The organism is Mycobacterium sp. Root265 (assembly GCF_001428895.1).
Lineage (GTDB): Bacteria > Actinomycetota > Actinomycetes > Mycobacteriales > Mycobacteriaceae > Mycobacterium.
Map to the genome: position 1 here is coordinate 57,672 of NZ_LMJA01000032.1, position 54,760 is coordinate 112,431.

Genomic DNA, 54,760 nt, shown 5'->3' on the forward strand with positions numbered 1-54,760 from the left:
CCGACCCGCTGGGCCGCAGCATGCTCGCCCGACTCGTCGTCGCCTGTCAGACCACTCTGTCGGTGGCCATTCCTGCCGTGGTGATCTCGGCCGTCGTCGGATCGATCATCGGCATGTGGGCGGGCTACTACCGCGGGTGGCGCGAGACCGTCGCCATGCGGGTGGCCGACGTCATCATGAGCTTCCCGTCGCTGCTGCTCGCCGTCGTGGTGCTCTACGTATTCTCCCCGAGCGCGGCCAACATCGTTGCGGTGCTGGCGATCACCCGCATCCCGGTCTACCTGCGCACCGCGCGCGCCGAGTCCGCCGAGCTGTCCACCCGGGTGTTCGTCGACGCGGCCCGCACCTTCGGCGCCAGCGGCACCTCGATCATCACGCGGCACGTGCTGCCGATCGTGCTGCCCACCCTGTTGACGGTGGCCACCCTGGACTTCTGCTACGTGATGCTGGCCGAGAGCTCACTGAGCTTCCTGGGCATCGGCATTCAGCCCCCCGACGTCAGCTGGGGCCTGATGGTCGCCCAGGGCCGCACCTACCTGCACACCGCATGGTGGCTGTCCTTCCTGCCGGGCCTGGCCATCGTCATCACCACAGTTTCGGCCACCATCCTGGCGGCCTGGGCACGTATCGCCACCGATCCCGCCCAGCGGTGGCGGCTGACTGTTCCGCAGAAGCGACTGTCCCGCTTCGCCAAGTCCGGAAAGGCTCTCTAGATGACTGCTGTCGCTGAACACCCGCCCGTGGACCGGACGGACGCCGACCCCGCCCTGCGGGTGGAGGATCTCACCGTCGACATCCGCACCATCGCCGGCACCGTCCGCGCCGTCGACCACGTCACCTTCGCCGCCCGCAGCGGTGAGACGCTGGCGCTGCTAGGCGAATCCGGCTGCGGCAAGTCGATGACCGCCACCGCGCTGGTGGGCCTGCTGGAACCTGTCGCGCAGGTCGTCGACGGATCGGCCACCATGGCCGGCGTCGACCTGATGGCGGTCGATCGCAAGAAGCGCCGCGAGATGGCCGGACCCGAACTCGCGATCGTCTTCCAGGACGCGCTCACCGCGCTCAACCCGCTCTACACCGTGGGCACCCAGCTCGCCGAGCCGTTCCGCATCCACCACGGGATGAAGGCCAAGGAAGCCAAACGCCGGGCCATGGAACTCATGGTGCGCGTGGGCATCCCGCAGCCCGAGGAGCGGATGAAGGCCTACCCGCACCAGTTCTCCGGCGGTATGCGGCAGCGCCTGCTCATCGCGATGGCCGTCGCGCTGAACCCGAAGGTGCTGATCGCCGACGAGCCGACGACCGCGCTGGACGTCACGGTGCAGGCCCAGATCATGGCGCTGCTCAAGAGTCTGCGCGCCGAGTACGACATGGCCGTCGTGCTGATCACCCACGACCTCGCGCTGGTCGCCGAGGAGGCCGACCGGGTCGCGGTGATGTACGCCGGCAGCATCGTCGAAACCGGATCGGTGGCCGAGGTTTTCGGTGATCCGAAGCATCCCTACACGAAGGGTCTGCTGGACTCGGTGCCCGTCGCCGCCGAACGTGGCGCCGAACTGAAATCCATCGGCGGCTCACCGCCGGATCTGCACTCCATCCCGACCGGCTGCGTCTACCAGGACCGCTGCCCGCTGGTCCGCGATATCTGTCGCAGCACCCGCCCGGCTCTGCAGGACGTCGGCAGCCGGCGCAAGTCCGCATGCCATTTCCCCGGGGAGGTTTCACATGCCTGAGAATCACGAGGCCGAGCAGGTGCTGTCGGTCCGCGACCTGACCAAGTCGTTCCGGGTGTCCGGCGGTAAGAAACTGCAGGCCCTGGACGGTATCAACCTCGACCTGGCCCGCGGTGAGACCCTGGGCCTGGTCGGTGAATCCGGCTGCGGCAAGTCGACACTGGCCCGCACCCTGATGATGCTCGAACGCCCGGACTCCGGATCGGTCACCTTCGACGGTATCGATCCGTTCGGTCTGAAGGGCAAGGACCTGCTGAAGTTCCGCCGCCGCGTGCAGATGGTGTTCCAGGACCCCTACGCCTCGCTGAACTCCCGGATGACCGCGGCCGAGATCATCGCCGAGCCGTGGCGCACCCACAAGACGCTGTACAGCTCGCGCGCGGACCGGGACATGCGGGTCCGTGGTCTGCTCGACCTGGTCGGCCTGGGCGCCAAGGCCTTCGGCAAGTACCCGCAGGAGTTCTCCGGCGGTCAGCGTCAGCGCATCGGCATTGCGCGGGCGCTGGCGCTCAACCCCGAGGTCATCATCTGCGACGAACCGGTATCCGCGCTCGACCTCTCGGTGCAGGCACAGGTCCTCAACCTGCTCAACGATCTGCAGCAGGAACTGAAGATCTCCTATGTCTTCATCTCGCACGACCTGTCGGTGGTGCGCCACGTCGCTGACCGGGTGGCCGTGATGTACCTCGGCCGGATCATCGAAAACGGCCCGACCGAAGCCGTTTTCGACCGAGCGTCGCACCATTACACCTCGGCGCTGATGTCGGCGGCCCCGAAGTTGCGCGACGAACAGCGCGGCGAGCGCATCCTGCTCAAGGGCGAGGTGCCCTCACCGCTCAACCCGCCGTCAGGATGCCGGTTCCGCACCCGGTGCGCGGCCGCCACCGACATCTGCGCCGAGCAGCGCCCGCCGTTGTCGCTGGATGTGCTGGTGCCCGGACACGCCGCCGAGTGCCATCATCCCCGGATCGACGAGCAGCAGTCGGCATTGTCCAACGCGTGATCGGGGTGATGGCGGGCGAGCGAAGCGACGGGAAATGACCAGCGTCCTGGGATACGCGATCGTGGCGATCGCGGTCCTTTTCGCGTCCTGCCTGCAGGGCTCCATCGGGTTCGGCATGGGCATGCTGGCCGCGCCGGTGGTCGCCATCGTGGATCCCGGCCTGGTGCCGGGCACGCTGATCATGCTGGCGACCCTGCTCACGCTGATGGTCGTGATCAAGGAGCGCGGCTCGATCGACGTGTCCGGTGCCGGCTGGGCACTGCTGGGACGGGTTCCCGGCACGGTCGCGGGGGCCCTGTTGCTCGCCGCGATTCCCGAGCACACCCTGGCCATCCTGATCGCCGCCGTCGTGATCGGCGGTGTCGCGGTGACCGGGCTGGGCTGGGTGCCCGCACCGCGTCGGCGCAATCTGGTGCTGGCCGGGGCGACCTCGGGTGTGCTGGGCACCGCGACATCCATCGGCGGCCCGCCGATGGCGCTGGTCTGGCAGCGCAGTGAGGGTCCCGAACTGCGGGGGACGATGAGCAGCTTCTTCCTGATCGGTTCAGTGATGTCGATCGCCATGCTCACCCTGACCGGTGCCGTCGACCGGCACACCGTGGCGATGTTCGGTGTGCTGATACCGGCCGCGCTGCTGGGGTATGTGTTGTCCCGCTACGCAAACCGCATCCTCAATCCGATTCGCCAGCGGTGGACCGCCATCACCGTCTCCATGATCGGCGCGGTGGTCCTCATCATCCAACAGACGGGTCTGCTATGAGCGAATCCACCGCGCGCGCAGGCGTGAAATCGGCCGTCCGCACCGTCGAGTTGCTGGAGTATCTCGCCGCCCGGCAGGACAAGCCCGCGCGGATCCGCGAGATCAGCGAGGCACTGGACATGCCGCGCAGCAGTGCCCATGCGCTGCTGCGCACCCTGATGGCCCAGGGCTGGGTGCGGTGCGATGACACCGGTGCGTTGTACGGGATCGGCATCCGGGCACTGCTGGTGGGCACCAGCTATCTCGACGGSGATCCGTACCTGCCGATGATCGCGCCGTTCCTGGACGACCTGCGCACCGACTGGGGCGAAACCTTCCACCTGGGTCGCCTCGATGGCACCGACATCGTCTATCTGGCCACCCGCGAGTCCCAGCAGTACCGGCGAGCCGCCAGCCGGGTGGGCCGGCGGCTGCCCGCGCACGCCACCGCGCTCGGCAAGGCTCTGCTGGCCGAAAGGGTGGGGGCTGAGCGCCGCAGTCATCTGCCCGGCGAGCTGATGGCGCTGACGCCGCGCACCCTCACCTGCCACGACGAACTCGACGACGCCCTGGAGACCGTGCGCATCCGCGGCTATGCCACCGACGACGAGGAGAACACCGCGGGTCTGCGGTGCTTCGCGGTGGCGTTGCGCTACACCTGGCCCGCCCAGGACGCCATCAGCGCCTCGGTGCCGGTGTCCCGGCTCACCGGCGAGCGCGAGCGGGCGTTGGTCGAGGCGCTGTGCGCGGTGGGCGACAAGGTGACCCGGGTGCTGCGGCCTGTCGCCAACGGTGACAAGTGGTTTGGGTGATCAGGGTGTCCGGCCAGGTGGGCCATATCAGTGTTGGATCAATTGATGCGATAACAGTGTTGGACGTGCATCAACCGCAATTTATAGGCTGGCAGATATGAGCGTTCAGACCCCGATTGTCACCGAGATGCGGGTCGTCCCCATCGCCGGCCACGACAGCATGCTGCTGAATCTCAGCGGTGCGCACGGCCCGTTCTTCACCCGGAACCTGGTGATCCTGAAGGACTCCGACGGCAACACCGGTGTCGGAGAAGTCCCCGGCGGCGCGGCCATCCAGACCACACTCGAGGACGCCCGCCCGCTCGTCGAGGGGCGCGGCATCGGCGCCTACAACGCGGTGCTTGCCGACATCAGGCGCACCTTCGCCGACCGCGACTCTGGTGGCCGCGGCGCCCAGACCTTCGATCTGCGGATCACAGTGCACGCGGTCACCGCAGTGGAATCGGCGATGCTCGACCTGCTCGGTCAGCATCTCGGCGTGTCGGTGGCCGCCCTGCTCGGCGACGGACAGCAGCGGGACCGGGTGCAGGCCCTGGGATATCTGTTCTTCGTCGGTGACCGCGACCGCACCGATCTGGCCTACCGCAGCCCCGCCGATGAGGATTCCGGCGCCGATGACTGGCTGCGGATCCGGCACGAGGAGGCGATGACCCCGGAAGGCGTGGTACGCCTGGCCGAGGCGGCCCGGGAACGTTACGGCTTCCGCGATTTCAAGCTCAAGGGCGGCGTGCTGCCCGCCGCGGACGAATCCAAGGCCGTCATCGCGTTGGCCGACCGGTTCCCCGACGCCCGGATCACGTTGGACCCCAACGGCGGATGGCTACTCAAGGACGCCATCACCACCTGCCGGGAGCTCACCGGGGTGCTGGCCTACGCCGAGGATCCGGTGGGACCCGAGGGCGGCTTCTCCGGCCGCGAGGTGATGGCCGAGTTCAAGCGGGCCACCGGACTGCCGACCGCCACCAACATGATCGCCACCGATTGGCGTGAGATGGGCCATGCCATCCGCTCCGGCGCGGTCGACATCCCGCTGGCCGACCCGCACTTCTGGACCATGGGTGGTTCCGTGCGCGTCGCCCAGCTCTGCGATGCGTGGGGACTGACCTGGGGGTCGCACTCCAACAACCACTTCGACGTTTCACTGGCGATGTTCACCCAGGTGGCCGCCGCGGCGCCCGGCGACATCACCGCCATCGACACGCACTGGATCTGGCAGGACGGGCAGCGAATCACCAAGGAGCCGTACCGGATCGTGGACGGTTACCTCGACGTACCTGCCGCGCCGGGCCTGGGTATCGAACTCGATGAGGAACGGGTGGCCGCTGCGCACGAGCTGTACCTGGCCGAGGGGCTAGGCGCCCGCGATGATGCCGTGGCCATGCAGTATCTGATCCCCGGCTGGAGCTTCGACAGCAAACGCCCCTGCCTGCAACGTCACTCGTGAAGATGAAAGTTCTCATCGGCGATCGCAACCTGGTCCCGCACCGCCGTCGCTTCGAGGCCGCCCTCCCGCCGGAGGTCAAGACGATCTGGGCCGGCGGCGATATCAGTCCGGACCGGTTGCGCGAGGCGCAGGTCTTCGTCGGCGGCCTGTTCACCGCGGAGATGGCGGCCATCGCCGAGAAGCTGCGGTTGGTGCACGTGGCCGGTGCCGGCACCGACCGGGTCGCCTTCGACGCGCTCGGTGCTGACGTCCTGGTGGCCAACACCTTTCACCACGAGCGTTCCATTGCCGAGTTCATCCTGGCCGCCGCCATCATGCTGCGCCGCGGCTTCCTGCAGCAGGACCGTGCCCTGCGCAGCGGGGTGTGGGCCAGTTCGGTCTATGACGACACCATCGCCCAGCCGCCGACCCTGCACGGAGCCCGGATCGGTTTCGTCGGGTTCGGTCATATCGGTCAGCAGAGCTGGAAGCTGTTGAGCGCCTTGGGCTGCCAGGGTGCCGCGGTCACCGGATCGGGACGGGTTCGCGACGGCGCGGGGTTGGTGTGGGCCGGTGACGTGTCCCGGCTCGATGACCTTGCCCGAGAATCGGACGTGCTGGTGGTGTCGGCACCGCTGACCCGGGAGACCACCGGCATGATCGGCCGCAGCCAGCTCAGCGCGCTGGGGCCCGACGGCGTGCTGATCAACGTCGGGCGCGGCCCGCTGGTCGACGAGAACGCGCTGTATGACGCGCTGCTCACCGGCCGCGTCGGGGCCGCCGCCATCGACGTCTGGTATCGCTACCCGGACGCCGCAAACCGTACCGGCGCGCCGTGCCCACCCAGTGAGCTGCCGTTCGCCGAGTTGCCGAACGTGTTGATGACCCCGCACGCCTCCGGGGTCACCGCCGACACCTTCAAGGGCAGAGGCGACGATATCGCCGCCAACATCGGGCGGTTGCTGCGAAACGAGCCGCTGCAGAACGTGGTTCAGCCCAGCACGTCGTAGATGAGCCGGAAGTAGCGGTCGGTCCGCGCGGAGCCCTCGATCCCGGGGCCCATCTTGTTCATCACGTAGGCGATGGTGGTGCGACGGTCCGGGTTCATGGATTGCCATGACCCGCCCCAGCCGCCCCAGAAGCAGATCTTGCCGTCCGGGATGTATCCGATGGCGGGGCTGGGCAGGCCGAATCCGAGACCCATCCGGAGGTGGTGGCCGGCGAGCACCAGGTCGGGTCCCTCGATCTCGGTCTCGAAGATGCGCTCCACGGTATGCGGTTTCAGCAGTTGCACGCCGTCGACGGTGCCGCCCAACGAGACCGCCGAGAGGATCTTGGCCAGTGCGCGGGCGTTGGTGTGACCGTTGGCGGCGCCGATATCGGCGGCCCGCCACGCCGCGGAGTTTGCGATCAGCGGGTCAGGCGCAGGCCCGGTGAACGTCTTGATCATCTGCTCGCTCCACTGCTCGAACGGCGGAATGCCCTCGAATGGGTCTGCGGGCGCGATGATCTCGGCGATGCGGGCGTCGTCCTGCGGTGCCGCACCGATCTGGAAGTCCACGCCCAGCGGCCCGGCGATCTCTTCGGCGACGAACCGCTTCAACGTCCGGCCGGTGACCCGGCGCACCACCTCGCCGATCAGGTGCCCGTGGGTCAGGGCGTGGTAACCGGTGGCCGTGCCCGGTTCCCACCACGGCGCCTGCGCCGCGAGCATCGAGGTGGACCGGTCCCAGTCGAGTACGTCCTCGGGGGTCACCGGCTGCTCCCACGCCGACAGCCCCGACGAGTGGGTGAGCAGATGGCGGAACTCGATGTGCTGTTTGCCGTTCGCGCCGAACTCCGGCCACACCTCGGCCACCGGGGTGCGTGCGTCGATCAGGCCGCGGTCGATGAGCATCAGCCCGGCCAGCGCGGTGATGTTCTTGGTCGATGACCAGACGTTGACGATGGTGTCGGCCGTCCACGGTGTGCTGCGGGCCGCATCGGTGTGCCCGCCCCAGATATCCACCACCAATTCGCCGTCGACATCGATGGCGATCGCGGCGCCGCACTCCTCGCCGGTCGCGATGGCCTGGTCCAGTGCCTCGGCGAGTGGGGCGAATTCCGGCGCGAAGTGGCCGTCGATGTTTCCCATACCCGACATCATGCGCCGGGCGGGGCCTACCAGTTGTGGTATCCGCCTTCGGGACCCAGCATCCGTTCCAGCCGGCTGCGCCCGATCTTGGCGAGCTCGTTGCGCAGGATCTTGCGTTCCATCTCGACCTCGTGGTGCATGCGGTTCGACAACGCGCTCAGCACGTCGCCGGCGCAGTGCCCGTCGACGAACATCACGAAGGGGAAGCCGTACCGGCCCACATAGCTGCGCGATGCCGCGCCCAGTTCCGTCATCGTCGCGGCGTCGTCGTCCCACACCGAGCACTGCTCGGAGGCGGAACGGACACTTCGGGGTCGCCGTCCGACGTCGGGGCAGGTGTCGAGGATCTGATCGACGGCGGCCTCGGGGAGTTCGAACAGCAGCGCGTCCGCGCGACGGAAGAGGGCGTCGTGATCGGGGTAGGCACGTCCCCTGACCAGTTCACGGGCCATCGCGTAGCTGTTGCAGCACTCGTAGAGCGCATGCACGGCCTTGCGTTCGGGCAACGTGTTGAACACGTCCAGGCCGATTCCTTGATGCAGCAGCACACACCCATGATCAAAGGGCCAGGACACGCCCGGGTTACCGCGTGTTACAGCGGTGCTAAATCAATTCCCGCGATCAGTGACCGTCGGCCTTGAACCGCTCGATCGAACGCTGCAGCTCGGCCTCGGCCTCTTCGCGACCCGCCCAGTCGGCGGCCTTCACGAACTTGCCCGGCTCCAGGTCCTTGTAGTGGACGAAGAAGTGCTTGATCGCTTCCAGCTCGAACGGCGGGACATCGGCGAGATCCTGGATGTGGTCCCAGCGCGGATCGCCCGCGGGCACGCACAGCAGCTTGTCGTCGCCGCCGGCCTCGTCGGTCATCTTGAACATCGCGACCGGGCGGGCCTCGACGATGCAGCCCGGGAACACCGATTCGGGCAGCAGCACCAGAGCGTCCAGCGGGTCGCCGTCCTCGCCGAGGGTGTCTTCGAAGAATCCGTAGTCGGCGGGGTAACCGAACGACGTGTAGAGGTACCGGTCGAGCTTGACGCGGCCGCTCTCGTGGTCCACTTCGTACTTGTTGCGCGAACCCTTGGGGATCTCGATGACGACGTCGAACGACACCGGCGTTGCTCCTTCGGCTGGCTTGGTCTGGCGGGTCCACATTAGAGGAGCGATACGCTGCACGTTATGCGGCCCGGGAGATGGCGCCGATCCACCCACCTGGTGATCGGCCTGGTGGTACTCGTGCTGGTGGCTGCCGTGGTCGGGGTTGCCGCGGTGGTCACATCCACCCGTACCTCGGCGAACAAGGCGCTGCCCGAACAACCCGCCGCCGTGGCGGCCGCGCCGGGAGTCCGCCCGCTCGGCGAGGCCACCACCGAACCGACCCCGAAGGGCCTCGCCGCCACACTGGCCGCGGCGCTGGCCGACCCGAACCTGGGCATGCTGACCGGCCGGATCACCGACGCCGACGACGGCACCGAATTGTGGGAGCAGGGCGAGCGCATCCCCATGCAGCCTGCGTCGACGAACAAGGTGCTCACCACCGCAGCCGCCCTGCTGACCCTGGACCGTGACGCGACGCTGACCACCCGGGTGGTCGCCGGTGACCGGCCCGGTGTGGTGGTGCTGCACGGCGGCGGGGACCCGACGCTGTCGGCCGTCGCCGCCGACAAGCGCACCTGGTACAAAGGCGCTGCCCGGATCAGCGACCTGGCCGGGCAGGTCCGGGAGAACGGCACCCGCGTCACCGCCGTGCAGGTCGACCTCGGTGAATACAGCGGGCCGACGATGGCGCCGGGGTGGGATCCGCTGGACATCGACGGCGGCGATATCGCCCCGATCGAATCGGTGATGCTCGACGGCGGTCGAACCCAGCCGGTCTCGCCGGAATCGCGACGGTCCCGGACACCGGGCCTGGACGCCGGTCGCGCGCTGGCCACCGCACTCGGTGTGGACCCGGCCACCGTCACCGTGACATCGATCTCGTCGGACGCCGAGGAACTCGCCGAGGTGCACTCGCCCCCGCTCATCGAGCGGCTGCGCCAAATGATGAACGAGTCCGACAACGTGATGGCCGAGTCGATCGGCCGCGAGGTGGCCGCCGCGCTGAACCGTCCGCAGAGTTTCGACGGGGCGGTGCAGGCGGTGCTCGGCCAGTTGCGCGGCGCCGGCGTGGACACCGCCAACGCCACCCTGCTGGACTCCAGCGGGCTGTCGGTGGACAACCGGCTCACCGCGCTGACCCTGGACGGTGTCATCGCCGCCGCGGTCGGTGCGGATCAGCCGCAGCTGCGCCCGCTGGTGGACCTGTTGCCCATCGCCGGCGGCAGCGGCACCCTGTCCAACCGGTACCTGGACACCGATGAGGGCCGGGAGTCGGCGGGCTGGCTGCGCGCCAAGACCGGCTCGCTCACCGGCACCAACTCGTTGGCCGGCATCGTCACCGATTCCAGCGGCCGGGTGCTGACCTTTGCGTTGATCTCGAACAACGCCGGGCCCACGGGACGCACGTCGCTGGATGCACTGGCCGCCAAATTGCGGTCCTGCGGGTGCGGCGGATGAGCGACCGGGGAGGCAGCTCGGTGGGCGGTGCGGTCGACTGGACCTTCGCCGCCGATATCGGTGCCAAGCTGAGCAGGCCCGGCCCGGCGACCACCGATTACACCCGCGATCAGGCGATCGCGCAGCTCTACGAGTCGGCCCGTTCCGCCGAATTACCGGTGCGCGAGGTGACTCACCTCAACGAGGGTGCCGAGGTCCCCGAGGCCCGGGTGATCGACCGCAAGATGTGGGTGCGCGCGGCGACGCAGTCGATGCGGGTGATGACCGGCGCTGCGGAGCAGACGTCGAAGGGGCCCGGCGGTGCGCTGACGGCCAAGGTGACCGGCGCTCAGACCGGTGCCGTGCTGGCGTTCATCTCGTCGGGGATCCTGGGGCAGTACGACCCCTTCGGCGGCGACGGCGGGCAGGAGCGAAGCGACCCGGGGAGTCAGTCACGCGGGGAGCTGCTGCTGGTCTACCCGAATGTCATTGCGGTCGAACGGCAACTGCGGGTCAAGCCCGCCGACTTCCGGCTCTGGGTATGCCTGCACGAGGTCACCCACCGGGTGCAGTTCCGGGCGAATCCCTGGCTGGCCGAACACATGTCGTCCTCGCTGGCCGTGCTGACCAATGACGGCGGCGAGCAGGTCGGCGATGTCATCGGCAGGCTCAGCGCCCATGTCCGCGCCCAGCGCGGCGGTAAGCCGGTCGACGTGAATTCGGCGGGCGTGCTCGGCTTGTTGCGCGCCGTGCAAGCCGAGCCGCAGCGCGAGGCGCTGGACCGGCTGCTGGTGCTGGGCACCCTGCTGGAGGGGCATGCCGAGCACGTTATGGACGCCGTCGGGCCCGCCGTGGTGCCGACGGTGGCGACCATCCGCCGCCGTTTCGACGAACGGCGGCAACGCAAACAGCCACCGCTGCAACGCATCATCCGCACCCTGCTGGGTTTCGACGCCAAGCTCAACCAGTACACCCGGGGCAAGGTGTTCGTCGACGAGGTGGTGGCGCGGGTCGGAATGGACCGCTTCAACGTCATCTGGACCGACGCCGGCACCCTGCCCAGGCCCGATGAGATCGAAGAACCGCAGCGATGGATCGATCGGGTCCTGTAGCGCAGCTGCGCGCGGTGGTCGCGGCGTTCGCCAAGGCCCGTCTCGGCGACGATGAGCGCTGGTGTGTGGGGCTCTCCGGCGGTGCGGACTCGCTGGCACTGACGGCGGTCGCCGCCCGGTTGCGGCCCACCACGGCGTTGATCGTGGATCACGGCCTGCAGGCCGACTCGGTCGCCGTCGCCGAACAGGCCCACGCACAGGCCATCGCGCTCGGATGCGTTGACGCACAGATTCTCCGGGTCGAGGTCGGATCCGCGGGGGGACCGGAGGCGGCGGCGAGAACGGCCCGCTACGCGGCACTGCAGACCGCCCGGGACGGTGCGCCGGTGCTGTTGGCGCACACCCTCGACGATCAGGCCGAGACGGTGTTGCTGGGCCTGGGCAGGGGGTCGGGCGCCCGGTCGCTGGCCGGGATGCGGGCCCACGACGCGCCCTGGTGCCGTCCGCTGCTCGGGGTGCGCCGGGCTACGACGGTGGCGGCGTGCTCCGAACTGGGTCTGACGCCCTGGCAGGATCCGCACAACAGCGACCCGCGTTTCACCCGGGTCCGGCTGCGCACCGAGGTGCTCCCGCTGCTGGAGCAGGTGCTCGGCGGTGGGGTGGCCGAGGCGCTGGCCCGCACCGCCGCAGCGCTGCGCGAGGACACCGAGGCGCTGGATGCCGCGGCCGCCGAGATCGGGATCGGGGCGGGCGCCCTGCCGATCGCCGACCTGGACGGCCTGTCCGCCGCCGTCCGGCGCCGTGTCATCCGGAGCTGGCTGCTGGCCGGGGGAGCCTGCGATCTCACCGACGCCCAGATCCGTTCCGTCGACCTTCTGGTCACGGCGTGGCGGGGTCAGGGCGGGGTCGCGGTGCCGAGCGGATTGACCCGGGAGCGTCTGTTCGCGGGCCGCCGGAACGGCGCTCTGGTGCTCTACGGTCAGCCGGTCGCCTGATCCCGGCTACGCTGTGACGGTGACTGCGGAGTTGTATCCGGGCGATATCAAGTCGGTCTTGCTGTCCGAAGACCAGATCAAGGCCAAGACCGCCGAACTGGCAGAACTGATCGCCGCGGATTTCCGCGACGGCGGGCCCGATCAGGACCTGCTGCTGATCACTGTTCTCAAGGGCGCGGTCCTGTTCGTCACGGACCTGGCCCGGGCCATCCCGGTGCCCACCCAGTTGGAGTTCATGGCGGTCAGCTCGTACGGATCCTCGACATCATCTTCGGGTGTGGTGCGCATCCTCAAGGACCTGGATCGCGATATCAACGACCGCGATGTGCTGATCGTCGAGGACATCGTCGATTCCGGGCTCACCCTGTCCTGGCTGCTGCGCAACCTCGCGACGCGGCGTCCGCGGTCGCTGAAGGTATGCACGTTGCTGCGCAAGCCTGACGCCGTGCGCGCCGATGTGGAGATCGAGTACGTCGGCTTCGACATCCCCAACGAGTTCGTGGTGGGCTACGGGCTGGACTACGCCGAGCGCTACCGCGATCTGCCCTATATAGGCACGCTGGAGCCCAAGGTCTACGAGAACCGTTAGAGGTTCTGCAGAGATGACGCTTTCCTCGCGGGATGCGTCCGTCTGTGTGTATGTGGGTAACGCGTAGAACGACTTCCGAGCGTTGCCGTGCTCTAGATCAACACCTTGCGCGGGGTCTTTGGGCCGCGTAGAATCGAACACAAGTTCGAATGCGACGTAGCTCCCAGCGCGACTCGGTGAGCTGCAGACCGCGACTCCGGTCGCCGCGAGGTTCGACGGCCCCTGTGGGGCTGTGTGGACCGTTGTGACTGATCGTGCCCCGTTGGGCACCTTCTGTGAAAGTCGTTATCCCTATGGACGCCACCCATCTCAATACGTTCATTGATGCGCTCATCGATGATCTTGCTGTTGCGCCGCCGCCCGATGACGATGCTGATCGCCGGTTGTTTGATCTGTTGGACTCTCCGCGGCGGGTGCTCGATGAGCAACCGCTGCTGGCGGTGCTGGCCGCCGCGGTGGTGACACGCAACCTGGCCGATCATGTGATCGCCCAGGCGGTGGCGGCCGCGGAGCGGGCCGGGATCCCGGCGCGGCGGCACCTGAGCTCTGGCAGCGACCTGCTCATCAGCTGCGGCATGGCTCCCGGTGCCGCGTACCGCGCGGCACGGGTAGGGCGCGCGGCGCACACCCTGCCGGCGTTGACCCGGGCCCAGCGCCTCGGTGGGATCGGTATCGAGTTCGCCGACGCCATCGGCAAAGGAGTCGCGCAGGTATCGGGCAGGGTCGCGTTGTCCGAGGATGACCGGGCGGGCGTCGTCACGTCGTTGATGATTCAGACCACGCCCTCTGGTGTCGATAAGAAGGCCCGCGAGATCGCCATCTTCAAAGCCGCAACGCAGCCTCGCGACGACGGCGCGGTGCCGGTCGTGGAGAACGCCGACCTCAACGAGATGACCGTGGTGCAGACCGACGACAGGCGGGTCGCGGCCAGCCTCGATCTCGTCGCGCTCACGGCAGAGGAACTGTTGGCCGCGCTGGATCCGTTGTGCCGGCCCGTCCCGCTGCCCGACGGGTCGCCGGACCCCCGCCCGGCCGGCCGCCGTCGCGCCGATGCGTTCGGGCAGATCATGCGCACCTACCTGTCGAGCTCGCAGCGCCCGATGAGCGGTGGTGTGCTTCCCCACGTCACCTTGATCCGGCCTGCCGCAGCTAGGTCCGTGGATGTTCTCGGGTTCGGCGGGCCTATCAGCGCCCGCACCGCGGACCTGATTGCGTGCGACAGCACCCTGACCGCGGTAACCGTCGACGCCGCGGGCGCGCCGTTGGACGTCGGCCGCGCCGAACGGCTATTCACACCTCTGATTCGTAAAGGGTTGGCGGTGCGCGATGGTGGCTGCGCGCACCCCGGCTGCGGCAGACCCGTGTCCTGGTGCGACGCCCACCACATCACTCCATGGGCCTCCGGGGGCGCCACCAGCATCGACAACGGTGTGCTGCTCTGCCGGCTGCACCACACCGCGATCCACCACGGCGGCTGGCAGGTCTACCTCGGCGCCGACCGCCATCCCTGGTTCATCCCACCGCATGACCCCGCCGGGCCCAAACCGGCACACCTGCGATCCCACGCCCGACGCACCATGACCACCCTGCCCACCGCCGCATAAACCGAACGCTCATGGCAGCTTGACAACTACACAGAGAAACCGGCCGCAGCGCCGATTGCGTTGGTGGCCAACCCGACTGCTGCGAACCAGCTAGCGAATCAGGGCGCTAGGTCAGTTCCCAGATGACCGTCACCGAGAAGCCCACGGTCTGCTCGCCGGGTGCCAGCGGCACCGACTCGGCCATTGCAGAGCGTGGCATCGGGACCGGCGGCGGCGGTGTGGTTCCGTCGGCCTCCGAGATCGAGATGACGTCTCCAAGGTTCAGCCCGGACAGTTCGGCGTACTGCTGGGCGCGGTCCTTGGCATCCTCGAAGGCGCGGGTGCGCGCATCGCGCACCAGTGCGGAGTCATCGGCGATCGAATAGTTCACCGAGTTGATCCGGGTGTTGTCCCCGCCGGTGGTGACGATCAGAGCCAGGATGTCCGACGCACGGTCGGCGTCGCGGATCTTCACGTCGATGGCATTGCTCGCCCGGTAGGAGGCGATGCTGGTGCCATCGGAGTTGTACTGCGGTTGCAGCGACACCTGCGTGGTGCTGATGTCCTTCTGCTCGATGCCCGCGCCGGTCAGCGCATCCAGGACGGCCTGCTGCCGCTGGCTGGTCTGGTTGAGCGCGCCCGTGACATCGGCGGCGATGGCTTCCATTGCCGCCGAGACGGTCAGCGTGTCCGGGGTGCCCTGCACCTCACCGGATCCGACCACGGTGACCTGGCGGGCGGCCGCGGCGGACGGGTCACCGACGGGCGCGGGACCCGATTGTGCGTCACAGGCGCTGACCCCGACGGCGAGCACCGCCCCGGCGAGAGCGAGACAGACACGGGCCGGCAATCGTCGCGCGAGTGGCATGTTCGAACCATAGCGCGTCAGGGCGTCACGACGATCTTGCAATGCCGGTCCGGATCGCCCAGATCGGCGAACGCATCCGCCACCCCGTCCAGATCGACCTCGCCGGTGATCAGCGGGGCGACGTCGATGTCACCCTCGGCGATGGCACGCAGCGATTCGGCGAATTCGGATGGGTCGTAGCCGAATACGAAGTGCAGGCTGAGCTGTTTGGCGCTGGCGAAGAACGGGTGCACGGTGTCGGGCTGCATGCACACACCGGCGACCACCACCCTGGCGCCTGCCGGTGCGCGGCGCAGCACGTCGTCGATCACGCCCGGGGCGCCGACCGCTTCGAACACCACCACCGGTGTGCTCTGGTGGAACGGCGAACCCTGTGCCGGGTCGACGGTCACGTGGGCACCCACAGTCTCGGCGAGTGCGCGCCGAGTGGAGGAGAAGTCGGCTGCCACAATGGTTTCCACCCCGCGGTACTTCAGGGCGGCGATGATCGCGATGCCGATCGGGCCGCACCCGATGACCAGGGCGGGTTCACCGCGTTCGATCTTCGAGGTGTTGACGGCGTGCAGGCCGACCGCCATCGGCTCGGTCAGGGCGGCGTGGCGGGCGTCCAGGCCGTTGGGCACCGGCAGCAGCAGCGGTGCGGAGAGCAACATGCGCTCGGCGTAACCGCCGACGGTGGTGTTGCTGTACACGATCATGTCGAGCCCGGTCGGCGTCAGCAGCACCGGGACCGAGGTCACCAGAGTGCCGGGGGCCGGCGCGTCGGTGCCGGGTCCGGCCTCCAGGACCTCGGCGCTGAATTCGTGCCCCATGTAGATGTCGGCGGACAGGTCGATACCGGACATGGTGTCCGGCATGCCTTCCATCTCCGCGCCCGCGGCCAGCATCTGATCGCCGTGCGCGGCGAAATGCAGGTCGGATCCGCAGATTCCGCATGCCTTCACCGCCACCAGCACCTGGCCGGGGCCTGGCACGGGTTCGGGCACGTCATCGCGCACCACCATGGCGCCGTCGCGCAACACCGCCGAGCGCATCAGGGCTTGTCCCCGGCATGCTCGGTGATGGCGTTGACGATGGCCTGCCCGGCGCGCCCGAGCAGTTGGTCCCGCATGCCCTTGGCCCAATCGTGGGAGGCGCGCGGTGCGGTCAGCTGTCCCTTGAAGTGCGGGATGACCTCCCGGGCGAACAGCTCATAGGAGTGGTAGGTGGCCGCCGGTGACGCCCAGTCGTGACCGAGCAGCAGGAACGTGCCGAAACCGCCGGAGCGGTCCAGCAGGTCCTGGATGTAGGCGATCGCCTCCTCGGTCGTGCCGATACAGCAATTGCCTTTGGCCGCATAGTCTTCGACGAACTGCCGGGCATCGCCCTGACCTCCGTCCGCGGAGTTGGACAACGGCACGAACCCGGCCGCACCGAAGTAGTTCGCGAAATCTTGCAGCCCGTAGGTGCAGTCCTCGATGGCCTGCTCCTTGGTGTCGGCGACGTGCACGATGCCCAGCACCCGCCAGTCCTTGCGGTCGGGGGCCTCGCGTTCGGACTTCTGCGCCTGCTCGGTCACCATGTCCCAGGTGGTCTCCACGGCAGCGACCCCACCGGGCACCGACATCGACAGCGACAGCAGTGACGTGCCGAGCTGGCCGGCCAGTCGCGGCCCGGACGGCGAAACCATTGCTGCGGTCGATATTTCGGGGTACGGCCAGGTGTAGGGGCGGATGTGCAGCGCGGCGTCACGCAGGGTGAACCAGTCGGTCTGGCGGTCGATCCGTTCCTCGGGCCCCGCCCGGAACAGGGCCAGGATGGCCTCCAGTGACTCCTGCATCATCCGGCGCTGGTCGACGGGATCGATGCCCATCATGTAGGCATCCGAGGGCAGCGCTCCCGGTCCGGTGCCGAACATGACCCGTCCCCTGGTCAGGTGATCGAGCAGCACCCAACGGTCGGCGACCATCAGCGGGTGGTGATAGGGCAGCGACACCACGCCGGTGCCGAACCTGATGTGCCGGGTGCGTTCGGCGGCCGCGGCGATGAATACCTCCGGGCAGGCGATGAGTTCGTAACCACCGGAATGGTGCTCGCCGAACCAGGCTTCGTCGTAGCCCAGCCGGTCCAACGCCTCCACCCGGTCCATGTCGTACTGCAGCGCGAGGGTGGGGGACTGACCGGTCGGATGGAACGGGGTGATGAAGACACCGAAGTCCAGCGGCGCGTTCACGTCAGGTCCAATTCGCCGAGGAACTCCAGCAAGGCCGCATTGACCTCGTCGGGCCGCTCCTGCTGCAACCAGTGCCCGGCACCGTCGAGCAGCACTTCGCGGTATCCGCCGGTGGCCACCTCGGTGACCCGGTCACGCGGGGTGAATCCCAGCACCGGGTCGGCGCTGCCGGCGAGGAACAGCAGCGGGACGGTGATGGTGTGCGCGGTCAGCCCGCCGGCCGCCGGATCGGTCAGCTCCCAGTTGCGGTCGAAGTTGCGATACCAATTCAGCGGTCCGGTGAAGCCGGTCACCTCGAACGCCCGCACGTACTCGTCGAACTCCGCGGTGCTCAGCCAGTCCGGCAGCGGCGGCAGCGGCTGGTCGGCCATCTCGTCGATGGGCCCGCCGAAACCCTCCAGCGCCACCATCCGCTGCAGGGAGGCACGTACATCCGCGTTCAGCGCCGCGTCGGCCACCCCGGGCTCCTGGAAATACAGGATGTAGAAGAATTTGTCACCGAAGATCTTCCGCCAGATCTGCGTGGGCGGCGCCGAGGCCCGCGGGATCGGCGGGACGCTCAGCGCCACCACCGCGCTCGCCCGGTCGGGGTGGTAGAGCGGGAAGTTCGTGGCCACCGGGGAACCCCAGTCGTGCCCGACGAGCACGGCGCGTTGCGCGCCGACATCATCGAGCAGTCCGGCGATATCGGCGGTCAGCTCGGCGATGTTGTAATCCTCGATCGCCTCGGGTCGCGAGGACCCGCCGTATCCGCGCTGATCGGGGGCGATGACGTGGTACCCGGCCGCGGCCAGCGCGGGAATCTGGTGGCGCCATGAATGGGCCAGTTCGGGGAAGCCGTGGGCGAGCACGACGACCGGATTACCGGGCTCACCGGCCTCGGTCACCCGCAACGTCACGCCATTGGTATCTACTAACCGGGTGGTTGGTGTGATCACGATCTCAGCCAAGCACACGGGGTCTGCGTGGGCGAGCAAGTCGGGCGGGGAACTTCTGATCGTTGGTCAAGCGGTAGCCTTGAGTTTTCCAACTGCGCTTATCGGAAGGACCGGGCCGGCCGCACCCGTGCAGGCCGGAGATATCGATGAACCGTAAAAACGTCATCCGCACGCTGTCGGCGATAGCCGTCGTGCTGCTGCTGGGTTGGTCCTTCTTCTACTTCAGCGACGACACCCGCGGATTCAAGCCGGTCGACACCTCGGTGGCGATGGCTCAGATCAACGCGGACAACGTCAAGAGCGCTCAGATCGACGACCGTGAGCAGCAGCTCCGGCTCGAGCTGAAGTCGGGCAACGGCGACACCGAGAACAGCGACAAGATCCTCACCAAGTACCCGACCGGTGTCGGGGTGCAGCTGTTCGACGCGTTGAGCGCCAAGAACGCCAAGATCAACACGGTGGTCAACCAGGGCAGCGTGCTCGGCACCCTGCTCATCTACATGTTGCCGCTGCTGCTGCTGGTCGGCCTGTTCGTGATGTTCTCCCGCATGCAGTCCGGCGGCCGGATGGGCTTCGGCTTCGGCAAATCCAAGGCCAAGCAGCTGTCCAAGGACATGCCCAAGACCACTTTCGCCGATGTGGCCGGCGCGGACGAAGCGGTCGAAGAGCTCTACGAAATCAAGGACTTCCTGCAGAACCCGAGCCGCTATCAGGCGCTCGGCGCCAAGATCCCCAAGGGCGTGCTGCTGTTCGGGCCGCCCGGAACCGGTAAGACGCTGCTGGCCCGCGCCGTGGCCGGGGAGGCCGGGGTTCCGTTTTTCACGATTTCAGGTTCGGACTTCGTCGAGATGTTCGTCGGCGTCGGCGCCTCACGGGTGCGTGACCTGTTCGAACAGGCCAAGCAGAACAGCCCCTGCATCATCTTCGTCGACGAGATCGACGCCGTCGGGCGTCAGCGTGGCGCCGGTCTGGGCGGTGGCCACGACGAGCGTGAGCAGACGCTGAACCAGCTGCTCGTCGAGATGGACGGTTTCGGTGAGCGCCAGGGCGTCATCCTGATCGCGGCCACCAACCGTCCCGACATCCTGGACCCGGCGCTGCTGCGTCCCGGCCGCTTCGACCGTCAGATCCCGGTGTCCAACCCGGACCTGGCCGGCCGCCGCGCCGTGCTCAAGGTGCACTCGGCGGGCAAGCCCATCGCCGGTGACGCCGATCTGGACGGCCTGGCCAAGCGCACGGTCGGCATGTCCGGTGCCGACCTGGCCAACGTCATCAACGAGGCGGCGCTGCTGACCGCCCGCGAGAACGGCACCGTCATCACCGGCGCCGCGCTGGAAGAGGCCGTCGACCGAGTCGTCGGTGGTCCGCGCCGCAAGAGCCGCATCATCAGCGAGCACGAGAAGAAGATCACCGCCTACCACGAGGGCGGCCACACCCTGGCGGCCTGGGCGATGCCCGATATCGAGCCGATCTACAAGGTCACCATCCTGGCCCGCGGTCGTACCGGCGGCCACGCCGTCGCGGTTCCCGAGGATGACAAGGGCCTGATGACCCGCTCCGAGATGGTCGCGCGGCTGGTGTTCGCGATGGGCGGACGGGCCGCCGAGGAACTGGTGTTCCGCGAGCCCACCACCGGTGCGGTCTCCGATATCGAGCAGGCCACCAAGATCGCCCGCGCCATGGTCACCGAATACGGCATGAGCGCCAAGCTCGGCGCGGTCCGCTACGGCACCGAACACGGTGACCCCTTCCTGGGCCGCTCCATGGGCACCCAGGCCGATTACAGCCACGAGGTCGCGCAGATCATCGACGACGAGGTGCGCAAGCTGATCGAGGCCGCGCACACCGAGGCGTGGGAGATCCTCACCGAGTACCGCGATGTGCTCGACATCCTGGCCGGCGAGCTGCTGGAGAAGGAGACCCTGCACCGCAAGGAGCTCAAGGCCATCTTCGACGGGGTGAAGAAGCGTCCCCGGATCACCATCTTCAATGATTTCGGTGGCCGGATCCCGTCGGACAAGCCGCCGATCAAGACCCCCGGTGAGATCGCGATCGAGCGCGGCGAGCCGTGGCCGCCCCCGGTGAAAGAGCCCGCCTACAAGACCGCCATCGTCGAGGCCAGCAAGGCCGCCGAAGCGGCCGGACAGAACGGCACCAACGGCTCGGGCGCCAACGGCGCACCCCCGAACGGTCAGGGCCACGGTCAGGCGCAGCCGGATTACGGCGCGCCGGCCGGCTGGCACGCACCGGGCTGGCCGCCGCGCCCCGGCGCCGGCCAGCAGCCGCCGCCCCCGCCGCAGGGCTGGTACCCGCCGCAGCACCAGCAGCCGCAGCATCAGCCCGGACCGCCTCCACCGCCGTACCCACCGCAGTACGCGCCACCCCCGCATGCGCCCGGCAACGAGCAGCAGGGCCCGGACGCACCACGGACCCATGGCTGAACAGAACGGAGCGTCGATGACGACGTCGGAGAACGACCTCGCTGAAGCGGTCGGCTTCACCCCTGCCCACTTCGACCAGGAACGCGCGGAAGCGGCCGTACGCGAGCTGCTGATCGCGGTCGGCGAGGATCCGGACCGGCACGGTCTGGTGGACACCCCGGCGCGGGTGGCGCGGGCGTACCGGGAAATCTTCGGCGGCCTCTACACCGACCCCGACACGGTGCTCAACACCACCTTCGACGAGCAGCACGACGAACTTGTGCTCATCAAACAGATCCCGATGTACTCCACCTGTGAGCACCACCTGGTGTCCTTCCACGGGGTGGCTCATGTGGGGTACATCCCCGGGCTGGACGGCCGGGTCACCGGCCTGTCCAAGATCGCCAGGCTCGTCGATCTCTACGCGAAACGGCCGCAGGTCCAGGAGCGGTTGACCGCGCAGATCGCGGACGCCCTGATGCGCAAGCTGGATCCGCGCGGGGCGATCGTGGTGGTGGAGGCCGAGCACCTGTGCATGGCCATGCGTGGCGTGCGCAAGCCGGGTGCGGTGACCACCACCTCGGCGGTGCGCGGACAGTTCAAGACCGACAAGGCATCACGGTCCGAGGCGCTGGAACTGATCCTCCGGAAGTGACCGTGCCGGTGGTGATGGGTGTCGTCAACGTCACCGAGGACTCGTTCTCCGACGGCGGACTCTTCCTCGATCGCGACCGTGCCGTGGAACGGGCGATGGCGCTGGTTGCCGCCGGTGCGGCGATCATCGACGTCGGCGGCGAGTCGACGCGCCCGGGTGCCACCCGGGTCGCCCCGGAACTCGAGAGCTCGCGGGTACTGCCCGTCATCCGGGACTTGGCCGCCGCCGGGGTCACCGTCAGCATCGACACCATGCACTCCTCGGTGGCCGCCGCCGCGCTGGAGAACGGCGCGCAGATCGTCAACGACGTCTCCGGCGGGCGGGCCGACCCGAATATGGCCGCCGTGCTGGCCGAGGCGAAAGCGCCGTGGGTGCTCATGCATTGGCGGTCGGTGCGCGCCGACGCCCCGCATGAGGTCCCCGCCTACGCCGACGTCGTCGGCGAGGTGCGCGAGGATCTGTTGCGCAGTGTCGACGACGCGGTCGCGGCCGGCGTGGACCCGGCGAAGGTGATCATCGATCCCGGCCTCGGTTTCGCCAAAACGGCACAACACAACTGGGAACTGCTGCGCGCGTTGCCGACGTTCGTGGCGACCGGGTTCCCGGTCCTGGTCGGGGCGTCGCGCAAACGGTTCCTGGGCGCGCTGCTGGAAGGACCCGACGGGGTGATGCGCCCGGCGGCCGGGCGCGAGACGGCGACCGCGGTGATCTCCGCGCTGTCCGTCCTGAACGGCGCGTGGGGTGTGCGGGTGCATGATGTGCAGGCCTCGGTGGATGCGCTCAAGGTAGTGGACGCGTGGTCCGGAGGGAAAAATGGCTGATCGAATCGAACTGCGCGGGTTGACCGTTCGCGGGAACCATGGCGTCTTCGACCATGAGCGCCGCGACGGCCAGGACTTCATCATCGATGTGACGGTGTGGATCGATCTGGAGGCCGCCGCCGCGACCGACGACCTTGCCGACACCCTGAACTACGGAACGCTGGCGGAGCGGGCGGCCGCGATTGTCGCGGGCCCACCGCGCAACCTGATCGAGACGGTGTCCGCCGAGATCGCCGAGGACGTGATGACCGACGAGCGCGTGCATGCCGTCGAGGTCGTCGTGCACAAGCCCAGCGCGCCGATCCCACTGACCTTCTCCGATGTGGCGGTGGTGGCGCGCCGGTCCCGCCGCGGCAGGGGACTGGCACCGTGAGCACCGCGGTGCTGTCCATCGGGTCGAATCTGGGTGACCGGCTGGCGCACCTGCAGTCCGTGCTCGACGGGATGGCGGCGCTGGGCAGCCGGATCGTGGCGGTCTCACCGGTCTACGAGACCGACGCATGGGGTGGCGTCGAACAGGGCGCCTTCCTCAATGCGGTGCTGATCGTCGAGGATCCGGCCTGCGACGGCCACGGCTGGCTGCGACGGGGTCAGCAGCTGGAGTCCGCGGCCGACCGGGTGCGCGACGTGCACTGGGGACCGCGGACCCTCGATGTCGACATCGTCTCCTGCCGCGACGGATCCACCGAATTGCGTTCCGAGGACGCCGAACTGACGCTGCCGCACCCGTTCGCGCATCAGCGCGCCTTCGTGCTGGTGCCGTGGCTGGACGCCGATGCCGGCGCCGAGCTGTCCGGCACGCCGGTGGCCGAACTGCTGGAGCGGCTCGGCGAAGAGGAGCGCGCCGGGGTGCGGCCCACCCACCTGACCCTGGACCGCTGATGGGACCGACCCGAAAGCGTGACCTCGCGGCAACGGCGGGCATCGCCGCCGTCGTCTGCTACCTGCTGGTCGTCTTTCTGTACCGGTGGTTCCCACCGATCACGCTCTGGACGGGGGTGTCCCTGCTGGCGGTGGCGGTCGCCGAGGCCGTCTGGGGCTACGTCATACGATCGCGCATCGCCGACGGTCAGATCGGTATCGGCGCGGGGCGACTGCACCCGCTGGCGGTGGCCCGCTCGGTGGGGATCGCCAAGGCGTCGGCCTGGGTCGGCGCGCTGGTACTGGGTTGGTGGATCGGGGTTCTCGCGTATCTGCTGCCGCGCCGGGGCACCATGCGTGTCGCGGGCGAGGACACCGCCGGCGCCGTGGTGGCCGCGCTGTGCGCGCTGGCACTCCTGGCGGCCGGGCTGTGGCTGCAGCATTGCTGCACGTCCCCGGAGGACCCGAACGACAATCACGACTCGTACAGTGGCGCAGCCGAGTAGCCGAATCGCCGCGCAGGTCGACACGCGATGCGAGCTGTGAACGGTACAGTCGCCCCATGACCGATCCGTCCCGCGGCGTGCGCGTTCGACGCGCCAACCGCAGGCCGGGTTGGGTTCTGCTGACGGCGTTGCTGGTGCTCGCGATCGTCGCCAGCACCGTGCTGGTCTTCACCAACCGGGTCGAACTGCTCAAACTCGCCGTGGTGCTGGCGTTGTGGGCGGCGGTCGCCGCGGCGTTCGTGTCGTTCATCTACCGGCGGCAGAGCGATCTCGATCAGGCCAAGGTGCGCGACCTCAAGTACGTCTACGACCTCCAACTGGATCGCGAGATCTCGGCGCGCCGCGAATACGAACTGGCAGTGGAAGCGCAACTGCGCCGCGAGCTGTCGGCGGAGTTGCGGGCGCAGGCCGCCGACGAGGTCGCCGCGCTACGTGCCGAACTCGCCGCGCTGCGTACCAATCTGGAGATCCTGTTCGACACCGATCTGGACCACCGCCCCGCGCTGGAGACCGAACGCCCCGCCGGCCGGGTGATCGCCAGCCGCATCGACACCCCGGTGCGCGCCGAGGCAGAGCCGCGCACCGAGGAAAGCCCGATCATCGACGTGCCCGCCGAACCGCATCCACCGGAGTACCAGTGGGCGCCGGCCGAACCGATCGGCCCCGAACCGATCGCGCCCGAACTGTTCGGCGGAGCCCACCGGCGGGCATCGGAAGCCGAGGAACCCGCTCCCTGGCAGCGCCGCGCCGCCACCTCCCCGCCCGTTCAACCGCCGCCGCCACCGGCCGCCCCGCCCGTTCCGGAGCCGGTCGCCGCCCAGTGGTCGCCCGCCCCGGCCGCCACCTGGGGACCCCAGCCCGCCCCGCCGGTGCGCCATCCCGAGCCACCGGCATCCCCGCCTCCGGCGCCGGAGCCCGCACCCCGGGCAGAGCAGCCCGCCCCGGAAACCCCGGACCGCCGTGGCCGCCACTACGGCTCGGACGCCGAATCGGCCCAGCCGCCGCGCCGCGCGCGGCACTCGGTGCCCGGCGAAACCGGTCCGCCGCCGCCACCTCCGTCCGCTCCGCCGCGCACCCGGCGGGCGGCCCAGCCGGACCGCGAACCCCCGGTGCAGGCGCCCATGCCGCCGCCTGCGCAGACACCCACCCCACCGCCGGCGCCCCGCCACCGCGGTGCCGAAGAACTCCAGCGCGAACAGCCGGAACCCGAGGGTGGCCAGCATGCAGGTGGTCAGCCGGTCTCCGAACTGCTCTCCCGCCTGCAGGCAACCCCCACCGGCGGTGGCCGGCGCCGTCGCCGCGAGGAGTGAGCTAGGCTCACCCCGACCGTGCGGTACCCGTATAAGGGACCGCAACGTTTATCACGACTGAATTTGCGAGGTCGTCTGTCATGGTCGACGGACTCCGTCCAGCGCGGCTCACTGTCGGCATCATCTCGGCCGGCCGGGTGGGAACCGCTCTCGGCGTGGCGCTCGAGCGCGCCGAGCACGTGGTGGTGGCCTGCAGCGCCATCTCCAACCAGTCCCGTGAACGCGCGGCCGCCAGACTCCCCGACACCGCGGTGCTGCCCGTGCAGGACGTGGCCGGACGGGCCGAGTTGCTGCTGCTCGCGGTGCCCGATGCCGAACTCGATGCGCTGATCTCCGGGCTGGCCGCCACCGACGCGGTACGCCCCGGCACCATCGTGATGCACACCTCCGGGATGAACGGGGTCGGCGTGCTGGAGCCGTTGACGGCACAGGGTTGCATCCCGCTGGCCATCCACCCCGCGATGACGTTCACCGGTTCCGATGAGGACATCGCCCGGCTGCCGGACACCTGTTTCGGCGTCACCGCGCTCGACGAGATCGGTTACGCGATCGGCCAGGCGCTGGTGCTGGAGATCGGCGGAGAACCGTTCCGGGTCCCCGAAGACGCGCGCATGCTGTACCACTCGGCCCTGGCGCATGCCAGCAACCACCTCGTCACCGTCGCACTCGACGCGGTCGAGGCACTTCGGTCCGCGCTGCGCGGCCAGGAGCTCCTCGGCCAGGAACTCGTCGGTGACGCACCCGGCGGGATCGCCGAACGCATCATCGGCCCGCTGGCAAGGGCGTCGCTGGAGAACGCGCTGCGGCGCGGCCAGGCGGCGCTGACCGGTCCGGTGGCGCGCGGCGACGCGGCCGCGGTGGCCGGTCATCTGCGCGCCTTCGGTGAGGTGGATCCCCAACTGGCCCAGGCATATCGGTCCAATTCACTGCGCACCGCCCAGCGGGCGCACGCACCGAAGGACGTGTTCGACGTGCTCACCACACCCGGGACGGGACAGAAGTGACCGTCCGCAAACCGCCGGCCTTCGCCGCCGGAGAGCTCAACGTCTATACCCGGCCCGCCGATGTCGCGGACGTCACCAGGGCGCTGCGCGGAACCGGCAAGCGGGTCATGCTGGTGCCGACGATGGGCGCCCTACATGAGGGCCACCTCACGCTGGTCCGTCATGCCAAGCGCATTCCCGGTGCGGTGGTGGTGGTTTCGATCTTCGTCAATCCGCTGCAGTTCGGTGCCGGGGAGGATCTCGACGCCTACCCGCGCACCCTGGAAGACGATCTCGCGGCGCTACGGGGCGAGGGAGTGCAGATCGCCTTCACCCCGACCGCGGCGGACATGTACCCGTCGGGACCGCGCACCAGCGTGCACCCCGGGCCGCTGGGTGCAGAACTCGAAGGCGCTTCCCGGCCCACGCATTTCGCCGGGATGCTGACCGTCGTCATGAAACTGCTGCAGATCGTCGGGCCGGATCGCGCGTTCTTCGGCGAGAAGGACTATCAGCAACTGGTGCTGATCCGGCAGATGGCCGACGACCTGAACCTCGGCGCCCGCATCGTCGGGGTGCCGATCGTGCGGGAGGCCGACGGACTGGCGATGTCCTCACGTAACCGCTACCTCGACGAGGTGCAGCGTGAGCAGGCCTGTGCCATACCGTCGGCGCTGCTGGCCGGCATGTACGCCGCGGGCGAGGGTGTGGACGCCGCACTGGACGCCGCGCGGGCCGTGCTCGACGAGGTACCGGCGATCAGCGTCGACTATCTGGAGGTCCGCAACACCTGGCTGGGCCCGGCGCCGCAGACCGGCGCGGCCCGCCTGCTGGTGGCGGTTCGCCTGGGCGGCACCCGACTGCTGGACAACATCGCGATCGACATCGGCGTGCCCTCGGGCGACGGTCCGGATGTCGCGTACGACGAACACGAATTGCCCTGGAGGAACTGATGTTACGGACCATGCTGAAGTCCAAGATCCACCGTGCCACGGTCACCCAGGCCGACCTGCACTATGTGGGTTCGGTGACCATCGACGCGGACCTGATGGATGCGGCGGACCTGCTCGAAGGCGAGCAGGTCACCATCGTCGACATCGACAACGGCAGCCGACTGGTCACCTACGCCATCACCGGTGAGCGCGGCAGTGGTGTCATCGGGATCAACGGTGCCGCAGCGCATCTGATACATCCCGGAGATCTGGTCATCCTCATCGCCTATGGCACCATGGAGGACGCGCAGGCCCGCGAGTACCAGCCCAGGATCGTCTTCGTCGACGCCGGGAACCGTCAGATGGACCTGGGTACCGATCCCGCCTTCGTGCCGGCTGATGCGGCCGGCCTGATGTCGCCCCGCTGATGCTGCTGGCCATAGACGTCCGTAACGCGCACACCATCGTCGGGCTGATCTCGGGTGCGGGCGAGAACGCCAAGGTGGTGCAGCACTGGCGGATACGGACCGAATCCGAGGTGACCGCCGACGAGCTGGCGCTCACCATCGACGGTCTGGTCGGTGACGATGTGGAGCGGTTGACGGGTGCGGCGGCGCTGTCGACCGTGCCCTCGGTGCTGCACGAGATCAGGCTGATGCTGGAGCAGTACTGGCCCGCGGTGCCGCACGTCCTCATCGAGCCCGGGGTGCGTACCGGTATCCCGCTGCTGGTGGACAACCCCAAGGAAGTCGGTGCGGACCGGATCGTCAACTGCCTGGCCGCTTTTCACAAGTACAACTCGCCGGCGATCGTGGTCGACCTGGGGTCCTCCATCTGTGTCGACGTGGTGTCGGCCAAGGGGGAGTTCCTCGGCGGCGCCATCGCCCCGGGCGTGCAGGTGTCCTCCGATGCCGCGGCGGCAAGGTCGGCGGCGCTGCGGCGCGTGGAACTGACCCGTCCGCGTTCGGTGATCGGCAAGAACACCGTGGAGTGCATGCAGGCCGGCGCGATCTTCGGCTTCGCCTCGTTGGTCGACGGTCTGGTGGACCGCATCCGCGCCGATGTGGACGGTTTCGGGGGCAGCGATGTCGCGGTGGTCGCGACCGGGAACTCCGCGCCACTGGTGCTGCCCGACCTGCGCACCGTCGGGCATTACGACCAGCACCTGACGTTGCAGGGGCTGCGGCTGGTGTTCGAGCGCAACCGCGACAACCAGCGTGGCCGACGCTGATTAAGCTGGCTGTTCGTGAGTTCTTCTGACGATCCGGCCGCACCCACCCAGCCCGAGCACGACGACACCCCGGAGCAGTACCGGATCCGTCAGGCCAAGCGTGAGCGCCTGCTCGCCGAGGGGCGTGACCCGTACCCGGTGCAGGTGGCGCGCACCCATTCGCTGGCCGAACTGCGGGCCGCGTACCCGGATCTGCCGGTGGACACCCAGACCGGCGACATCGTCGGGGTCGCGGCCAGGGTCGTGTTCGCCCGCAACTCCGGGAAGCTGTGTTTCGCCACCCTGCAGGACGGCGACGGGACCCAGCTGCAGCTGATGATCAGCCTGGCCGAGGTGGGCCAGGAATCACTCGATGCCTGGAAGGCGGATGTCGACCTCGGCGACATCGTCTTCGCGCATGGACAGGTCATCAGTTCACGGCGCGGCGAGCTGTCTGTGCTGGCAGATTCCTGGCAAATAGTCTCCAAGGCATTGCGGCCGCTCCCGGTGGCCCACAAGGAGATGAGCGAAGAATCTCGGGTCCGGCAACGTTACGTCGACCTGATCGTCCGTCCCGAGGCGCGTGCCGTTGCCCGGCAGCGCATCGCGGTGGTGCGTGCGGTGCGGTCGGCACTGGAGCGCCGCGGGTTCCTCGAGGTCGAGACGCCGATGCTGCAGACCCTGCCCGGCGGCGCGGCCGCCAGGCCGTTCGTCACGCACTCCAATGCCCTCGACGCCGATCTGTATCTGCGAATCGCGCCGGAGTTGTTCCTCAAGCGCTGTCTCGTCGGCGGATTCGAGAAGGTTTTCGAGTTGAATCGGAACTTTCGAAACGAGGGTGCGGATTCCACACATTCCCCGGAATTTGCGATGCTGGAGACTTATCAGGCCTATGGCACATATGACGATTCGGCCACCGTCACCCGTGAGCTGATTCAAGAAGTGGCCGACGAGGCCCTTGGTACGCGCGAGGTCCAGCTACCCGACGGCAGTACGTATGACTTGGACGGCGAATGGCAGACGCTGGAAATGTATCCGTCGCTGTCGGCGGCACTCGGTGAAGAGATAACGCCGGAGACCAGCCTGCAACATCTGTTGTCCATCGCCGAACGTCTCGAGGTCGAGATTCCCGCCGATCGCGGTTATGGACACGGGAAATTGGTCGAGGAACTGTGGGAACACACCGTCGGTGAAACCCTGTGGGCGCCCACCTTCGTCCGTGACTTCCCAGTGGAGACGAGCCCGCTGACACGTGCTCACCGCAGCATTCCCGGTGTCACCGAAAAGTGGGATCTCTATGTGCGTAAATTCGAATTGGCCACCGGTTACTCCGAGCTCATCGACCCGGTGATTCAGCGCGAACGTTTTGTCGCGCAGGCCGCCGCGGCCGCCGCAGGCGACGATGAGGCGATGCGCCTCGACGAGGATTTTCTCGCCGCTCTGGAGTACGCGATGCCGCCGACGACGGGTACCGGAATGGGTATTGATCGCCTGTTGATGGCATTGACGGGGCTGACGATTAGAGAGACAGTTTTGTTCCCGATTGTGCGCAGACACTCAAACTGACTGCATATCCGCAGTGGTTGTTGAATGAATTCCATCCGTATGCAAGCATTACCGCAGGGGTTCGGGGTGAATCTACGAGTGGCCACAGAAGGGTCGTGTGAGCTATATGGCAAAGAAAGTGACCGTCACACTAGTTGACGATTTCGACGGCGAAGCCGCCGCAGATGAGACCGTCGAATTCGCACTGGACGGCGTGAGCTACGAGATCGATCTTTCTTCGAAGAACGCCTCGAAGCTGCGCGGCGACCTGAAGCAGTGGGTCGAGGCCGGCCGCCGCGTCGGTGGCCGCCGCCGGGGCCGTTCGGCGGGCACGGGCCGCGGGCGCGCTGCCATCGATCGGGAACAGAGCGCGGCCATCCGGGAATGGGCCCGCCGCAACGGACACAATGTGTCGACCCGCGGGCGTATCCCCGCCGAGGTCATCGACGCATTCCACGCCGCGACGTAATTGACCCTCGCAAAATAATTGCCGGTAGCCAGCTCGTCCCTCGGCTGATCCGGGCCACTCCGCTCCTTCGCTCACGGCGAACTCATCTCGGTGCTTTTCGGGAAACGTTCGGCGGTCGTCGCGCGTTATGTCTGCAACGGCGGCACCAAGGCTGGACACCAAGAGCGGCACGGGTTTCCCCCGACCACTAGAGTGGACGGCAGGTGCGGTGCCCTGTGCAGCTCATGTACAGCGCACGTGGCCGCCCTATGTGAGGAAGCGCAGGTAAACCGATGTTCGAGAGATTCACAGACCGTGCCCGTCGGGTGGTCGTCCTGGCCCAAGAAGAAGCCCGGATGCTCAACCACAACTACATCGGCACCGAGCACATCCTGCTCGGCCTCATCCACGAGGGTGAGGGCGTAGCGGCCAAGTCGCTCGAGTCGCTGGGCATTTCCCTGGAAGGCGTGCGCAGCCAGGTCGAGGAGATCATCGGCCAAGGTCAGCAGGCGCCGTCCGGCCACATCCCGTTCACTCCGCGCGCCAAGAAGGTGCTCGAGTTGAGCCTGCGCGAGGCGCTGCAGCTCGGCCACAACTACATCGGCACCGAGCACATTCTGCTCGGCCTGATCCGTGAGGGCGAGGGCGTCGCCGCCCAGGTGCTGGTGAAACTGGGTGCCGAACTCACCCGGGTGCGCCAGCAGGTCATCCAGCTGCTGTCCGGTTATCAGGGCAAGGAAGCTGCAGAAGCCGGTACCGGTGGACGCGGCGGCGAGGCGGGCAACCCGTCCACGTCGCTGGTGCTCGACCAGTTCGGCCGCAACCTGACCGCCGCCGCGATGGAGGGCAAGCTCGACCCCGTCATCGGCCGCGAGAAGGAAATCGAGCGGGTGATGCAGGTGCTGAGCCGCCGCACCAAGAACAACCCGGTGCTGATCGGTGAGCCCGGCGTCGGTAAGACCGCCGTCGTGGAGGGCCTGGCCCAGGCCATCGTGCACGGCGAGGTCCCCGAGACGCTGAAGGACAAGCAGCTCTACACGCTCGACCTGGGCTCGCTGGTCGCCGGCAGCCGTTACCGCGGTGACTTCGAGGAGCGCCTGAAGAAGGTGCTCAAGGAGATCAACACCCGCGGCGACATCATCCTGTTCATCGACGAGCTGCACACGCTGGTCGGGGCGGGTGCCGCCGAGGGCGCGATCGACGCCGCCAGCATCCTGAAGCCGAAGCTGGCCCGCGGTGAGCTGCAGACCATCGGTGCGACCACCCTCGACGAGTACCGCAAGTACATCGAGAAGGACGCCGCGCTGGAGCGCCGCTTCCAGCCCGTGCAGGTCGGTGAGCCCACCGTCGAGCACACCATCGAGATCCTCAAGGGTCTGCGCGACCGCTACGAGGCGCATCACCGGGTGTCCATCACCGACGGTGCGCTGGTGGCCGCGGCCACGCTGGCCGACCGCTACATCAACGACCGCTTCCTGCCGGACAAGGCGATCGACCTGATCGACGAGGCCGGGGCCCGGATGCGCATCCGCCGGATGACCGCACCGCCGGACCTGCGCGAGTTCGACGAGAAGATCGCCGACGCGCGCCGGGAGAAGGAATCCGCGATCGATGCGCAGGACTTCGAGAAGGCCGCGAACCTCCGCGACAAGGAGAAGACCCTCGTCGCACAGCGCGCAGAGCGTGAGAAGCAGTGGCGCTCAGGTGACCTCGATGTCGTGGCCGAGGTCGACGACGAGCAGATCGCCGAGGTGCTCGGTAACTGGACCGGTATCCCGGTGTTCAAGCTGACCGAGGCCGAGACCACGCGTCTGCTGCGCATGGAAGATGAGCTGCACAAGCGGATCATCGGCCAGGAGGACGCCGTCAAGGCGGTCAGCAAGGCCATCCGGCGTACCCGCGCCGGCCTGAAGGACCCCAAGCGTCCGTCCGGCTCGTTCATCTTCGCCGGCCCGTCCGGTGTGGGTAAGACCGAGCTGTCCAAGGCGCTGGCCAACTTCCTGTTCGGCGACGACGACGCGCTCATCCAGATCGACATGGGCGAGTTCCACGACCGCTTCACCGCGTCGCGGCTGTTCGGTGCCCCTCCGGGCTACGTCGGCTACGAAGAGGGCGGCCAGCTCACCGAGAAGGTGCGCCGCAAGCCGTTCTCGGTGGTGCTCTTCGACGAGATCGAGAAGGCCCACCAGGAGATCTACAACACGCTGTTGCAGGTGCTGGAGGACGGCCGTCTCACCGACGGTCAGGGTCGTACGGTCGACTTCAAGAACACCGTGCTGATCTTCACGTCCAACCTCGGTACCTCGGACATCTCCAAGGCGGTCGGGCTCGGCTTCACCCAGGGTGGCGGCGAGAACAACTACGAGCGGATGAAGCTCAAGGTCAACGACGAGCTGAAGAAGCATTTCCGCCCGGAGTTCCTGAACCGTATCGACGACATCATCGTCTTCCACCAGCTGACTCAGCAGGAGATCATCGAGATGGTCGACCTGATGATCGGGCGGGTGTCCAAGCAGCTCGCTGCCAAGGACATGACGATGGAGCTCACCGATCAGGCCAAGTCGCTGCTGGCCAAGCGGGGCTTCGATCCGGTGCTGGGTGCGCGGCCGCTGCGCCGCACCATCCAGCGTGAGATCGAGGACGCTTTGAGCGAGAAGATCCTGTTCGACGAGGTCGGTCCGGGTCAGGTCGTCACCGTCGACGTCGAAGGCTGGGACGGCGAGGGCGCCGGCGAGAACGCCAAGTTCACCTTCGCCGGACGGCAGCGTGCTGCCTCCACCGACGAGGCGGACCTGGCGGCCACCGCGGCCGAGTAACGCTGTGTACCCAAAGCCCCCGACCGGAGTATCCGGTCGGGGGCTTTGGCGTAGTATCCGTACTGCTCTCGACGGACAACGGAATCTGGTGTAATCCCAGAACGGTCGCGCCACTGTGAAAGTCAGACCCGACGCCTGTCAACCCGCTTTTTACCTGGGACGCGAACTCCCGAAAGGATCGGATATGACTTCTGCTGAGGCACCCAAGGCGCTCGGCGCCAGGGCCCGCGCCATCGACCTCTCCGCCGCCTCTGCGGTGGTGTGGCTGTCGGCGACCGCCTTCCTCGCACTGCTCGTGCTCTACTTCGTCGGGATGGATCAGGGTGCGACGTCGGTCTTCGGCGCCAACACCGTCATCCACGAATTCGTGCACGACGCCCGGCATCTGCTCGGCTACCCCTGCCACTAGACGCCGGAAGCAGAAACAACTCCGATGGAAAAAAGAATCATCGGGCGCGGCCTGCTGGCCGGCGCCCTCGGCGGTGTACTCGCATTCATCTGGTCCTGGATCTTCATCGAACCGGTCATCGACCGCGCGATCGAGTTCGAGGACGGCGTCAGCGCAGCCCATGAGGCGATCGAGCACGGTGGCCATGCCCACGAGCACGGCGCCGAAGGTGGCATCGAGATCACCCGCACCGTGCAGTCCACGATCGGCCTCGGCTTCGGGCTGGTGGCGTTCAGCGTCGCCATGGGCGCACTGCTCGCGGTGCTCTTCTGTGTGGCCTACGGACGGATCGCCGGACCGGCGGGCAGGAGCGCAGCGACCGGGGAATCAGCGTTGTCTGCCCGGGCCACCGCGGTGCTGCTGGCCGGTGGCATGCTGATCTCGCTGTGGATCGTGCCGTCGCTGAAATACCCGCCGAACCCGCCCGCGGTCAGCCTGGACGAGACGATTCAGCAGCGCACGCTGCTGTACCTGTTGTTGACGGTGCTCTCGGCGGCGCTGCTGGTCGGGTCGGTGCTGCTGGCCCGCAAGCTGGCGCCCAAGTTCGGTGCGTGGAACGCCTCGCTGCTCGGCGCGGCCGACTACATCGTGTCGATGGCCGTGGTGTTCCTGCTGATGCCGACCATCTCCGAGACACCCGGACCGATCACCGACGATGCGGGCACCATCCTCTTCGGTGCCTTCCCGGCCGATGACCTCTACGAGTTCCGGCTCTACTCGCTGGGCACCCAGGTCGTGATGTGGACGACCATCGGCCTGGTGTTCGCCGCGCTGGTGTCGCGTCTGCTCGACCAGAGGCAACGCGACGAAGTCACCGTGTGAGTGAGGTCGTCCGGCTGACCCTCGTATCGCATGGCATGACCGATGCGATGGCGGCCGGACGATTTCCCACCGACGAGCCCCTCAATGATCTCGGCCGCCGTCAGGTCGGCGGCTGTACCGGACTCGGAACGTTCGACGCGGCGGTATGCGGACCGGAACAGCGGACGGTGCAGACCGCCGGGCAGTTGGGTGTGCAGGCCCTCATCGAGTCGGGTATCGCAGACCTCGACCATGGCCGCTGGCGCGGCAGTGCACTCGACCAGGTCGGTGCCGCCGAGATGACGACCTGGCTCACCGATCCGACGGCGGCCCCGCACGGCGGGGAATCGATCCTCACCCTGTGCAGGCGGGTCGGGGAGTGGATGGACGCCGTCGCGCTACGGCGCGGACGCCTGCTGGCCGTGACGCATCCGGCCGTGATCCGGGCGGCCATCGTGCACGTCCTGAATGCTCCACCGAAGTCGTTCTGGCGCATCGACATCGAGCCCGCCAGCGTCACCACCATGCACTACCGTGGGCACGCCTGGACGCTCAGGTCGCCGGGATGAGATCGAACGACTGCGTGGCGATCGACAGCAGCCAGGTCGCCGCGGTCAGGCTCCGGTACTCCGGCCAGTTGAGCTGGTAGCTCACCACCCACCCCTGACCGGCGCGGTCCTCGGCGTACCAGCTGAAGGTCAGATCGCCGGGCAGGTTCCCGCCCTTGGCGCCGACATAGCTCCACTTCGAGCGGTCCAGTTCGATTCCGGGAGTCGCCGAGAGGATGTCGCGTACCGGTGCGGCCGGCCCGTGGGCGGCGACCTGAAGCGCGGCGTGCACACGGCAGATGTCCATCGGGGTGCCGTACCACTCGATGCCGTAGGGCGATGCCGGCGTCCGGTTGAGCATCGGATCCGGTTCGTAGGGAAGGGCTCTGGTGTGCTCGAGCATCTCGGCCCGGTGCGCACGCGAGGCCGTCTTCCATTCCTCGCGGACGTCTGGTTTTCCCCAGCCGATGGCGAACAGCTCGTAGGTGCTGGGGAAGGGGGTCATGGACGACGGGTCGTGGTGACGTGCTGTGACCAGGGCGCGCTCGACCCCTCCCGGACCGAGGCGGGCCATCAACATGTCGGTGGCCATATTGTCGCTGGCCGAGATCATCTGCTGCGCAGCATCTTTCACCGATACCATGGCGCCGGGTTCGAGATCGTTGAAACCGGCGGAGCCGACCGCCTTGTTCGCCTCGGTGATGGTGAGCTGTTCGTCCCAGCGCAGCGTTCCGTCGTTGACGGCCTCGGCGACCGCGAGCAGCACGTAGAGCTTGAAGATGGATGCCAGCGGCATCGGCCGGTCGACGTCGGTGCCGGCCACCTCGGTGCACTCGCCGCCGGAGACCTTGGACACCTGATAGGCGTAGCCGGCGCCGGACTCGGCGATCTCGGCATCGATATCGGGCCACTGCCGGATGGTCGGCTTGTCGATCTCGACCTCGAAGCGATCGACCAGGCCGCTGTCGCCGGTGCGCATCGTGACGGTCTGCCCGACGCTGTAGGAGTTCCGGACGTGCAGCGTGGCCTGCCCGGCACCCAGCGATATGGCCGTCACGGTGATCGGGCGGTCCGCCCACAACCGGTCCATCGCCGCGCCGACCGGTTCGACCATCTGGGGTTCGGCCAGCGTGCCGACCGTCACGGTGCCGATCGGCCAGTCGGAGTTGACCATGTCCAGCAGCTGCTTGGCGCGCAGCCCCTGTGGGGTGTTGGTGTCGATGTGCATGCCGTACGCCGCCTCGGCGACCGGCGGGCCGGTGTGTGCGCAGCTGGTGGCGAGCAGGACCACGGCGGTGGCCAGCGCGCCGGCACCGAGCGCGCGCCGCGGCGTGCTACTTGCCAGTCCCCGCAACGTCCAACACAACCTCGAACTCCAGCAGTGACGCGCCGGTGGAAACCGGCTTGGTCTGCTGTCCGGCGTGTGCCTCGACGGCCGGCCCCTGGGCCCACGCCTGGAACGCCTCATCGGACTCCCACTGGGTGACCACGAAGTAGCGGTTCTCGCCCTTGACCGGGCGCAGCAGTTGGAAGCCGAGGAAGCCGGGCTGGTTGTCCACGGCGTGTGCGCGATGAGCGAACCGCTTCTCCAGCTCCGGGCCTGCGTCGGCCGGTACCTCGATGGCATTGATCTTCACGACGGGCATGCGGTTCAGGCTACCCGGACCCGGTCGCGGCAGGATGGCGGCATGCGGAGCGATCTACTCACTTCCCGCGGCGGCGCCGAGGACACCGGCGGCGAGCCACTCGTGCTGGTGCACGGGCTGATGGGCCGCGGCAGCACGTGGTCGCGGCAGCTGCCGTGGCTGACCCGGTTCGGCCCGGTGTACACCTACGACGCGCCCTGGCACCGCGGCCGTGATGTCAGCGATCCGCACCCGGTCAGCACCGAGCGTTTCGTCGAGGATCTCGGGGCGGCGGTGGCCTCGCTGGGCCGCCCGGTGACGCTGGTCGGGCATTCGATGGGCGGGCTGCACTCCTGGTGTCTGGCCGCCGAGCGCCCGGATCTGGTGAGCGCCGTCGTGGTCGAGGACATGGCGCCGGACTTCAGGGGCCGAACCACCGGCCCGTGGGAGCCCTGGCTGCAGGCGCTGCCCGTCGAGTTCGGCTCCGCGCAGCAGGTCTATCAGGAGTTCGGGCCGGTCGCCGGGCAGTACTTCCTGGAGGCGTTCGACCGGACCGAGACGGGTTGGCGGCTGCACGGGCACACCGCCCGCTGGATCGAGATCGCCGCCCAGTGGGGCGTCCGCGACTACTGGCCGCAGTGGCAGGCGGTGCGCGCCCCGGTGCTGCTGCTGGAGGCCGGTGGCACCGTCGCGCCGCCGGGCCAGATGCGGCAGATGCACGAGACCGGTTACCGGACAACATATCTGCACGTTCCGGGTGCGGGTCATCTGATCCACGATGATGCGCCGGAGGTGTACCGCGAGGCCGTGGAGTCGTTCCTATCGGCGCTCGCCCGAGGCGCTTGAGGCCGGCCAGGACGGCTGATCCTCGAAGCGGGTCCGGATGGCATCGATATCGTGCATCGCCCGCAGGCCGTCGCGGTCATCGGGATGACCGCTGCCGGCAAGCCTGCCGACGAAGGGCGCCGCGGCGCTGAACTGGTCCAGGTGTAGCCGCAGGATTCCGGTGCGGCGGGCGATCCGGCTGAGCGTCCACGCCAGGGCGAACGGCGCGAGCAACACGGCGATGAGTGCGAGGTAGGTCAGTGGTGTAGTCATGGCAGTAAGTCTCCGTTGATAAATATCCGGCCAACAGTGGCAGGAACGACACCTTGAGATAAAATGCTGCCATGGCAATAGCGAGCGTATCGGTGCTGGTGCTGGACGGTCTAGCGATTTTTGAGTTCGGCGTGATCTGCGAGGTCTTCGGCATCGACCGCTCCTCCGACGGTGTCCCCAACTTCGATTTCAAGGTGTGCGGACCGGAAGCCGGCCGGCCCATCCGCACCGCGGTCGGTGCCACCCTCATCCCGGACCACGGGCTAGACGACCTGGTCGGCGCGGACCTGGTGGCCATCCCGGCGATCAGTGGCTCCGACTACTCGCCCGCAGCACTGGCCGCGGTCCGCAGGGCCGTCGACTCCGGTTCGACGGTCCTGACCGTCTGCTCCGGTGCATTCCTGGCCGGTGCGGCGGGCCTGCTGGACGGCAGGCCGTGCACCACCCACTGGATGCACGCCGACGACCTGGCCGCCGCCTATCCGACGGCACGGGTGGACCGCAATGTGCTGTTCGTCGACGACGGGAACCTGATCACCAGCGCGGGCACCGCCGCGGGCATCGACGCCTGCCTGCACCTGGTGCGCCGCGAACTGGGTGCCGAGGTCACCAACAAGATCGCCCGACGGATGGTGGTGCCGCCGCAGCGCGACGGTGGCCAGCGCCAGTACATCGACCAGCCGATACCGGTGCGCTACTCGGAAGGCTTTGCCCCGCAGCTGGATTGGATCCTGGCGAACCTGGACAAGCCGCACACCGTCGCGAGTCTCGCGGCGCGCGCAAACATGTCGGCGCGCACCTTCGCCCGGCGGTTCGTCGACGAGACCGGGCGCACCCCGATGCAGTGGGTGACCGATCAGCGGGTGCTCTATGCGCGCCGGCTGCTCGAGGAGACCGACCTGGACATCGACCGGGTGGCCGATCGCTGCGGGTTCGGCACCGCAACGTTGCTGCGACACCACTTCCGGCGCATCATCGGCGTCACGCCATCGGATTACCGGCGCAGGTTCTCCTGCGACGACGCCTGCGAGGCGACCGCCTGACCGCCCTCGCCCGCCAGCGCGAACAGCCCGGCGGCGGTCTGCTCGACCAACCCGTCGACCAGCAGCGAATCCAGCGCCCGGTCGCGTTGCGCGGTATCGGTGAGCCACACCACGTCCAGCTGTGCCCGGGTGACCGGCGCGGCGCTGGCCCGCAGCACATCGAGCAGCCGCCCGCGGCACTGCCGGTCGGTTCCGGCGTAGCGCTGCACCCGCCGCGCCGGTGTGGCGGCCGCCGGGTACCCGGCGTTGCGCCAGCGGCAGCCACGCAACGGGCACAGGCCGCACTTGGGGGAGCGTGCGGTGCAGACGATGGCCCCGAGCTCCATCAGGGCGGCGGAGAATCGCGGCGCCGCATCGCCTTCGGGCAGCAGTGCGGCGACCTCGTCGAGATCGCGTGCGCTGGCCGGCGCCTCGGCGCAGCCGTGCATCACCCGTGACACCACCCGGCGGACATTGGTGTCCACCACGGGGACCCGCTGCCGGTAGGCGAAACACGCGATGGCCCTTGCCGTGTACGCGCCGACACCCGGCAGCGTCAGCAGGGTCTCCACGTCGGAGGGCACCTCGTCGCCGTATTCGGTGGCCAGGGTGACCGCACATTCGTGCAGGCGCTTGGCCCGGCGCGGATAACCCAACTTGCCCCAGGCGCGCAGCACGTCGGCGGGGCCGGCCGCCGCGGTGGCCGACGGCGTCGGCCACCGGGCCACCCAGGCCAGCCAGATCGGCTCCACCCGGTTCACCGGGGTCTGCTGCAGCATGAACTCGCTGACCAGGATCTGCCATGCGGTCACCGCGGGTCGCCGCCACGGCAGGTCCCGCTCGGCCACGTCGAACCAGCCCAGTAGCTCCTCCGGGTCGATGCCGGCATCAGGCTCGGGCACAATGACGGTCATGCCCAATTCGAATCCGATCTCCGCGTGGAAGGCACTCAAAGAGGGTAACGAGCGTTTCGTTGCCGGACAGCCAGAGCACCCGAGCCAGGGCATCGAGGACCGCGCCCGGCTCACCGAGGCGCAGAAGCCGACGGCCGTGCTCTTCGGCTGCGGTGACAGCCGCGTCGCCGCCGAGCTCATCTTCGACCAGGGCCTCGGTGACATGTTCGTCGTCCGCACCGCGGGCCACGTCATCGATTCCGCGGTGCTCGGTTCCATTGAGTACGCCGTCGGCGTGCTCAACGTGCCGCTGATCGCGGTGCTCGGCCACGACAGTTGCGGCGCGGTGAAGGCCACGCTGAACGCACTCGACGAGGGCGACATCCCGGGCGGCTACATCCGCGACATCGTCGAGCGCGTCATGCCCTCCATCCTGCTGGGCCGCCGTGACGGGCTGACCAGGGTCGACGAGTTCGAGGCCCGCCATGTCGCCGAGACCGGCGCCCAGCTGCTGGCCCGCTCGACACTCATCGCCGACCGGGTGGAGTCGGGCGACCTGGCGATCGTCGGACTGACCTATCACCTGGCCGACGGCCGGGTGGCGCTGCGCCACCATCTGGGCGATATCGGCGAAGCCTGACCGATACCACACCCGACACGCCGACACGCCTCGAACGACTACACGCGAGCGCGGCTTACCGTTGAGGTCGTGCTAGACACCGAGACCCCGCGCCAGATGCCACCGGAGATCTACCGGCGCCGCAGGGCGCTGGCCATAGGTGTCGCAGTGGTCGTGATCGCCATCGTCGCCGCCATCGTGGCCGTCGTGGTGGCCAACAGCGCCGGGTCCGAGGGCGCCACCGCCGATCCGTCGGCCAACACCGAAGCCGCGCCGCCGCCCACCCCGCTGCCGGGTGAGGAGCCCGGTGTCAAGACCCCGGTCGTTCCGCCCGCCGCGCAGGCCCCGCCGCCGGTGCCGACACCGACGACGGCGGTCGTTCCGCCCCCGGTGCTGCAGGAGGGCGATGACTGCCCGGACTCCACCCTGGCGGTCAAGGGCATCACCAGCGCGCCCGACTATGTGATGGGCGATCAGCCGAAGTTCACCATGGTCGTGACCAACATCGGGTTGGTCGCCTGCCAGCGTGATGTCGGGGCCGCCGTGCTGGCCGCCTACGTGTACTCGCTGGACAACAACCGCCTGTGGTCGAACCTGGACTGCGCGCCCTCCAACGAGACGCTGGTCAAGACGTTCAACCCGGGCGAGCAGGTCACCACCGAGGTCACCTGGACCGGGATGGGTTCGGCGCCCAACTGCCCGCTGCCGCGCGAGCCGATCGGGCCGGGCACCTACAACCTGCTGGTTCAGCTCGGCAACCTGCGGTCGGCCTCGGTGCCGTTCGTCCTGGCCGAAGCCGCCCCGCCGCCACCGGCCGACGCGGCGCCGCCCGCGGACGCACCGCACGAGGGTGACGGACAGGCGCCGGGCTGACAGCTCTAGGCCAGCTGGTCGGCGATCGTCGACTCGGCCAGCTGGGACAGGCCCTCCCTGATGTGGCGGGCCCACATCGAGCCGATACCGTCCACCGACTGCAGGTCGGTGGCGCTGGCCGCGAGCACACCCTGCAACGAGCCGAAGGACCGCACCAGCAGATCGACATGGGCGAACTGCAGTCGCGGGATGCCCGCCATCGCCCGGTAACCCCGTGAACTCATCGCGGAGTCCTGCGCCTCGATGGTCGACGGGTAACCGAAAACTCTTGCGAGAGCAGTGAAGTCGAGCAGCTCATTGTCCGAGAGGGCATCCAGTTCCTCCAGCGTGGCGCTCACCTGGGCGGCGCTCGGCGGATCCGGATTGGCGTGATAATCACGCATGATGAGCTCGCGGGCGGTGTCGTTGCCACCGACGAGCTCCTCCAGCTGCAGCTTGAGCTGACGGCCGTCGGTGCCCAGTTCGACGACATCGGCGTCGATCTCCAGGCTGATCCGGCGGACCATCTCCAGACGCTGGGCCACCGTCATCACATCGCGCAGCGTCACGAAGTCCTCGATCTCCGCGGTGGACAGCTGCCGGTTCACCTCGTCGAGCCGGGACTTGTAGCGCTCCAGGGTGGCGATGGTCTGGTTGGCCCGGGACAGGATGGTCGGGGTGTCGGGCACGACGTGCCGCTCACCGGCCGCGTACACGGTGACGATGCTCATCGAATGGCTGACCGAGATGACCGGGTAGCCGGTCTGCACGGCGGCGCGTTCCGCGGAGCGGTGCCGGGTGCCGGATTCGTCGGTGGGGATCGACGGGTCGGGCACCAGCTGCACGTTGGCCTTGAGGATGCGGGTGCCGTCACTGGAGAGCACCACCGCGCCGTCCATCTTGGACAGCTCGCGCAGTTTGGTCGGTGCGTAGCGGACGTCCAGGTTGAAGCCGCCGTCGCAGATGGCCTCGACGCTGTCGTCGTAACCCAGCACGATCAGCGCGCCGGTGCGGCCGCGCAGGATCCGTTCCAGGCCGTCCCGCAGGTCGGTGCCCGGCGCCAGTCGGCCGAGTGTCTCGCGCAGGGTGGGGCGGGCCAGATGTACCACGCTCCGGCTGCCTCTGGACTTCACCGCCATCGCGCCTCCTAGGATCGGCCGCCATTGTTGCCGATCGACCGGAGCGCCCGCAATGCCGTGCCGATGTTGTCCGCGGTGGTCAGCCGCAGACCGGCGGGCACATCCTTGACCCCGGGCGGCACGATGGCGTCGGTGAAACCCAGCCGGGCCGCCTCGGCGAGCCTGCGGTCCATCCCGCTGACCCGGCGCAGATCCCCGGCCAGCCCGACCTCGCCGATGGCGATCGCGGTCGCGGGCAACGGGACGTCGATATAAGCGGACCCGATCGCCATGGCGACGGCCAGGTCCGAGGAGGGATCGGTCAGCCGCATTCCCCCGACCGTGGACAGGTAGATGTCGTGCCGCCCGACCGGCAAATTGGCCCGCTTCTCCAGGACGGCGGTGATCATCGCCGCGCGCGCGGAATCGATACCGCTGACCGCGCGGCGCGGATTGGTGGCCGGTTCCTGTCCGATCAGGGCCTGCACCTCACCGATCATCGGGCGCTTGCCGTCCAGGGTGACCGTGATCGCGGTCCCGGACACCGGGGTCGGACGCTGATCCAGGAACAGCCCGGACGGATCGGCCACGCATTCGATACCGCTGTCGTGCAACAGGAAACAGCCGACCTCGTCGGCCGCGCCGAAACGGTTCTTCACCCCGCGCACCATCCGCAGGGCCGAGGCCCGGTCACCCTCGAAGTGCAGCACCACGTCGACGAGGTGCTCCAGCGAGCGCGGCCCGGCGATGGCGCCGTCCTTGGTGACGTGACCGACCAGCAGCACCGCCACCCCGTCGGCAGCGCGCGCCATCTTGGCGTAGGAGGTCAGCGCGGTGGTGACCGCGCGCACCTGGGTGACGCCGCCGGTGACACCGTCGGCCTCGGTGCTGGACATGGTCTGCACCGAGTCGACCACCACCAGCGTGGGTTTGACCTGTTCGATGTGGCCGAGAGCGGTCGACAGATCGGATTCCGCGGCCAGGTACATCTCGTCGTGCGTGCATCCGGTGCGTTCGGCGCGCAACCGGATCTGCCCCGCCGACTCCTCGCCGGACAGGTAGAGCGCGCGCCGGCCCCCACTGGCCCAGCGGTGCGCCACCTCCAGCAACAGCGTCGACTTGCCCACCCCCGGATCACCGGCCAGCAGGGTCACCGACCCGGGCACCAGTCCGCCACCGAGCACCCGGTCGAGTTCGCTCACGCCGGTGGGAAAGTGCCTGGTGACACCGGGATCGATGGTGGTGATCGGCACCGCGGGTGAGGACGGCGCGACGGCGCGCCGGGTCGAACTGCCGTTCAGCGCGGTGAGTGCGGCGACTTCGTTGACGGTTCCCCAGGTGCCACAGTCCGGGCAGCGCCCGACCCATTTGGGCATGACATGACTGCAGTCGGAACACCGGTATTGCGAACGTACTTTCGAAGCCACACCGTGACGGTAGCCGTCACCCCTGACAGAACGTCAGATTCAGTGCCCGCCGCTTTCGCCGTGTCCGCCGCCGCCCCCGACGACGGGTTCGCCGTCGCGGCGCGCGACCTCGCCTGCCGAGATCGGCACGGTGAACGTGCTGGCGCCGGCCTTCTCGAAGGTGAAGGTGAAGTCGTAGGTGAGGCCGTTGGAGATCGGTTCGGTCAGCGTGACCTGCGCCTGGACCTCGTCCTCGCGCTCCACCATGCCGAGTGCGTCATGGCCGTCGGGGTTGCCGACCAGCAGCAGGCCGTTGGCCGGGATCTCGGCGTCGCCGGTCAGCGTCACCGAGCCGATGTCGGAGGTGATCGACACCAGCTTGTCGTCCACATCGGCCGAGTTGTTGGCCGCCGCGAAGATGAGTTCGGCCTCGGTGCCGGGCTGCACGTAGTCGCTGGTCTGCGGCGCACGCAGGAAAACGTTGCGCAACGCGATGTTGCCCACGGCGTCGACGGTGCCGTTGACGGCGGGTTCCTGAACCGCGGTCTGGGACACCTGGCCGGCGCTGCAGCCGCTGAGGGCGAGGCCGGCGATCAGGGCGCCGGCGGCCAGTCGGGACGCGCGCACGTTGGAGCGGTTCACTGCGACCACTGGAGCCTCCTGCTCAACCGAACTGATTCGACTATGCACTGTAGTAGGTGGTGATCCGGCGCGGTAGCCGAGGGCTTCCCAGCGCCGCGACGAGGTCCGAACTGGGCGCCCGGACAGCCGTCCACGTGCATGTATCCTCCCCGGTGTCAACCCCTAGTCTTTGGTCTCAGTGCCCCTGACCTGCATTGTTGTTCCGCGTCTGTCCGGCCCTCGTGCTAACATTGAGGTGTGAAAGGGGCTCGAAACTGATGATTTTCAAGGTCGGAGACACCGTTGTCTATCCACACCACGGTGCTGCGTTAATCGAGGCGATCGAAACCCGGACCATCAAGGGCGAGCAGCGAGAGTATCTCGTCCTGAAGGTGTCCCAGGGAGATCTCACTGTTCGTGTTCCCGCTGACAACGCCGAGTACGTGGGTGTGCGTGATGTGGTCGGGCAGGAGGGCCTGGACAAGGTCTTCCAGGTGCTGCGCGCACCGCACACCGAAGAGCCGACCAACTGGTCGCGCCGGTACAAGGCGAATCTGGAGAAGCTTGCCTCCGGTGACGTGAACAAGGTCGCCGAGGTCGTTCGCGACCTGTGGCGTCGCGATCAGGAGCGCGGCCTGTCCGCAGGCGAGAAGCGCATGCTCGCCAAGGCTCGTCAGATCCTCGTCGGTGAGCTCGCGCTCGCCGAGAACACCGTTGACGCCAAGGCCGAGATCATTCTCGAAGAGGCGCTCGCGGCCGCGTCCTAGCCGTCACGAAGCGACGATGTGACGGATCTGCGCGTCGGTCTCGGAACCGACGTTCATCCCATCGAGGCTGGGCGACCGTGTTGGTTGCTGTGCCTGAAGTTCGACGAGGCTGACGGCTGCGCCGGTCATTCTGACGGTGATGTTGCCGCTCATGCGTTGTGCGATGCGCTGCTGAGCGCAGCCGGCCTCGGCGATCTCGGTGTCGTGTTCGGCACCGATCAACCCCAGTGGCGCGGTGTCGGCGGCGCAGACATGCTCCGCCATGTGCACGGTCTGCTGACGACCGAGGGTTTCCGGGTGAGCAACGCCGCCGTTCAGGTGATCGGCAACCGGCCCAAGATCGGGCCGCGCCGCACCGAAGCCCAGACCCTGCTCTCAGAACTGCTCGGCGCGCCGGTTTCGGTGTCGGCCACCACCACCGACGGACTCGGCCTGACCGGTCGCGGTGAGGGTTTGGCGGCCATCGCGACTGCCCTTGTGGTCGGTCCGGAACAGTAACGCCACCAGGCTGGTGCGGCTGACGCCGGAAGGCCGGTAAGCTGGCACGTCGTGACTGGACTGCGGCTTTACGACACGATGGCGGGAGCCGTTCGTGACTTCGTGCCGTTGCGCCCCGGCCACGCCTCGATCTATCTGTGCGGTGCCACCGTTCAGGGGCAGCCTCATATCGGGCATGTGCGCAGCGGTGTGGCTTTCGATGTACTGCGGCGGTGGTTGACCGCCAAGGGCTTCGACGTCGCCTTCGTCCGCAACGTCACCGATATCGACGACAAGATTCTCAACAAGGCCGCCGATGCGCGCCGCCCGTGGTGGGAGTGGGCCGCGACCTACGAGCGCGCCTTCACGGCCGCCTACGAGGCGCTGGGCGTGCTGCCCCCCTCGGTGGAGCCGCGCGCCACCGGGCACATCACCCAGATGGTCGAACTCATCGAGCGGATGATCCAGCGTGGCCACGCCTATGAGGGCGGCGGCGACGTCTACTTCGATGTGCTCAGCCTGCCCGAATACGGCAAGCTCTCCGGGCACCGAATCGACGATGTGCACCAGGGCGAAGGCGCCGCGACCGGTAAACGCGATCCGCGCGACTTCACCCTGTGGAAGGGCGCGAAGCCCGGCGAACCGTCGTGGCCGACACCGTGGGGACCCGGGCGCCCGGGCTGGCACACCGAATGTGTGGCCATGTGCGAGGCCTACCTGGGAGCGGAGTTCGACATCCACGCCGGCGGCATGGATCTGGTGTTCCCGCACCACGAGAACGAGATCGCCCAGGCCGAGGCCGCCGGCGACGGTTTCGCCCGGTACTGGTTGCACAACGGCTGGGTCACCATGGGTGGCGAGAAGATGAGTAAGTCGCTGGGCAATGTCTTGGCGATTCCCGCTGTGCTGCAACGGGTTCGGGCCGCCGAGCTGCGCTACTACCTGGGCAGCGCGCACTACCGGTCGATGCTGGAGTTCTCCGAGAACGCGCTGACCGACGCGGCCAAGGCCTACAGCGGTATCGAGGAGTTCCTGCACCGGGTGCGTAACCGGGTCGGCACGGTGGAACCCGGGACCTGGACCGACAAGTTCGCCGCGGCTCTCGATGACGATCTGTCCGTGCCGATCGCGCTGGCCGAGGTGCACACCGCGCGCGCCGAAGGCAACCGTGCGCTCGACGCCGGTGACCACGAGGGCGCGATGGCAGCGGCACGGTCGATCCGGGCCATGATGGGCATCCTGGGATGTGACCCCCTCGATGAGCGCTGGGAGACCCGGGACGAGACATCGGCCGCGATGGCGGCGGTGGATGTGTTGGTGCACTGGGCACTTGCCGGCCGCGCCGAGGCGCGTGAGAAACGTGACTGGGCTGCCGCAGACGCCATCCGGGACCGGCTCAAAGAGGCAGGCATCGAGGTCACCGACACCGCAGACGGACCCCAGTGGTCGCTGACCGAAGGGGAGAATTAGCAATGGCCGGAAACTCACAGCGCCGCGGCGCCATTCGCAAAGAAGGCACCAAGAAGGGCCCGGTCGTAGGGTCCGGCGGCGTCCGCAGACGCGGCCTGGAAGGCAAGAAGGCGACGCCGGCGGCCAAGGACAGGCCGCACCATCCGGCCGCCAAGAAGGCGGCCAAGGCCGCACGCGCCGCCCAGGGCCGGCACCGCAAGACCGACGAGACCGAGGTCGTCCTCGGGCGCAACCCGGTGGTGGAATGCCTGCGCGCCGGTGTGCCCGCCACCGCACTGTGGGTGATGCTCGGGGTCGACGCCGATGAGCGGATCACCGAATCCGTGCAACGCGCAGCGGATTCCGGTATCTCGATCCTGGAGGTCCAGAAGCACGACCTGGACCGGATCGCCAGCAACGGGCTGCACCAGGGCCTGGCGCTGCAGGTGCCGCCCTACTCGTACACCCATCCCGATGACCTGCTCAAGGCCGCCCAGCGCGACAGCGTCCCCGCCCTGCTGGTGGCGCTGGACAACATCTCCGATCCGCGCAACCTCGGCGCCATCGTGCGCTCGGTCGCGGCATTCGGCGGCCACGGTGTGGTCATCCCGCAGCGGCGTTCGGCATCGGTCACCGCGGTCGCCTGGCGGACGAGTGCCGGTGCGGCAGCACGCCTTCCGGTATCGCGCGCGACAAACCTGAACCGCACCCTGAACAGCTGGTCGGACGCCGGCCTGCAGGTCGTCGGCCTGGACGCCAAGGGCGACACCGAACTCGACGAACTGGATGCCTCCGGGCCGATGGTGGTCGTGGTGGGCTCGGAGGGCAAGGGCCTGTCCCGGTTGGTGCGGGAGAACTGCGACGTCATCGTCTCGATCCCGATGGCCGGTCCCACCGAATCGCTGAACGCCTCGGTGGCCGCCGGTGTGGTGCTCGCCGAGATCGCCCGGCAGCGCCGCAGCTAGCAAACCCGGTTACCGCGTTCTTCCCGCGCGGACACCACCTGCACGTTATGGTCGACGGACCCATCCCAGTGGAGTCCGAGGAAGCGCCCATGAGTACTCCCGCGCAGCGCGCCGCCCAGCTGGAACTCGTCGCCCGGCTCAAGTCGTCCTACCCCGAGCTGCCCGACGCCCCGACACCCGATCTGCTCGACCACGAGCGCATCGCCGCCTACCTGAAGCCGGTGCACGACGTCGGTGGCGAACCGGACGCCCCGATGAAGTACGAGAACAAGCAGTACGAGGCGTGGGAGGAACTGACCTACGTGATCTGCGAGGTGCTGGCCTGGCGCGGCATCTGGCTGTCCGAGGAGCGGCGCCGGATCGGCAACGTCGACGTCGGCCGCGCCGAATACCTGGGACTCCCGTACTACGGACGCTGGTTGTTGTCGGTGGCGCGGATCCTGGTGGAAAAGCACCACATCGGGCTCACTGAACTCACCGAGCGGATGGCCGAGGTCAAGGCCCGCTACGCCGGCGGCCTCGACGGCCGCGCGATCGAGGCCCGGCCCAGGTACGAAGGCGACGGATCGGGGGTCAGGCGCAACACTCATCACCTGCATGCGGTCGGCAAGGGTGATCCGCAGGTGTACGCCGGGCAGGCGGGGACTCCCGCGTTCGGGGTCGGTGACCTGGTGGTGGTCCGCGACGAGCTGCCGGTGCTGTTCTACACCCGCACACCGGAGTACGTGCGCGGCGCCACCGGCGAGATCGCGGCGGTGGCCTATGAGAGCCCGGCCGCCGAGGACGAGACCTGGGACCGCCCCGACGCACCGCCGGAATGGTTCTACGTGGTGCGGTTCAACATGTCCCAGCTGTGGCACGGCTATACCGGCACCACCACCGACACCTTGCAGACCGAGATCCCCGAGCATTGGCTCCGGGCCGCCAGTTGATCTCAGTGAGAAGGGTTCTCCCATGACCGGACACGGCCACGACCACGACCACGACCACGAGCGGACGGTCGCGCCGATGGTCGACGAGATCACCGACTTCGAGGTGCTGGAAGTCGCGCTGCGCGAACTGTGCATCGAGAAGGGCATCTTCACCGCGGCCGAGCACCGCCACTTCACCGAGTTCGCCGAACAGATCGGGCCGACACCCGCCGCGCACCTGGTCGCACGGGCCTGGCTCGATCCGGAGTTCAAGGCGCTTGCGCTGTCCGAGCCGATGTCGGCCAGCAAGGAGGTCGGTGTCGACTGGATGGAGCCCACCGGTTTCGGCACACCCAGTGATTTCACCGCCTTCCAGATCCTTGCGGACACCCCGAACCTGCACCACGTGATCGTCTGTGCGTTGTGTTCGTGCTACCCCAGGCCGATCCTCGGCAACTCGCCGGAGTGGTACCGCACACCGAACTACCGTCGCAGACTGGTTCGTTGGCCCCGGCAGGTACTTGCCGAGTTCGGCCTCTACCTGTCCGATGACATCGAGGTACGGGTGCAGGACTCGAACCAGAAGCATCGCTTCATGGTCATGCCGATGCGGCCGGAGGGAACCGAGGGCTGGTCCGAGGACCAACTGGCCGAGACCGTCACGCGTGATTCCCTGATCGGGGTTGCGTTACCCAAGGCGGGCGTGACCACCAATGTCATCACCGACACCCGTCCGGCCGTCCACCCCATCCCGGACCGGCCGTGAACACGCCGATCGCCCCGCTGCAGCAGATCGTCGAACGCGATCAGGTGTGGCCGCGGATGGCGGCCAAGCACGGGGTGGACAACCCGGTACCGCCGTGGAAGACCAGCCTGGACGGGCTGTGCGATGCCCTCGACGCGGCCTCGTGCAGCGCCGATGTGCCGACGTTCAAGGAGCGCCGCGACGAGGAGGATGAGCTGGTCGCCACCCTGTATGCCGGACTGCCGTACCCGGAGAACCAGTTGATGGCACTTGCGCATTCGCTGCTCGTGCGTGGTGTCATCACCGAGTCCGAACTCGAAGACCGGCTGGCCGCCGTCCGCGCCCGCCTGCAGTCCTGAGTCAGCCCGACCGGGTGACCACCCACAGGCACACCACCGCCACGATCAGCGTGAGCGGAGTGGTGCACAGCCCGACCCTGCTGAACTCGGTGAACCGCGCAGGCATCCCGTCGCGGTGGACGACGCCGCGCCACAACAGGTTTGCCAGCGATCCGGGGTAGGTGAGGTTCGGCCCGATGTTAACCCCGATCAGTACCGCCAGCACCGCGGCGGGTCCCACCGGCGTCACCAGCGGCAGCATCACCAGTACCGCGGGCAGATTGTTGACGACATTGGACAGCAGCGCCGCCACCGCGGCGATACCCAGCAGCGCGAGCAGGCCCTGGCCGTCGGGGATGAGGCGATGCATCGCGGTTTCGAGACCGTTGCTCATCACGGCGGCGACCACGACGCCCAGGCACAGCACGAATGCCAGGAACGGAAGGTCCAGCGCGGCAAAGATTCCGGACACCGTGCTGTGCTTCTGGACCAGGCTGCGCACGCCGAGCACCAGTGCACCGGCCAGCGCGGCCCAGGCCGGTGACAGTCCGAGCGCCGACGTGACCGCGAATCCGGCGAGGGTCAGGAACACCACCGCGAGCGCGAAGACCGGCACGGACAGCGGCTCGTCGGGTGCGGTGTGGTGTGGTTCGACGGCCAGGTCTTTGGCGAAGATCCAACGCAGCAGCACGAACTCGACCAGGATCGCGGCCAGCCAGGGCAGCGCCATGGTGGCGGCGAAATGTAGGAACGTCAGACCGGCCGCGCTGAAGGCCAGCAGGTTGGTCAGGTTGGACACCGGCAGCAGCAGCGACGCGGTGTTGGACAGATGCGCCGTGGCATAGGCGTGCGGGCGGGCCGGCACGGACAGGGTGCGTGCGGTGGCGAGCACCACCGGTGTCAGCAGCACCACGGTCGCGTCCAGGCTCAGCACCGCGGTGACCGCCGCCGAGATACCGAATACCGAGGCGAGTAAACGGTTCTGGCCGCTGGAGGTGACCCGCGCCATGAACACCCCCGCCGCGTGGAACAACCCTACGTCAGCGCAGAGCCGCGCCAGCACCAGGATGGCGGCCAGGAATCCGACCACCGGCGCGAGCTCGGACACCTCGGCGACCGCCGCATCCCAGGACACCGCGCCGGTCACGATGACAGCTGCCGCCGCGGCCACCGCCACCACGGCCTGAAAGCGAGGGCACAGCAGCGCGAACCCGAGGACCGCGGCGAGCGCGGCGACGGAGAGAATCAGCGCCATGGATCCGTCGGCTGCCACAGCGTCGGCAGATGCAGCTCGACACCGTCCTCGGCGGCCAGCGCGGACAGCGTCCGCATCGACGCGTCCAGATCGTCGGCCGCGAACGGCAGCGCACGCAGCGGGCGGTCCAGCGGCCGGAAGAAGTCGTCCCAGTGGATCAGCACCACGCGACGCGCGCCGACGGTGCGGACCGTCTCGGCCCAGTAGTCCAGCAGGTAGCGCTCGGGCTGCAGGCCCAGTTGCCCGATGCCCAGATACACCACCTCGGCGCGCTGACCGACCAGCGCACCCGCAACGAAGCCGGCGCTGCCGACCACCAGCATCCGGCGTCCGCTGGGCCGGTGCGCCACCATCGTCGACCACGCTTCACCGCACCGGTAGACCGAGGCCCGCACCGGGGGGTCGACCGGCGCGTCGATCACGCCGGGAAACCGGTCCGGTGGGCAGTGGTCGCCGACGATCAGGGTGACGTCGAAGGCGCCGAGGCGCATCGGCTCACCCGGGGTGGCCACCACGACGCGGTCGGCGGGCAACCGGTGCCCGACGTGCGCCGCCGAGGCGCCGCCGACGAGTGTCGCACCGGTCCGCTGCGCCACCACCGCCGAGTCCATGGCGTGGTCGAAGTGGGTGTGCACCGGGAGCACCGCATCGAGGGTGCGCACTCCGAGCCGGCCGAGACAACCGTCGATGCGGGGCTCCGAGGGCGCGATCCGGCCCAGCCCGACCTGCAGCAGCGAAGGCCTGCTGAAGAAGCCGTCGGTCAACACCGCCGATGTCCCATCGGAGATCAGCAGGGTGGTGACACCGGCCCAGGTCACCGTCGGCGCCGCGGCCGGGCCGGCCGGCGGCAGGTCGAAGTACCGCGCGTAGTCGTCGATATCGGGCCGGCCGGCTTTCAGGCGCATGCCCCAGAGCCTATTGCCCGAAGCTGGCGGACCCCTGCGCTACTGGGTCCCGTACCGGCGGCGGAACTTCTCCACCTGTCCGGCCGTATCGAGGTGGCGGTTGGTGCCGGTCCAGAACGGATGAGAGTCCGCGGTGACATCGACGACGACCAGCGGGTAGGTGACGCCCTGATAGTCGATGGTGCGGTCGCTGGTGACCGTCGACCGGATCAGGAACGTCTTGCCGGTGCCGGCGTCCTGGAAGACCACCGGGTGGTAGTCGGGGTGGATATCGGGTTTCATTCTTCTCCGTTCAACATGATGTGTTCGTCGGCCAGGTCGTGGGACAGCTCGGCGCAGGGATCTTCGTGCCACTCCCCGAACGGGTCGGGGTAGGAGGCCCAGTCTCCCGGGCGGTCCAGTTCGGCATCGGTGAGCAGTGCTGTGTTCAGAGCAGCCGTGATGAACTCCGGGTTCGCCCCGCAGACCAGGACGGTCAGGGCGATGTGCCGGTCGCCGAACCGTTCGTCCCAGTGCGAGGCGGCCATGGCAGTGCGCTCCGGGTCGACGTAGGCGCGGTCGCGTTCGGCCATGCCCGCCAGCCAGCGTCCGGCATCGCCGACGCCGAGACCGCCACCCGCCGATTCGATCCACACCACGGTGTCGGGTTGACTGGCCAGCCAGGCCCGTCCGCGCACCCGCACCACGCCGTCGAGCAGCGCGTCGATGGCGTGGTGCAGGCGCTCGGGATGAAATGGCCTGCGCGCGTTGAATTCCAGCAGCTCGACCTCGCCGTCCGGTTGCAGCGGGGGTTGCCCGGCCAGCAGCGAATCGTGCGGGTCGTCGGAACGGCCGCGGCGTGACTGCGCATCGAGATGCTTCAACGCCGTGGTGACATGCTGCAGTCCGACGGTGATCCGGGCCCGCGGCGCCAGTCTGCGCAGCACGGCCAGGGTGGCCCGGTCGGCCTCGGTCAAAACCAGCACGTCGGCGAACTCGGCCTGGCCGACCACCGCCTGGGCCACGGTGCGGGAAGCGTCGAGCTCGTCGTCGCCGAGCGCCTGGCTGAGCCACACCCCGGTGTCGACACAGGTCACGACCGCCTGGATCTCGACGTCACGACCGGCCGGGCCATCGATATAGCCCGGCCCCAGCTGCACGGGTGTGTCGTTGATGGCCGTGCAGATCGCTTCCGGGTCAAGCCATTCCATCAAGTGCACGACGATGCGATGCACGTCGCTGCGCCGGTGCAGTTGGCGCAGCAGGATCAGCAGGTCGTTGCGGATGGTGCAGGTGACACAGCAGTTGGCGATCTCCAGCGGCCACTGGGTGATCACCAGCTTGGTGTCCCGCATACCGCTGACCCGCCGGATCACGACGTGTCCTTCGGCCGCGTATCCGACCACTGCGGTCCCCGGCGTGCGGATCAGCACGTCGGCGACATCGGTCCCGGCACCCTGCCCGGCTACCAGTACAACTGGCGTCCGCATCTCATCACACCCTTATCGGTAACGATTGTCATTAAGTCGATTCGTACGTTACCGTGTGTCGGTCAGCTTGTCGAAAATCGTTTTCATTAACGAGTGAGCATGTATGAGGAGCCGCCGATGTCTGCGCACTGCCAGGTCACCGGGCGCGCACCGGGTTTCGGTAACCGGGTGTCACATTCGAATCGGCGCACCCGTCGCCGGTGGAACCCGAATATTCAGGTCAAGACCTATTACCTGCCCTCGGAGGGCCGGCGTATCCGGCTGCGGGTCAGCACCAAGGGCATGAAGGTCATCGACCGGGACGGCATCGAGGCGGTCGTCGGTCGGCTGCGCAGGGAAGGGCAGAAGATCTGATGGGCAAGAGTAATGACATCCGGCCGATAGTGAAGCTGAAAAGCACTGCCGGCACCGGATATACCTACGTCACCCGCAAGAACCGGCGCAACGATCCGGATCGCCTGGTGTTGAAGAAGTACGACCCGGTGCTGCGCAGGCATGTCGATTTCAAGGAAGAACGCTGATGGCCAAGAAGTCGAAGATCGTCGCCGATGAGCGTCGCCGTGCCATTGTGGCGCGCTACGCCGAGCGGCGCGCCGAGCTCAAAGACCTGATCCGCAGGCCGGATGCCGATGCAACACAACGTATGTCGGCGCAAGCCGAGCTTGCGCGGATGCCGCGCGACGCCAGTGCGGTCCGGTTGCGTAACCGCGACGCCGTCGACGGCCGGCCGCGTGGGCACCTGCGCAAGTTCGGGCTGTCCCGGGTGCGCATGCGTGAGATGGCGCACCGAGGTGAGCTTCCCGGCATCAAGAAAGCGAGTTGGTGATGGCACCCCGCGCGCCGAAGAAGCGCAGACCCGCACCGGAGGAGATCAAGCGGCCGCGGCAGAACAAGCTCAAGGCGCTCGGCGTCACCGAGGTCGACTACAAGGACGTCTCGCTGCTGCGGACGTTCATCTCCGAACGCGGCAAGATCCGTTCCCGGCGGGTCACCGGGCTCACTCCGCAACAACAGCGCCGGGTCGCGATTGCGATCAAGAACGCCCGAGAGATGGCGTTGCTGCCTTACGGTGGTCCCTAGCGATCCGCCAGATCCTCTGAAGACGTTGCCGTCCAGCTGTTCTCGGCGACGAACTCGGACAGCGGCCGGCCGTGGGTCCAGTCGTCGATCTCCAGGGCCGGGCGGTCCGGGAACTCCGGCACCGGGCCCAGACACAGGATCGCGACGGGCTCGGCGCCTTCGGGCATGCCGAGCAGGTCGGCAAGGAGGGCGGGTTCGAAGATCGACACCCAGCCCATGCCGAGGCCT

At 68.2% G+C, this 54,760-nt stretch carries 63 protein-coding genes (2 of these 63 only partly in view); 44 read left to right on the plus strand and 19 right to left on the minus strand.

Annotated features, from left to right (window positions below):
• From ASE48_RS29690 to ASE48_RS29720, 7 genes are all read left to right on the plus strand, one after another.
• Nucleotides 1-713: the 3' portion of an ABC transporter permease gene (locus ASE48_RS29690; protein WP_057170802.1), read on the plus strand. The gene continues 268 nt to the left of window position 1, outside the view; only the last 713 of its 981 coding nucleotides appear in the window; its start codon lies off the left edge, out of view; its stop codon occupies nt 711-713.
• Entirely contained in the window at nt 714-1,733 is a 1,020-nt protein-coding gene (locus ASE48_RS29695) for an ABC transporter ATP-binding protein (RefSeq protein WP_057170803.1), read from the plus strand.
• The gene (locus ASE48_RS29700; RefSeq protein ID WP_057170804.1) at nt 1,726-2,736 is read left to right on the plus strand and encodes an ABC transporter ATP-binding protein; all 1,011 of its coding nucleotides are present in this window, start codon (nt 1,726-1,728) and stop codon (nt 2,734-2,736) included. Before ASE48_RS29695 ends, ASE48_RS29700 begins: the two co-directional genes overlap by 8 nt.
• A 34-nt stretch (nt 2,737-2,770) precedes the next feature.
• Nucleotides 2,771-3,496, plus strand: a complete 726-nt coding sequence (locus ASE48_RS29705; protein WP_057170805.1) for a sulfite exporter TauE/SafE family protein — start codon at nt 2,771-2,773, stop codon at nt 3,494-3,496.
• Nucleotides 3,493-4,287, plus strand: a complete 795-nt coding sequence (locus ASE48_RS29710) for an IclR family transcriptional regulator (RefSeq protein ID WP_057170806.1) — start codon at nt 3,493-3,495, stop codon at nt 4,285-4,287. The genes ASE48_RS29705 and ASE48_RS29710 overlap by 4 nt, the downstream gene beginning before the upstream one ends.
• Before the next feature lie 97 nt (nt 4,288-4,384).
• Nucleotides 4,385-5,731, plus strand: coding sequence for an enolase C-terminal domain-like protein (locus ASE48_RS29715; RefSeq protein ID WP_057170807.1), 1,347 nt, complete (start codon nt 4,385-4,387; stop codon nt 5,729-5,731).
• A gap of 2 nt (nt 5,732-5,733) precedes the next feature.
• Nucleotides 5,734-6,720, plus strand: coding sequence for a 2-hydroxyacid dehydrogenase (locus ASE48_RS29720; RefSeq protein ID WP_057170944.1), 987 nt, complete (start codon nt 5,734-5,736; stop codon nt 6,718-6,720).
• Here the strand turns inward: ASE48_RS29720 and ASE48_RS29725 are convergent.
• From ASE48_RS29725 to ASE48_RS29735, 3 genes are all read right to left on the minus strand, one after another.
• Nucleotides 6,702-7,844 carry a serine hydrolase domain-containing protein gene (locus tag ASE48_RS29725; protein WP_057170945.1) on the minus strand — a complete coding sequence of 381 codons (1,143 nt, stop codon included), beginning with the start codon at nt 7,842-7,844 and terminating at the stop codon, nt 6,702-6,704. The two genes, ASE48_RS29720 and ASE48_RS29725, sit on opposite strands and share 19 nt — an antisense overlap.
• 26 nt (nt 7,845-7,870) lie before the next feature.
• The gene (locus ASE48_RS29730) at nt 7,871-8,392 is read right to left on the minus strand and encodes a 2-oxo-4-hydroxy-4-carboxy-5-ureidoimidazoline decarboxylase (protein WP_200962300.1); all 522 of its coding nucleotides are present in this window, start codon (nt 8,390-8,392) and stop codon (nt 7,871-7,873) included.
• A gap of 73 nt (nt 8,393-8,465) precedes the next feature.
• Nucleotides 8,466-8,954 carry an inorganic diphosphatase gene (locus ASE48_RS29735; RefSeq protein WP_057170947.1) on the minus strand — a complete coding sequence of 163 codons (489 nt, stop codon included), beginning with the start codon at nt 8,952-8,954 and terminating at the stop codon, nt 8,466-8,468.
• Nucleotides 8,955-9,020: 66 nt separating this feature from the next.
• On the opposite strand from ASE48_RS29735, the gene dacB reads away from it, so the two are divergent.
• From dacB to ASE48_RS29760, 5 genes are all read left to right on the plus strand, one after another.
• Nucleotides 9,021-10,397, plus strand: coding sequence for a D-alanyl-D-alanine carboxypeptidase/D-alanyl-D-alanine endopeptidase (gene dacB, locus ASE48_RS29740; RefSeq protein WP_057170808.1), 1,377 nt, complete (start codon nt 9,021-9,023; stop codon nt 10,395-10,397).
• Complete coding sequence (locus tag ASE48_RS29745) at nt 10,394-11,488, plus strand: zinc-dependent metalloprotease (RefSeq protein ID WP_057170948.1); 1,095 nt, start codon at nt 10,394-10,396, stop codon at nt 11,486-11,488. The genes dacB and ASE48_RS29745 overlap by 4 nt, the downstream gene beginning before the upstream one ends.
• Nucleotides 11,467-12,423 carry a tRNA lysidine(34) synthetase TilS gene (gene tilS, locus ASE48_RS29750; protein ID WP_057170809.1) on the plus strand — a complete coding sequence of 319 codons (957 nt, stop codon included), beginning with the start codon at nt 11,467-11,469 and terminating at the stop codon, nt 12,421-12,423. Before ASE48_RS29745 ends, tilS begins: the two co-directional genes overlap by 22 nt.
• A gap of 13 nt (nt 12,424-12,436) precedes the next feature.
• Nucleotides 12,437-13,012: a hypoxanthine phosphoribosyltransferase gene (hpt, locus tag ASE48_RS29755; protein ID WP_057170810.1), complete on the plus strand. Its 576-nt coding sequence runs from the start codon at nt 12,437-12,439 to the stop codon at nt 13,010-13,012.
• Between the two features lie 293 nt (nt 13,013-13,305).
• Nucleotides 13,306-14,616 (plus strand): HNH endonuclease signature motif containing protein, encoded by a 1,311-nt coding sequence (locus tag ASE48_RS29760; protein ID WP_057170811.1) that lies wholly within the window; start codon nt 13,306-13,308, stop codon nt 14,614-14,616.
• Between the two features lie 106 nt (nt 14,617-14,722).
• On the opposite strand, the gene ASE48_RS29765 is transcribed toward ASE48_RS29760, so the two are convergent.
• Genes ASE48_RS29765 through ASE48_RS29780 form a run of 4 tightly spaced genes read right to left on the minus strand, consistent with a single transcriptional unit; the run spans nt 14,723 to nt 18,613 of the window.
• Nucleotides 14,723-15,463 (minus strand): SIMPL domain-containing protein, encoded by a 741-nt coding sequence (locus tag ASE48_RS29765; protein ID WP_057170812.1) that lies wholly within the window; start codon nt 15,461-15,463, stop codon nt 14,723-14,725.
• Nucleotides 15,464-15,480: 17 nt separating this feature from the next.
• On the minus strand, nt 15,481-16,497 hold the full coding sequence (locus ASE48_RS29770; RefSeq protein WP_057170813.1) for a zinc-binding dehydrogenase: 1,017 nt from the start codon (nt 16,495-16,497) through the stop codon (nt 15,481-15,483).
• A complete protein-coding gene (locus ASE48_RS29775) occupies nt 16,497-17,675 on the minus strand; it encodes an LLM class flavin-dependent oxidoreductase (protein ID WP_057170814.1) in 1,179 nt (392 codons plus the stop codon). Before ASE48_RS29775 ends, ASE48_RS29770 begins: the two co-directional genes overlap by 1 nt.
• A complete protein-coding gene (locus ASE48_RS29780; RefSeq protein WP_200962301.1) occupies nt 17,672-18,613 on the minus strand; it encodes an alpha/beta fold hydrolase in 942 nt (313 codons plus the stop codon). The genes ASE48_RS29775 and ASE48_RS29780 overlap by 4 nt, the downstream gene beginning before the upstream one ends.
• 146 nt (nt 18,614-18,759) lie before the next feature.
• Here ASE48_RS29780 and ftsH point away from each other — a divergent pair, with 146 nt between their 5' ends.
• From ftsH to ASE48_RS29865, 17 genes are all read left to right on the plus strand, one after another.
• Nucleotides 18,760-21,054, plus strand: a complete 2,295-nt coding sequence (ftsH, locus tag ASE48_RS29785; protein ID WP_057170816.1) for an ATP-dependent zinc metalloprotease FtsH — start codon at nt 18,760-18,762, stop codon at nt 21,052-21,054.
• Between the two features lie 16 nt (nt 21,055-21,070).
• Nucleotides 21,071-21,688 (plus strand): GTP cyclohydrolase I FolE, encoded by a 618-nt coding sequence (folE, locus tag ASE48_RS29790; RefSeq protein WP_057170949.1) that lies wholly within the window; start codon nt 21,071-21,073, stop codon nt 21,686-21,688.
• A 14-nt stretch (nt 21,689-21,702) separates the two neighbouring features.
• Nucleotides 21,703-22,509: a dihydropteroate synthase gene (gene folP / locus ASE48_RS29795; protein WP_057170950.1), complete on the plus strand. Its 807-nt coding sequence runs from the start codon at nt 21,703-21,705 to the stop codon at nt 22,507-22,509.
• Nucleotides 22,502-22,882 (plus strand): dihydroneopterin aldolase, encoded by a 381-nt coding sequence (folB, locus tag ASE48_RS29800; RefSeq protein ID WP_057170817.1) that lies wholly within the window; start codon nt 22,502-22,504, stop codon nt 22,880-22,882. Before folP ends, folB begins: the two co-directional genes overlap by 8 nt.
• The gene (gene folK / locus ASE48_RS29805; protein WP_057170818.1) at nt 22,879-23,391 is read left to right on the plus strand and encodes a 2-amino-4-hydroxy-6-hydroxymethyldihydropteridine diphosphokinase; all 513 of its coding nucleotides are present in this window, start codon (nt 22,879-22,881) and stop codon (nt 23,389-23,391) included. Before folB ends, folK begins: the two co-directional genes overlap by 4 nt.
• Nucleotides 23,391-23,876 carry a DUF3180 domain-containing protein gene (locus ASE48_RS29810; protein ID WP_057170819.1) on the plus strand — a complete coding sequence of 162 codons (486 nt, stop codon included), beginning with the start codon at nt 23,391-23,393 and terminating at the stop codon, nt 23,874-23,876. The genes folK and ASE48_RS29810 overlap by 1 nt, the downstream gene beginning before the upstream one ends.
• Nucleotides 23,877-23,932: 56 nt before the next feature.
• Nucleotides 23,933-25,186: a DUF6779 domain-containing protein gene (locus ASE48_RS29815; RefSeq protein WP_057170820.1), complete on the plus strand. Its 1,254-nt coding sequence runs from the start codon at nt 23,933-23,935 to the stop codon at nt 25,184-25,186.
• A gap of 80 nt (nt 25,187-25,266) precedes the next feature.
• Nucleotides 25,267-26,190 (plus strand): Rossmann-like and DUF2520 domain-containing protein, encoded by a 924-nt coding sequence (locus ASE48_RS29820; protein WP_057170821.1) that lies wholly within the window; start codon nt 25,267-25,269, stop codon nt 26,188-26,190.
• Nucleotides 26,187-27,122, plus strand: a complete 936-nt coding sequence (gene panC / locus ASE48_RS29825) for a pantoate--beta-alanine ligase (RefSeq protein ID WP_057170822.1) — start codon at nt 26,187-26,189, stop codon at nt 27,120-27,122. Before ASE48_RS29820 ends, panC begins: the two co-directional genes overlap by 4 nt.
• The gene (gene panD / locus ASE48_RS29830) at nt 27,122-27,529 is read left to right on the plus strand and encodes an aspartate 1-decarboxylase (protein ID WP_057170823.1); all 408 of its coding nucleotides are present in this window, start codon (nt 27,122-27,124) and stop codon (nt 27,527-27,529) included. Before panC ends, panD begins: the two co-directional genes overlap by 1 nt.
• Nucleotides 27,529-28,332 (plus strand): type III pantothenate kinase, encoded by an 804-nt coding sequence (locus ASE48_RS29835; RefSeq protein WP_057170824.1) that lies wholly within the window; start codon nt 27,529-27,531, stop codon nt 28,330-28,332. Before panD ends, ASE48_RS29835 begins: the two co-directional genes overlap by 1 nt.
• A gap of 15 nt (nt 28,333-28,347) precedes the next feature.
• The gene (gene lysS, locus ASE48_RS29840; RefSeq protein WP_057170825.1) at nt 28,348-29,877 is read left to right on the plus strand and encodes a lysine--tRNA ligase; all 1,530 of its coding nucleotides are present in this window, start codon (nt 28,348-28,350) and stop codon (nt 29,875-29,877) included.
• 106 nt (nt 29,878-29,983) lie between these two features.
• Nucleotides 29,984-30,325 (plus strand): histone-like nucleoid-structuring protein Lsr2, encoded by a 342-nt coding sequence (gene lsr2, locus ASE48_RS29845; RefSeq protein WP_057170951.1) that lies wholly within the window; start codon nt 29,984-29,986, stop codon nt 30,323-30,325.
• A 272-nt stretch (nt 30,326-30,597) separates the two neighbouring features.
• Nucleotides 30,598-33,120 (plus strand): ATP-dependent protease ATP-binding subunit ClpC, encoded by a 2,523-nt coding sequence (clpC1, locus tag ASE48_RS29850; RefSeq protein WP_057170826.1) that lies wholly within the window; start codon nt 30,598-30,600, stop codon nt 33,118-33,120.
• A 184-nt stretch (nt 33,121-33,304) separates the two neighbouring features.
• A complete protein-coding gene (locus ASE48_RS29855) occupies nt 33,305-33,529 on the plus strand; it encodes a CbtB domain-containing protein (RefSeq protein WP_057170827.1) in 225 nt (74 codons plus the stop codon).
• A 24-nt stretch (nt 33,530-33,553) separates the two neighbouring features.
• Entirely contained in the window at nt 33,554-34,390 is an 837-nt protein-coding gene (locus ASE48_RS29860) for a CbtA family protein (protein ID WP_057170828.1), read from the plus strand.
• Entirely contained in the window at nt 34,387-34,938 is a 552-nt protein-coding gene (locus tag ASE48_RS29865; protein ID WP_057170829.1) for a histidine phosphatase family protein, read from the plus strand. Before ASE48_RS29860 ends, ASE48_RS29865 begins: the two co-directional genes overlap by 4 nt.
• Here the strand turns inward: ASE48_RS29865 and ASE48_RS29870 are convergent.
• Together ASE48_RS29870 and mhuD are read right to left on the minus strand one after the other, a co-directional pair.
• The gene (locus tag ASE48_RS29870; RefSeq protein ID WP_442928784.1) at nt 34,922-36,271 is read right to left on the minus strand and encodes a serine hydrolase; all 1,350 of its coding nucleotides are present in this window, start codon (nt 36,269-36,271) and stop codon (nt 34,922-34,924) included. The two genes, ASE48_RS29865 and ASE48_RS29870, sit on opposite strands and share 17 nt — an antisense overlap.
• On the minus strand, nt 36,252-36,563 hold the full coding sequence (mhuD, locus tag ASE48_RS29875) for a mycobilin-forming heme oxygenase MhuD (protein WP_057170830.1): 312 nt from the start codon (nt 36,561-36,563) through the stop codon (nt 36,252-36,254). The genes ASE48_RS29870 and mhuD overlap by 20 nt, the downstream gene beginning before the upstream one ends.
• Before the next feature lie 42 nt (nt 36,564-36,605).
• Between mhuD and ASE48_RS29880 the strand changes: the two genes are divergently transcribed.
• Nucleotides 36,606-37,388 (plus strand): alpha/beta fold hydrolase, encoded by a 783-nt coding sequence (locus ASE48_RS29880; RefSeq protein ID WP_057170831.1) that lies wholly within the window; start codon nt 36,606-36,608, stop codon nt 37,386-37,388.
• On the opposite strand, the gene ASE48_RS29885 is transcribed toward ASE48_RS29880, so the two are convergent.
• A complete protein-coding gene (locus ASE48_RS29885) occupies nt 37,362-37,640 on the minus strand; it encodes a hypothetical protein (protein WP_057170832.1) in 279 nt (92 codons plus the stop codon). The two genes, ASE48_RS29880 and ASE48_RS29885, sit on opposite strands and share 27 nt — an antisense overlap.
• Before the next feature lie 71 nt (nt 37,641-37,711).
• Here ASE48_RS29885 and ASE48_RS29890 point away from each other — a divergent pair, with 71 nt between their 5' ends.
• Nucleotides 37,712-38,683 carry a helix-turn-helix domain-containing protein gene (locus ASE48_RS29890; protein WP_057170833.1) on the plus strand — a complete coding sequence of 324 codons (972 nt, stop codon included), beginning with the start codon at nt 37,712-37,714 and terminating at the stop codon, nt 38,681-38,683.
• Here the strand turns inward: ASE48_RS29890 and ASE48_RS29895 are convergent.
• Nucleotides 38,635-39,576 (minus strand): A/G-specific adenine glycosylase, encoded by a 942-nt coding sequence (locus ASE48_RS29895; protein WP_057170834.1) that lies wholly within the window; start codon nt 39,574-39,576, stop codon nt 38,635-38,637. The two genes, ASE48_RS29890 and ASE48_RS29895, sit on opposite strands and share 49 nt — an antisense overlap.
• Here ASE48_RS29895 and ASE48_RS29900 point away from each other — a divergent pair.
• A complete protein-coding gene (locus ASE48_RS29900) occupies nt 39,575-40,195 on the plus strand; it encodes a carbonic anhydrase (RefSeq protein WP_057170953.1) in 621 nt (206 codons plus the stop codon). The genes ASE48_RS29895 and ASE48_RS29900 overlap by 2 nt on opposite strands.
• A 69-nt stretch (nt 40,196-40,264) precedes the next feature.
• Nucleotides 40,265-41,047: a hypothetical protein gene (locus ASE48_RS29905; RefSeq protein WP_442928785.1), complete on the plus strand. Its 783-nt coding sequence runs from the start codon at nt 40,265-40,267 to the stop codon at nt 41,045-41,047.
• Nucleotides 41,048-41,052: 5 nt separating this feature from the next.
• On the opposite strand, the gene disA is transcribed toward ASE48_RS29905, so the two are convergent.
• Genes disA through ASE48_RS29920 form a run of 3 tightly spaced genes read right to left on the minus strand, consistent with a single transcriptional unit; the run spans nt 41,053 to nt 44,201 of the window.
• Complete coding sequence (gene disA / locus ASE48_RS29910) at nt 41,053-42,165, minus strand: DNA integrity scanning diadenylate cyclase DisA (protein ID WP_057170835.1); 1,113 nt, start codon at nt 42,163-42,165, stop codon at nt 41,053-41,055.
• Nucleotides 42,166-42,173: 8 nt separating this feature from the next.
• A complete protein-coding gene (gene radA / locus ASE48_RS29915; protein ID WP_268766340.1) occupies nt 42,174-43,571 on the minus strand; it encodes a DNA repair protein RadA in 1,398 nt (465 codons plus the stop codon).
• 39 nt (nt 43,572-43,610) lie between these two features.
• The gene (locus ASE48_RS29920; RefSeq protein ID WP_082614528.1) at nt 43,611-44,201 is read right to left on the minus strand and encodes a hypothetical protein; all 591 of its coding nucleotides are present in this window, start codon (nt 44,199-44,201) and stop codon (nt 43,611-43,613) included.
• A 248-nt stretch (nt 44,202-44,449) separates the two neighbouring features.
• Between ASE48_RS29920 and carD the strand changes: the two genes are divergently transcribed.
• The 7 genes from carD to ASE48_RS29955 all read left to right on the plus strand — a co-directional run bounded on the left by carD (nt 44,450) and on the right by ASE48_RS29955 (nt 49,844).
• A complete protein-coding gene (gene carD / locus ASE48_RS29925; RefSeq protein ID WP_057170837.1) occupies nt 44,450-44,938 on the plus strand; it encodes an RNA polymerase-binding transcription factor CarD in 489 nt (162 codons plus the stop codon).
• A gap of 18 nt (nt 44,939-44,956) precedes the next feature.
• Nucleotides 44,957-45,436, plus strand: coding sequence for a 2-C-methyl-D-erythritol 2,4-cyclodiphosphate synthase (gene ispF, locus ASE48_RS29930; protein WP_057170838.1), 480 nt, complete (start codon nt 44,957-44,959; stop codon nt 45,434-45,436).
• Between the two features lie 51 nt (nt 45,437-45,487).
• Nucleotides 45,488-46,885, plus strand: a complete 1,398-nt coding sequence (gene cysS, locus ASE48_RS29935; RefSeq protein WP_057170839.1) for a cysteine--tRNA ligase — start codon at nt 45,488-45,490, stop codon at nt 46,883-46,885.
• A gap of 2 nt (nt 46,886-46,887) precedes the next feature.
• Nucleotides 46,888-47,829 (plus strand): 23S rRNA (guanosine(2251)-2'-O)-methyltransferase RlmB, encoded by a 942-nt coding sequence (gene rlmB / locus ASE48_RS29940; RefSeq protein ID WP_057170840.1) that lies wholly within the window; start codon nt 46,888-46,890, stop codon nt 47,827-47,829.
• An 89-nt stretch (nt 47,830-47,918) separates the two neighbouring features.
• A complete protein-coding gene (locus ASE48_RS29945; RefSeq protein WP_057170841.1) occupies nt 47,919-48,761 on the plus strand; it encodes an SH3-like domain-containing protein in 843 nt (280 codons plus the stop codon).
• Nucleotides 48,762-48,783: 22 nt separating this feature from the next.
• A complete protein-coding gene (scnC, locus tag ASE48_RS29950; RefSeq protein WP_057170842.1) occupies nt 48,784-49,506 on the plus strand; it encodes a thiocyanate hydrolase subunit gamma in 723 nt (240 codons plus the stop codon).
• A gap of 56 nt (nt 49,507-49,562) precedes the next feature.
• Nucleotides 49,563-49,844: a thiocyanate hydrolase gene (locus tag ASE48_RS29955; protein WP_235571756.1), complete on the plus strand. Its 282-nt coding sequence runs from the start codon at nt 49,563-49,565 to the stop codon at nt 49,842-49,844.
• Nucleotide 49,845: 1 nt separating this feature from the next.
• Here the strand turns inward: ASE48_RS29955 and ASE48_RS29960 are convergent, their stop codons facing one another.
• The 4 genes from ASE48_RS29960 to mrf are packed head-to-tail and all read right to left on the minus strand — an operon-like array spanning nt 49,846 to nt 53,452.
• Nucleotides 49,846-51,078: an SLC13 family permease gene (locus ASE48_RS29960; RefSeq protein WP_057170956.1), complete on the minus strand. Its 1,233-nt coding sequence runs from the start codon at nt 51,076-51,078 to the stop codon at nt 49,846-49,848.
• Nucleotides 51,069-51,983 carry an MBL fold metallo-hydrolase gene (locus ASE48_RS29965; protein WP_057170844.1) on the minus strand — a complete coding sequence of 305 codons (915 nt, stop codon included), beginning with the start codon at nt 51,981-51,983 and terminating at the stop codon, nt 51,069-51,071. Before ASE48_RS29965 ends, ASE48_RS29960 begins: the two co-directional genes overlap by 10 nt.
• Nucleotides 51,984-52,022: 39 nt before the next feature.
• Nucleotides 52,023-52,265 (minus strand): type B 50S ribosomal protein L31, encoded by a 243-nt coding sequence (locus tag ASE48_RS29970; RefSeq protein WP_057170845.1) that lies wholly within the window; start codon nt 52,263-52,265, stop codon nt 52,023-52,025.
• Nucleotides 52,262-53,452 carry a ribosome hibernation factor-recruiting GTPase MRF gene (mrf, locus tag ASE48_RS29975; protein WP_057170846.1) on the minus strand — a complete coding sequence of 397 codons (1,191 nt, stop codon included), beginning with the start codon at nt 53,450-53,452 and terminating at the stop codon, nt 52,262-52,264. Before mrf ends, ASE48_RS29970 begins: the two co-directional genes overlap by 4 nt.
• 117 nt (nt 53,453-53,569) lie before the next feature.
• Here mrf and rpmB point away from each other — a divergent pair, with 117 nt between their 5' ends.
• From rpmB to rpsR, 4 genes are read left to right on the plus strand one after another with little or no spacing between them, the layout of a single operon-like run.
• Nucleotides 53,570-53,806, plus strand: a complete 237-nt coding sequence (gene rpmB / locus ASE48_RS29980; RefSeq protein ID WP_057170957.1) for a 50S ribosomal protein L28 — start codon at nt 53,570-53,572, stop codon at nt 53,804-53,806.
• A complete protein-coding gene (rpmG, locus tag ASE48_RS29985) occupies nt 53,806-53,973 on the plus strand; it encodes a 50S ribosomal protein L33 (RefSeq protein WP_057170847.1) in 168 nt (55 codons plus the stop codon). The genes rpmB and rpmG overlap by 1 nt, the downstream gene beginning before the upstream one ends.
• Nucleotides 53,973-54,278, plus strand: coding sequence for a 30S ribosomal protein S14 (gene rpsN, locus ASE48_RS29990; RefSeq protein WP_057170848.1), 306 nt, complete (start codon nt 53,973-53,975; stop codon nt 54,276-54,278). Before rpmG ends, rpsN begins: the two co-directional genes overlap by 1 nt.
• Nucleotides 54,278-54,532 carry a 30S ribosomal protein S18 gene (gene rpsR / locus ASE48_RS29995; protein WP_057170849.1) on the plus strand — a complete coding sequence of 85 codons (255 nt, stop codon included), beginning with the start codon at nt 54,278-54,280 and terminating at the stop codon, nt 54,530-54,532. The genes rpsN and rpsR overlap by 1 nt, the downstream gene beginning before the upstream one ends.
• On the opposite strand, the gene bluB is transcribed toward rpsR, so the two are convergent.
• On the minus strand, nt 54,529-54,760 hold the end of the coding sequence (bluB, locus tag ASE48_RS30000; protein WP_057170850.1) for a 5,6-dimethylbenzimidazole synthase. The gene runs 443 nt beyond the window's last position; only the last 232 of its 675 coding nucleotides appear in the window; the start codon falls outside the window, past its right edge — the gene reads right to left on this strand; the stop codon is at nt 54,529-54,531. The genes rpsR and bluB overlap by 4 nt on opposite strands.

Coding starts and splice junctions, on each gene's coding strand:
- tilS (WP_057170809.1), top strand. CDS start 11,467: ATGGATCGATCGGGTCCTGTAGCGCAGCTGCGCGCGGTGGTCGCGGCG.
- ASE48_RS29970 (WP_057170845.1), bottom strand. CDS start 52,265: ATGAAACCCGATATCCACCCCGACTACCACCCGGTGGTCTTCCAGGAC.
- ASE48_RS29765 (WP_057170812.1), bottom strand. CDS start 15,463: ATGCCACTCGCGCGACGATTGCCGGCCCGTGTCTGTCTCGCTCTCGCC.
- ASE48_RS29855 (WP_057170827.1), top strand. CDS start 33,305: ATGACTTCTGCTGAGGCACCCAAGGCGCTCGGCGCCAGGGCCCGCGCC.
- rpsN (WP_057170848.1), top strand. CDS start 53,973: ATGGCCAAGAAGTCGAAGATCGTCGCCGATGAGCGTCGCCGTGCCATT.
- clpC1 (WP_057170826.1), top strand. CDS start 30,598: ATGTTCGAGAGATTCACAGACCGTGCCCGTCGGGTGGTCGTCCTGGCC.
- rpmB (WP_057170957.1), top strand. CDS start 53,570: ATGTCTGCGCACTGCCAGGTCACCGGGCGCGCACCGGGTTTCGGTAAC.
- ASE48_RS29725 (WP_057170945.1), bottom strand. CDS start 7,844: ATGGGAAACATCGACGGCCACTTCGCGCCGGAATTCGCCCCACTCGCC.
- ASE48_RS29965 (WP_057170844.1), bottom strand. CDS start 51,983: ATGCGCCTGAAAGCCGGCCGGCCCGATATCGACGACTACGCGCGGTAC.
- ASE48_RS29695 (WP_057170803.1), top strand. CDS start 714: ATGACTGCTGTCGCTGAACACCCGCCCGTGGACCGGACGGACGCCGAC.
- folP (WP_057170950.1), top strand. CDS start 21,703: ATGGGTGTCGTCAACGTCACCGAGGACTCGTTCTCCGACGGCGGACTC.
- mrf (WP_057170846.1), bottom strand. CDS start 53,452: ATGCGGACGCCAGTTGTACTGGTAGCCGGGCAGGGTGCCGGGACCGAT.
- disA (WP_057170835.1), bottom strand. CDS start 42,165: ATGGCGGTGAAGTCCAGAGGCAGCCGGAGCGTGGTACATCTGGCCCGC.
- ASE48_RS29880 (WP_057170831.1), top strand. CDS start 36,606: ATGCGGAGCGATCTACTCACTTCCCGCGGCGGCGCCGAGGACACCGGC.
- ASE48_RS29700 (WP_057170804.1), top strand. CDS start 1,726: ATGCCTGAGAATCACGAGGCCGAGCAGGTGCTGTCGGTCCGCGACCTG.
- ASE48_RS29720 (WP_057170944.1), top strand. CDS start 5,734: ATGAAAGTTCTCATCGGCGATCGCAACCTGGTCCCGCACCGCCGTCGC.
- scnC (WP_057170842.1), top strand. CDS start 48,784: ATGACCGGACACGGCCACGACCACGACCACGACCACGAGCGGACGGTC.
- dacB (WP_057170808.1), top strand. CDS start 9,021: ATGCGGCCCGGGAGATGGCGCCGATCCACCCACCTGGTGATCGGCCTG.
- carD (WP_057170837.1), top strand. CDS start 44,450: ATGATTTTCAAGGTCGGAGACACCGTTGTCTATCCACACCACGGTGCT.
- ASE48_RS29815 (WP_057170820.1), top strand. CDS start 23,933: ATGACCGATCCGTCCCGCGGCGTGCGCGTTCGACGCGCCAACCGCAGG.
- ASE48_RS29835 (WP_057170824.1), top strand. CDS start 27,529: ATGCTGCTGGCCATAGACGTCCGTAACGCGCACACCATCGTCGGGCTG.
- ASE48_RS29745 (WP_057170948.1), top strand. CDS start 10,394: ATGAGCGACCGGGGAGGCAGCTCGGTGGGCGGTGCGGTCGACTGGACC.
- ASE48_RS29960 (WP_057170956.1), bottom strand. CDS start 51,078: ATGGCGCTGATTCTCTCCGTCGCCGCGCTCGCCGCGGTCCTCGGGTTC.
- ASE48_RS29760 (WP_057170811.1), top strand. CDS start 13,306: ATGGACGCCACCCATCTCAATACGTTCATTGATGCGCTCATCGATGAT.
- ASE48_RS29895 (WP_057170834.1), bottom strand. CDS start 39,576: ATGACCGTCATTGTGCCCGAGCCTGATGCCGGCATCGACCCGGAGGAG.
- ASE48_RS29810 (WP_057170819.1), top strand. CDS start 23,391: ATGGGACCGACCCGAAAGCGTGACCTCGCGGCAACGGCGGGCATCGCC.
- mhuD (WP_057170830.1), bottom strand. CDS start 36,563: ATGCCCGTCGTGAAGATCAATGCCATCGAGGTACCGGCCGACGCAGGC.
- ASE48_RS29890 (WP_057170833.1), top strand. CDS start 37,712: ATGGCAATAGCGAGCGTATCGGTGCTGGTGCTGGACGGTCTAGCGATT.
- ASE48_RS29955 (WP_235571756.1), top strand. CDS start 49,563: ATGGCGGCCAAGCACGGGGTGGACAACCCGGTACCGCCGTGGAAGACC.
- ftsH (WP_057170816.1), top strand. CDS start 18,760: ATGAACCGTAAAAACGTCATCCGCACGCTGTCGGCGATAGCCGTCGTG.
- ASE48_RS29860 (WP_057170828.1), top strand. CDS start 33,554: ATGGAAAAAAGAATCATCGGGCGCGGCCTGCTGGCCGGCGCCCTCGGC.
- panD (WP_057170823.1), top strand. CDS start 27,122: ATGTTACGGACCATGCTGAAGTCCAAGATCCACCGTGCCACGGTCACC.
- folB (WP_057170817.1), top strand. CDS start 22,502: ATGGCTGATCGAATCGAACTGCGCGGGTTGACCGTTCGCGGGAACCAT.
- lsr2 (WP_057170951.1), top strand. CDS start 29,984: ATGGCAAAGAAAGTGACCGTCACACTAGTTGACGATTTCGACGGCGAA.
- ASE48_RS29885 (WP_057170832.1), bottom strand. CDS start 37,640: ATGACTACACCACTGACCTACCTCGCACTCATCGCCGTGTTGCTCGCG.
- rpsR (WP_057170849.1), top strand. CDS start 54,278: ATGGCACCCCGCGCGCCGAAGAAGCGCAGACCCGCACCGGAGGAGATC.
- ASE48_RS29770 (WP_057170813.1), bottom strand. CDS start 16,497: ATGCGCTCGGCGGTGTTGCGCGACGGCGCCATGGTGGTGCGCGATGAC.
- rlmB (WP_057170840.1), top strand. CDS start 46,888: ATGGCCGGAAACTCACAGCGCCGCGGCGCCATTCGCAAAGAAGGCACC.
- ASE48_RS29705 (WP_057170805.1), top strand. CDS start 2,771: ATGACCAGCGTCCTGGGATACGCGATCGTGGCGATCGCGGTCCTTTTC.
- folE (WP_057170949.1), top strand. CDS start 21,071: ATGACGACGTCGGAGAACGACCTCGCTGAAGCGGTCGGCTTCACCCCT.
- ASE48_RS29945 (WP_057170841.1), top strand. CDS start 47,919: ATGAGTACTCCCGCGCAGCGCGCCGCCCAGCTGGAACTCGTCGCCCGG.
- ASE48_RS29715 (WP_057170807.1), top strand. CDS start 4,385: ATGAGCGTTCAGACCCCGATTGTCACCGAGATGCGGGTCGTCCCCATC.
- ASE48_RS29900 (WP_057170953.1), top strand. CDS start 39,575: ATGCCCAATTCGAATCCGATCTCCGCGTGGAAGGCACTCAAAGAGGGT.
- rpmG (WP_057170847.1), top strand. CDS start 53,806: ATGGGCAAGAGTAATGACATCCGGCCGATAGTGAAGCTGAAAAGCACT.
- ASE48_RS29820 (WP_057170821.1), top strand. CDS start 25,267: ATGGTCGACGGACTCCGTCCAGCGCGGCTCACTGTCGGCATCATCTCG.